At 59.1% G+C, this 57,671-nt stretch carries 43 protein-coding genes and 4 pseudogenes (2 of these 47 cut by a window edge); 20 read left to right on the top strand and 27 right to left on the bottom strand.

What is annotated here, in order from left to right; all coding sequences use genetic code 11:
- On the bottom strand, positions 1-1,508 hold the 5' portion of the coding sequence (locus F6S08_RS17215; RefSeq protein WP_315872016.1) for a hypothetical protein. It extends 2,953 nt beyond the left edge of the window; 1,508 of the gene's 4,461 nt are visible here — the first part of the coding sequence; the start codon lies at positions 1,506-1,508; its stop codon lies beyond the left edge, outside the window.
- Positions 1,509-1,650: 142 nt separating this feature from the next.
- On the opposite strand from F6S08_RS17215, the gene F6S08_RS17210 reads away from it, so the two are divergent.
- Entirely contained in the window at positions 1,651-3,225 is a 1,575-nt protein-coding gene (locus tag F6S08_RS17210) for a hypothetical protein (RefSeq protein WP_315872015.1), read from the top strand.
- A gap of 15 nt (positions 3,226-3,240) precedes the next feature.
- Here the strand turns inward: F6S08_RS17210 and F6S08_RS17205 are convergent.
- From F6S08_RS17205 to F6S08_RS17195, 3 genes and pseudogenes are all read right to left on the bottom strand, one after another.
- Positions 3,241-3,429 (bottom strand): annotated as a pseudogene (locus F6S08_RS17205) (alpha/beta fold hydrolase); the annotation flags it as partial.
- Positions 3,430-3,520: 91 nt separating this feature from the next.
- Positions 3,521-5,773, bottom strand: a complete 2,253-nt coding sequence (locus F6S08_RS17200; RefSeq protein ID WP_315872014.1) for an ATP-dependent DNA helicase — start codon at positions 5,771-5,773, stop codon at positions 3,521-3,523.
- Positions 5,770-7,419: a VRR-NUC domain-containing protein gene (locus F6S08_RS17195; RefSeq protein WP_315872013.1), complete on the bottom strand. Its 1,650-nt coding sequence runs from the start codon at positions 7,417-7,419 to the stop codon at positions 5,770-5,772. Before F6S08_RS17195 ends, F6S08_RS17200 begins: the two co-directional genes overlap by 4 nt.
- Positions 7,420-7,604: 185 nt before the next feature.
- Between F6S08_RS17195 and F6S08_RS17190 the strand changes: the two genes are divergently transcribed.
- Entirely contained in the window at positions 7,605-7,829 is a 225-nt protein-coding gene (locus F6S08_RS17190; protein ID WP_027605784.1) for a YgdI/YgdR family lipoprotein, read from the top strand.
- A gap of 56 nt (positions 7,830-7,885) precedes the next feature.
- Here F6S08_RS17190 and F6S08_RS17185 read toward each other — a convergent pair whose 3' ends face one another.
- From F6S08_RS17185 to F6S08_RS17150, 8 genes are all read right to left on the bottom strand, one after another.
- Entirely contained in the window at positions 7,886-9,310 is a 1,425-nt protein-coding gene (locus F6S08_RS17185; protein ID WP_315872012.1) for a lipase, read from the bottom strand.
- A gap of 40 nt (positions 9,311-9,350) precedes the next feature.
- Positions 9,351-10,688, bottom strand: coding sequence for a TolC family outer membrane protein (locus tag F6S08_RS17180; RefSeq protein ID WP_315872011.1), 1,338 nt, complete (start codon positions 10,686-10,688; stop codon positions 9,351-9,353).
- A 2-nt stretch (positions 10,689-10,690) separates the two neighbouring features.
- Entirely contained in the window at positions 10,691-11,983 is a 1,293-nt protein-coding gene (locus tag F6S08_RS17175; protein ID WP_315872010.1) for an HlyD family type I secretion periplasmic adaptor subunit, read from the bottom strand.
- Positions 11,984-12,080: 97 nt separating this feature from the next.
- The gene (locus tag F6S08_RS17170; protein WP_315872009.1) at positions 12,081-13,808 is read right to left on the bottom strand and encodes a type I secretion system permease/ATPase; all 1,728 of its coding nucleotides are present in this window, start codon (positions 13,806-13,808) and stop codon (positions 12,081-12,083) included.
- A 103-nt stretch (positions 13,809-13,911) separates the two neighbouring features.
- Complete coding sequence (locus F6S08_RS17165; protein ID WP_027605779.1) at positions 13,912-14,280, bottom strand: AprI/Inh family metalloprotease inhibitor; 369 nt, start codon at positions 14,278-14,280, stop codon at positions 13,912-13,914.
- A 49-nt stretch (positions 14,281-14,329) separates the two neighbouring features.
- The gene (locus F6S08_RS17160; RefSeq protein WP_065927588.1) at positions 14,330-15,763 is read right to left on the bottom strand and encodes a serralysin family metalloprotease; all 1,434 of its coding nucleotides are present in this window, start codon (positions 15,761-15,763) and stop codon (positions 14,330-14,332) included.
- A gap of 367 nt (positions 15,764-16,130) precedes the next feature.
- Positions 16,131-17,234 (bottom strand): P1 family peptidase, encoded by a 1,104-nt coding sequence (locus F6S08_RS17155; protein WP_065927589.1) that lies wholly within the window; start codon positions 17,232-17,234, stop codon positions 16,131-16,133.
- A gap of 9 nt (positions 17,235-17,243) precedes the next feature.
- Positions 17,244-18,608: an APC family permease gene (locus F6S08_RS17150; RefSeq protein WP_065927590.1), complete on the bottom strand. Its 1,365-nt coding sequence runs from the start codon at positions 18,606-18,608 to the stop codon at positions 17,244-17,246.
- A gap of 200 nt (positions 18,609-18,808) precedes the next feature.
- Here F6S08_RS17150 and F6S08_RS17145 point away from each other — a divergent pair, with 200 nt between their 5' ends.
- Complete coding sequence (locus tag F6S08_RS17145; RefSeq protein WP_065927591.1) at positions 18,809-19,594, top strand: helix-turn-helix transcriptional regulator; 786 nt, start codon at positions 18,809-18,811, stop codon at positions 19,592-19,594.
- Positions 19,595-19,888: 294 nt separating this feature from the next.
- Here F6S08_RS17145 and F6S08_RS17140 read toward each other — a convergent pair whose 3' ends face one another.
- From F6S08_RS17140 to F6S08_RS17125, 4 genes are read right to left on the bottom strand one after another with little or no spacing between them, the layout of a single operon-like run.
- Positions 19,889-20,968, bottom strand: coding sequence for a polyamine ABC transporter substrate-binding protein (locus F6S08_RS17140; protein ID WP_065927592.1), 1,080 nt, complete (start codon positions 20,966-20,968; stop codon positions 19,889-19,891).
- 60 nt (positions 20,969-21,028) lie between these two features.
- Positions 21,029-21,370 (bottom strand): cupin domain-containing protein, encoded by a 342-nt coding sequence (locus F6S08_RS17135; RefSeq protein ID WP_065927593.1) that lies wholly within the window; start codon positions 21,368-21,370, stop codon positions 21,029-21,031.
- Positions 21,371-21,397: 27 nt separating this feature from the next.
- Positions 21,398-22,804: an NAD(P)/FAD-dependent oxidoreductase gene (locus F6S08_RS17130; RefSeq protein WP_137211912.1), complete on the bottom strand. Its 1,407-nt coding sequence runs from the start codon at positions 22,802-22,804 to the stop codon at positions 21,398-21,400.
- Between the two features lie 48 nt (positions 22,805-22,852).
- A complete protein-coding gene (locus F6S08_RS17125; protein WP_065927595.1) occupies positions 22,853-23,662 on the bottom strand; it encodes a helix-turn-helix transcriptional regulator in 810 nt (269 codons plus the stop codon).
- A gap of 257 nt (positions 23,663-23,919) precedes the next feature.
- Between F6S08_RS17125 and F6S08_RS17120 the strand changes: the two genes are divergently transcribed.
- The gene (locus F6S08_RS17120) at positions 23,920-24,192 is read left to right on the top strand and encodes a DUF1652 domain-containing protein (RefSeq protein WP_027605770.1); all 273 of its coding nucleotides are present in this window, start codon (positions 23,920-23,922) and stop codon (positions 24,190-24,192) included.
- 81 nt (positions 24,193-24,273) lie between these two features.
- On the opposite strand, the gene F6S08_RS17115 is transcribed toward F6S08_RS17120, so the two are convergent.
- Complete coding sequence (locus F6S08_RS17115) at positions 24,274-26,721, bottom strand: UvrD-helicase domain-containing protein (protein ID WP_315872008.1); 2,448 nt, start codon at positions 26,719-26,721, stop codon at positions 24,274-24,276.
- A 219-nt stretch (positions 26,722-26,940) separates the two neighbouring features.
- Between F6S08_RS17115 and F6S08_RS17110 the strand changes: the two genes are divergently transcribed.
- Entirely contained in the window at positions 26,941-27,636 is a 696-nt protein-coding gene (locus F6S08_RS17110) for a pirin family protein (RefSeq protein ID WP_315872007.1), read from the top strand.
- 126 nt (positions 27,637-27,762) lie between these two features.
- On the opposite strand, the gene pgm is transcribed toward F6S08_RS17110, so the two are convergent.
- The 4 genes and pseudogenes from pgm to F6S08_RS17090 form a co-directional block, all read right to left on the bottom strand.
- Positions 27,763-29,406 carry a phosphoglucomutase (alpha-D-glucose-1,6-bisphosphate-dependent) gene (gene pgm, locus F6S08_RS17105; RefSeq protein ID WP_065927598.1) on the bottom strand — a complete coding sequence of 548 codons (1,644 nt, stop codon included), beginning with the start codon at positions 29,404-29,406 and terminating at the stop codon, positions 27,763-27,765.
- A gap of 97 nt (positions 29,407-29,503) precedes the next feature.
- Positions 29,504-30,911, bottom strand: a pseudogene (locus F6S08_RS17100) (PLP-dependent aminotransferase family protein).
- Positions 30,908-32,326 carry a hypothetical protein gene (locus F6S08_RS17095; protein WP_137211910.1) on the bottom strand — a complete coding sequence of 473 codons (1,419 nt, stop codon included), beginning with the start codon at positions 32,324-32,326 and terminating at the stop codon, positions 30,908-30,910. The pseudogene F6S08_RS17100 and the gene F6S08_RS17095 overlap by 4 nt, the downstream one beginning before the upstream one ends.
- Before the next feature lie 705 nt (positions 32,327-33,031).
- Positions 33,032-34,054 carry a zinc-dependent alcohol dehydrogenase family protein gene (locus F6S08_RS17090; protein ID WP_027605764.1) on the bottom strand — a complete coding sequence of 341 codons (1,023 nt, stop codon included), beginning with the start codon at positions 34,052-34,054 and terminating at the stop codon, positions 33,032-33,034.
- A 268-nt stretch (positions 34,055-34,322) separates the two neighbouring features.
- Between F6S08_RS17090 and F6S08_RS17085 the strand changes: the two genes are divergently transcribed.
- The 6 genes and pseudogenes from F6S08_RS17085 (at position 34,323) to F6S08_RS17060 (ending at position 41,326) form a co-directional block, all read left to right on the top strand.
- Positions 34,323-35,237, top strand: a complete 915-nt coding sequence (locus tag F6S08_RS17085) for a LysR substrate-binding domain-containing protein (protein ID WP_137211909.1) — start codon at positions 34,323-34,325, stop codon at positions 35,235-35,237.
- A 153-nt stretch (positions 35,238-35,390) separates the two neighbouring features.
- A complete protein-coding gene (locus tag F6S08_RS17080) occupies positions 35,391-36,665 on the top strand; it encodes a tyrosine-type recombinase/integrase (RefSeq protein ID WP_315872006.1) in 1,275 nt (424 codons plus the stop codon).
- Positions 36,641-37,015: pseudogene (locus F6S08_RS17075) on the top strand (topoisomerase DNA-binding C4 zinc finger domain-containing protein); the annotation flags it as partial. The gene F6S08_RS17080 and the pseudogene F6S08_RS17075, both read left to right, overlap by 25 nt.
- Positions 37,016-38,211: 1,196 nt before the next feature.
- Entirely contained in the window at positions 38,212-39,831 is a 1,620-nt protein-coding gene (locus F6S08_RS17070) for a methyl-accepting chemotaxis protein (protein WP_315872005.1), read from the top strand.
- Positions 39,832-39,955: 124 nt separating this feature from the next.
- Positions 39,956-40,133: pseudogene (locus tag F6S08_RS17065) on the top strand (IS5/IS1182 family transposase); the annotation flags it as partial.
- 149 nt (positions 40,134-40,282) lie between these two features.
- Complete coding sequence (locus F6S08_RS17060) at positions 40,283-41,326, top strand: methyl-accepting chemotaxis protein (protein ID WP_315872004.1); 1,044 nt, start codon at positions 40,283-40,285, stop codon at positions 41,324-41,326.
- 669 nt (positions 41,327-41,995) lie between these two features.
- Here F6S08_RS17060 and F6S08_RS17055 read toward each other — a convergent pair.
- Positions 41,996-43,618, bottom strand: a complete 1,623-nt coding sequence (locus F6S08_RS17055; RefSeq protein ID WP_315872003.1) for a PQQ-dependent sugar dehydrogenase — start codon at positions 43,616-43,618, stop codon at positions 41,996-41,998.
- A gap of 35 nt (positions 43,619-43,653) precedes the next feature.
- The gene (locus F6S08_RS17050) at positions 43,654-44,565 is read right to left on the bottom strand and encodes a LysR family transcriptional regulator (RefSeq protein ID WP_315872002.1); all 912 of its coding nucleotides are present in this window, start codon (positions 44,563-44,565) and stop codon (positions 43,654-43,656) included.
- A 268-nt stretch (positions 44,566-44,833) separates the two neighbouring features.
- Here F6S08_RS17050 and F6S08_RS17045 point away from each other — a divergent pair, with 268 nt between their 5' ends.
- The 3 genes from F6S08_RS17045 to F6S08_RS17035 all read left to right on the top strand — a co-directional run bounded on the left by F6S08_RS17045 (position 44,834) and on the right by F6S08_RS17035 (position 46,201).
- A complete protein-coding gene (locus F6S08_RS17045; RefSeq protein WP_315872001.1) occupies positions 44,834-45,094 on the top strand; it encodes a hypothetical protein in 261 nt (86 codons plus the stop codon).
- Positions 45,095-45,355: a hypothetical protein gene (locus F6S08_RS17040; protein WP_315872000.1), complete on the top strand. Its 261-nt coding sequence runs from the start codon at positions 45,095-45,097 to the stop codon at positions 45,353-45,355. It begins immediately after the preceding gene.
- A gap of 204 nt (positions 45,356-45,559) precedes the next feature.
- Positions 45,560-46,201: an SDR family oxidoreductase gene (locus F6S08_RS17035; protein ID WP_315871999.1), complete on the top strand. Its 642-nt coding sequence runs from the start codon at positions 45,560-45,562 to the stop codon at positions 46,199-46,201.
- Positions 46,202-46,546: 345 nt separating this feature from the next.
- On the opposite strand, the gene F6S08_RS31500 is transcribed toward F6S08_RS17035, so the two are convergent.
- Positions 46,547-46,807: a LysR family transcriptional regulator gene (locus tag F6S08_RS31500; protein WP_409999771.1), complete on the bottom strand. Its 261-nt coding sequence runs from the start codon at positions 46,805-46,807 to the stop codon at positions 46,547-46,549.
- Positions 46,808-47,579: 772 nt separating this feature from the next.
- On the opposite strand from F6S08_RS31500, the gene F6S08_RS17030 reads away from it, so the two are divergent.
- The 6 genes from F6S08_RS17030 to F6S08_RS17005 all read left to right on the top strand — a co-directional run bounded on the left by F6S08_RS17030 (position 47,580) and on the right by F6S08_RS17005 (position 52,670).
- Positions 47,580-47,993, top strand: a complete 414-nt coding sequence (locus tag F6S08_RS17030; protein WP_315871998.1) for a putative quinol monooxygenase — start codon at positions 47,580-47,582, stop codon at positions 47,991-47,993.
- Positions 47,994-48,032: 39 nt separating this feature from the next.
- Positions 48,033-48,443: a DUF1330 domain-containing protein gene (locus F6S08_RS17025; RefSeq protein WP_315871997.1), complete on the top strand. Its 411-nt coding sequence runs from the start codon at positions 48,033-48,035 to the stop codon at positions 48,441-48,443.
- Between the two features lie 517 nt (positions 48,444-48,960).
- Entirely contained in the window at positions 48,961-49,935 is a 975-nt protein-coding gene (locus F6S08_RS17020) for an alpha/beta hydrolase (protein WP_315871996.1), read from the top strand.
- A gap of 145 nt (positions 49,936-50,080) precedes the next feature.
- The gene (locus F6S08_RS17015; RefSeq protein WP_409999766.1) at positions 50,081-50,740 is read left to right on the top strand and encodes a cyclophilin-like fold protein; all 660 of its coding nucleotides are present in this window, start codon (positions 50,081-50,083) and stop codon (positions 50,738-50,740) included.
- A gap of 152 nt (positions 50,741-50,892) precedes the next feature.
- On the top strand, positions 50,893-51,636 hold the full coding sequence (locus F6S08_RS17010; RefSeq protein WP_315871995.1) for an SDR family oxidoreductase: 744 nt from the start codon (positions 50,893-50,895) through the stop codon (positions 51,634-51,636).
- Positions 51,637-51,719: 83 nt separating this feature from the next.
- Complete coding sequence (locus tag F6S08_RS17005; RefSeq protein ID WP_315871994.1) at positions 51,720-52,670, top strand: aldo/keto reductase; 951 nt, start codon at positions 51,720-51,722, stop codon at positions 52,668-52,670.
- 951 nt (positions 52,671-53,621) lie between these two features.
- On the opposite strand, the gene F6S08_RS17000 is transcribed toward F6S08_RS17005, so the two are convergent.
- The 3 genes from F6S08_RS17000 to F6S08_RS16990 all read right to left on the bottom strand — a co-directional run.
- Positions 53,622-54,962: a cytochrome c gene (locus F6S08_RS17000; RefSeq protein WP_315871993.1), complete on the bottom strand. Its 1,341-nt coding sequence runs from the start codon at positions 54,960-54,962 to the stop codon at positions 53,622-53,624.
- Between the two features lie 13 nt (positions 54,963-54,975).
- On the bottom strand, positions 54,976-57,234 hold the full coding sequence (locus tag F6S08_RS16995; RefSeq protein WP_315871992.1) for a xanthine dehydrogenase family protein molybdopterin-binding subunit: 2,259 nt from the start codon (positions 57,232-57,234) through the stop codon (positions 54,976-54,978).
- Positions 57,235-57,365: 131 nt separating this feature from the next.
- Positions 57,366-57,671: the 3' portion of a (2Fe-2S)-binding protein gene (locus F6S08_RS16990; RefSeq protein WP_315872027.1), read on the bottom strand. The gene runs 141 nt beyond the window's last position; 306 of the gene's 447 nt are visible here — the last part of the coding sequence; its start codon lies beyond the right edge, outside the window — the gene reads right to left on this strand; it ends in the stop codon at positions 57,366-57,368.

The raw sequence follows: 57,671 nt of genomic DNA, 5'->3' as shown, positions 1-57,671 counted from the left end.
CCGCCAGGACGTGTGTGGGCATAGAACACCTCCACAAGCTGGCCAACGAAACGCAGGAGCTCATTGGGGTGCACGGTAAACAGCATGTCTCCGCTGGGCGTAGGTTCAATATCGTCGACTTCACGGCCCACCCGATGTTCGATGGTGTTGTCAGGGCTGCTCACCCGAAAGATCACTTCGAGATAACCGTTACCCGGCCAGCTTGCTTGCAGTGGAAAACGTACCGTCGCCGCGATATCGGGATTAATGTGGCCACCAAAGTCCTCGTCAATCGTCGGCGCCGGCCACCTGAACACTTCCCCGGTGATGTTCAGGTAGAGTTTTTTGGACGGCTGTTCCACCGTCCCCTTCTGAAACAGCAGATGCACACTGGCCGTACCCTCTGCAATGGCGACCACTGACGCGTTGGGGATGTCGAACCTATAGAGGCCTTGCGCACTCAATACCTGTGTGGGTGTATGGGGGATCGAATTGCCTTCGCTGTCCGTACCGGCCCAGATCAGCGTCACATGCGAATACGCACTGATTTCTGCGCTGGTAATCCAGGCCTCAATTTCCACATCCCAACTGCCCAACTCACCCAGATCAATCTCGGTTCCGGTTTCGCTCTCTGGGAAGGCCAGCCAAGGTGCCTCCGGGCGTATTTGATTAAGGTGCACATCAATCAGCGACACCGCCGACCAACGCGCCCACTCATCCGGCAGGTTGCCCCCGGCATCCCTGACTTGGAAGGCCACTCGGGTGAGTGGGTTATTGCCGGCGGCACTGATCGTGGCGTAGTCAACGGTCAGCGTAATGTCGCGCCCCTCCTCGCCGGGTTGCACCCGATGCAGCACCTGCTGTGAGCCCCAGGCCAGAATGATCAGGTCATAAGGGCGCATGTGCAGCCAGTGACGAATAACAATCTTGATACCTATCAACGCGTCCGCTTCGCTGACGCCATTCAACAGAATCAGCGCCGGGATCACACAGACCAAACCCTGATGGCCGGGCAGTTGGTCATTCGGGTCACGTCCCCCAGGGCGGCTCAGGCTTACCCGTAACTTAAGCTCTTCAGTAAAACTTTCATTGCCGCTGGCGCGTCTTAGCTTGCCGAACACCGGGTTGGCCCAATATTCGACAATACGGCTTGCAGGCACCGTCAGCGGAATAAAGTCCAGGTTTTCATCGCCCTCGCGAATCGGGGTAGAGGCAACCGGAACATTGCGGTTGCCCCAGTAGAGTAAGGCAATGCTTCCCGCAGTCACAGCGACTTTTGGATTGACCAGGTACACGACCAACGGATTCTCTGAATGCCGAAGGCCTACACCGCCATCGGCACCGTCAATATCACCCTCGACCGGCGGCTCAAGCAGCGGTACGACGATGGGAGGAAGAAGTGAGCTCGGCGTCTTTTTCTTGGTCATGGCGAGAGTCCTGCGACGGGTTTCGTCTGGCTTACCCGTATCAAACGCCTGAGAGCCGTGCTTGCCTACTGTCAGAACTAACAGGTGACGACGAATGGCCATCAGGCGAATCCATGTCACAAGGGCCGTCGGTCGGTACCTGTTAATTCTGACAGTATCCGAGGCGCGCGTTCAGGTGTTTGATGGCGTAAACGGCACGCTTGCCCTGGGGCCACGTGCGACGTCCTCTGTCAGGAGAGAGCTCATGTCAGCCAAAAAGAACCAGCCAGCAGTGCCGGTCAAACAGCCTACGGCCACTAAGGCTGCCGCCAAGCAGACGAGCGCCGTAACGCCCAAGGCACCCGCAAAACCCAAGGCCGTGACCTCAGCAAAAGGTAGTTTGAAGGCTGATAAAAAACGCACCCCCAAAAACCTCGACCGCCTCTACATTCCAGGCATGAGCGAAAACGTACCAGGCTTTGATGCAGGCATCCCGAAGTGGCTGTTTGAGTCAGGGGTGACGATACAGGTGGATAAAAACTGGGTCGCAGCGCCTGGCGATATCATTTCGGTGGGTAAGCTGGATAGTGCGGGAACGGTGGTGGTTTTCGCGACCAAAAAACTTACAGCCGACGACATCGAGCTCAACAACTACTTCTTTTCAGCCTCGTCACAAGACCTTCCCGATGGAAAGTTTGCCCTGGTGTATGTTGTTCACTATGCCGGTGGTGCGCAGTACGACCAGTCATATCCATTGGAGGTTCTGGTAAAAACCGACATCCCTGCCGGTGATGATCAGGATCAAATAGAACCGGGGCATTCCGCGCTGAAATTCAGCCTGTCCGAAACGGTGATTGTCCCCGGCAACGCCAGCAGGGGCGTTACCGTAACCCTCCAGCTATACCCCAACCTGAATCCCACCGACCGAATCATCCTCCACTGGGGATCAGTCATCATCACTCAACAGGTCGGGGGAGCCGTGAAACCGACGGTTATCACGGTGACCTACCAGGACATCGTCGAAGCGGGCGACAGTGACCGCCTGTTGGTGTGGCTGGAAGTCATCGACCTGGTGGGGAATATTTCGACACCAGGGTCGGCAAGCATGCCGGTGTCGGTCAATCTGGACGTCACCAAGTACGACGGCCCCGTGATTGTAAATGCGGGACCGCTTGGTTATGTCGACTTGGAAGTACTCAACGAACAACCGCTTGAGGTGCAGATGTACACCCCGCCAACGGTTGGGCTGAAAGACGACTTGTACGATGTGATGTTCCGCTCATACCCGCCGAAGGGCGGTGTGAAGGTGGTTCACCAATTTGTGCCTATTAGGATTGCCGGGAGACCGGTATCGGCGTTCTTCGACTTCCTCGACGTACGGGCTGCCGCTGAAGGCCGCCTGGAGATCAGCTTCGTGCTGAGAAAGGCTGCCCCGCCCTTTGAGATCTATTCCAAGAAAACAACGGCCGAGGTCAAAGGCTCCATTTTCCGCCTGGAAGCACCTACGGTTGAAGGCTACCCAGACGATCATATCCACGACAATCCAGAGCACGTGATCGTCAACATTCCTTACTACGCGTGGCGCCAACCGACCGACCGCATTTCGTTGATCCTGCGCTACGTAAAATCGTTGAACGACATCATTCTGCACATCGAAGAAAAAGAGGTCGGCCCATCCTGGCCGGAACGCTCACCGGTGCAGCGCTTGCTCGATCGTGTGCAATTGCAGCAGTTCAAAGGCTACCGTCCTGAACTGTATTACGTGATCTCCACCGGTTTCACCCAGGCACGTGCAGTGGACTTGAACGAATCCTGGCGTCGGGCACTGACCATCAGTTGAGCACGGCGCAGGCCCTCAACCGGTGCGGTCTAAAAAGTCGAGTAGCAACGTATTGACCTGCCGCGTTTGCTCGCTCTGGATCCAATGGCCACAGTTGTCCAGGACATGCTGTTCAAGGTCAGGCACCCACTCGGGCATTCGCTTGAGTGGGTGAGCTTCAAACACACCTACAGGATCGCGACTGCCAATCAGGAATAGCGCGGGGTTCGGCTCATTGGCTAGGCCTGTCTGAGGTTTTTTTCCAGCCTGCGGGATCCGTTGCCTAAGGACCAGCATCATTGATGGCAGGAATCACTCAATCAACTGCCCACCACCTCGGCAACAACTGCCGCACCCTGCCCTCCCCAAACCGATCATCCATCAACATCACCACGCCCCGGTCGTGCTGGCTGCGGATCACCCTCCCCGCCGCCTGCACAACCTTTTGGATGCCGGGGTACAGGTAGGTGTAGTCGTACCCTGCGCCAAAAATCGCCGCCATGCGCAGTTTTATCTGCTCGTTGACCGGGTTGAGTTGCGGCAAGCCCAGGGTGGCGATAAATGCGCCGATCAGGCGTGCACCTGGCAAGTCGATGCCCTCGCCAAACGCGCCGCCCAGCACGGCAAAGCCGATGCCTTGGCTATGTTCGGTGAATTGGTCGAGAAACCCTTGGCGTTCGGCCTCGGCCATGCCCCGCGACTGGTGCCACAACGGGATCTGCGGGTGTGTTTCGGCGAGCAGTTGCGCCACCTGTTGCAGGTAATCAAAGCTTGAGAAAAACGCCAGGTAGTTACCCGGTTGCAGGGCGAACTGGCGGGCGATCAGCTCGACAATCGGCGCCAGCGAGGCTTGGCGATGCACGAAACGGGTGGAGATTGCGTCGACAATGCGTACCTGCAGTTGCTCGGCCTTGAACGGCGATTCCACATCGACCCAAGCCGTGTCCGTCGGCAGCCCAAGCAGGTCGGCGTAGTAGTGGCGTGGGCTCAATGTGGCGGAGAACAACACGCTGCTGCGGGCTGCCGTCAAGCGCGGCCGGATGAATTCGGCGGGTACCACGTTACGCAGGCACAGGGTCGAGCTGCTGCGTTTGCCGCCGAGCTGGCGCTTGCTGATGTCGAAGATGAAGTGCTCGTTGAACAGCTCGGCGACCTTGGTAAATTGCAGCGCTTCGAAGTAGAAGGCTTGCAGGTCACCGCTGAGGGCTTCGGGGTGGTCGTTGAAGTAATCACCCAGGGCGCTGGTGCACAGGTTCAGGGCCTGGAGCAGTTTGTCCGGCCTGGAGGCATAGGCTTGGTACGGCGCGACCTGGTCTTTGTGCAGGGCGTTCCATTCGCGGTTGAGGCGCTGCAGGGGTTTCTTCAGCGGCTCGGGCGCGGTGTCGCGCAGGATCTTCAGGCTGTACTGGTCGAGGCTCGCGCTGTACATCGAGCGCGCACGTTCCACCAGGTTGTGGGCTTCGTCCACCAGCACGGCAGCGCGCCATTGGTTGAGTTGGGCCAGGCCGAAGAGCATGGCGCCGAAGTCGAAATAGTAGTTGTAGTCGGCAACCACCAGGTCGGCCCAGCGTGCCATTTCCTGGCTCAGGTAATAGGGGCACACCCTGTGATCGAGGGCGACATTGCGCAGGTTGTGTTGGTCGAGCAGGCGGACCTTGGACGCGGCAAGGCGGGCGGCGGGCAAACGGTCGTAGAAGCCCTTGGCCAAGGGGCAGGCGTCGCCGTGACAGGCCTTGTCCAAGTGCTCGCAGGCCTTGTCCCGCGCCACCAGCTCGAGAACACGCAGGGGCAGGTCGCTGCTGGCATGCAGCACCTTGGCTGCATCGAGGGCGAGTTGGCGACCGGGGGTCTTGGCGGTGAGGAAAAACACCTTGTCCAGTTGCTGGGGCGCCAGGGCCTTGAGCAGCGGGAAGATCGTGCCGATGGTCTTGCCGATGCCCGTGGGGGCCTGGGCCATCAGGCAACGGCCGGTGCTGACGGCCTTGTACACCGACTCGGCCAGAGTGCGTTGGCCGGGGCGAAAATCGGCATGGGGGAAACCCAAGGTCTGCGCCGCAACGTCGCGCGCTTCACGGTGCTGCATTTCCTGGCGGGCCCAGCCGAGAAACAGTGCACATTGCTGATTGAAGAACGCTTGCAGCTCGTCCGCCTGGAAACGTTGATTGAGCAGGGTTTCGCCTTCGCCGACGATATCGAAATACACCAGCGCCACGTCGATATCCGTGAGGCCAAGCTTCTGGCACATCAACCAGCCGTACACCTTGGCCTGGGCCCAATGCAGTTGCCGGTGGTTGGCGGGCTGGGCAGCCAGGTCGCCTCGATAGGTCTTCACTTCTTCCAGGCGGTTGGCGTCCGGGTCATAGCCGTCTGCCCTGCCCCGCACCGTCAGTTGCTGGTAGTCGCCCTCGAGGGCCACTTCGTTCTGGTAGTGCGCGCTGCGTCGCGAAGCAACGGTGCGATGGCCCGCTATACCTTCCTGGGCGCTGGGCGACGGGGTAAAGCGCAGGTCCAGGTCGCCGACCTTGGCGGTGAACTCGCACAGCGCCCGCACGGCTACGCTGTAGCTCAAGCGGGTTGCTCCGCCCAGCGTACGTAGCAGACGGTGACGGGCATCTGGTATTCGCCGCAGAACTCCAGCCAACGCAGCTGATTGTCCTGCAGGCGATCGCCAGGGCCCTTGACCTCGATCATGCGATAGGTCTTCTGCGCCGGCCAGAACTGGATCAGGTCCGGCATGCCGGCGCGGTTGGCGCGGATATCCAGCAGCAACCGTTCGAACCAGTAGCGCAGGTGTTCGGCGGGCAGGCAGGCCAAGGCTTGTTCCAGCAGGTCTTCACTGAGCAGGTTCCAGAACACAAAGGGCGACTGGATCCCCCACTTATCGAGGTAGCGTTGGCGGATGGTGGTTGTGTAGCGCCCGTCCTGCAGTTGCGCAAAACACGCGTCAAACAGGGGGACGCGGCGCGCGTGGAAGTCTTCGCTGTGCAGGTCCGCCGGCCCACGCTGGAACGGGTGGAAAAACGCACCCGGCAGTGGTGCGAAGATCGCATCCCAGCACAGCAGGCCGAACAGCGAATTGATCAGGCCGTTCTCGACGTAGTGCACCGGTGCATCAGGTGCGCTCAGGTGGGCCTGGACACAGGATTCCACCGACATCAACGGCTCCGGCAGCGCAAGTTCCAGGTCCAGGCGCGTGACTTCACGGGATTTGAGCGTGGGCAGCCGGGGTTCGCCGAGCTTGCGGCGCAGGCGGGGCATGACGCGCAACAGGTGTTGCTGTTCGGCGGCACTTTCCGGTGCCTGTTGCGCGATGCTTGCCAGGGCCATGGCCTGGGCGTAATCCTCCTGGCGCTCCAGCACGCGAATCAGCCGCGCGCGGGCGCCGGGGTAGGCGCAGGTGCGGTAGACCTGCTGCGCCAGGTCCAACTCGGCACTGCGCTCGCAATACTGGCCGAGCTGGAACAACAGCTTGGCCCGGCGCTTTTCCAGCCAGGGGTTGTCGGTGTTCAGCGTGGCCACTTCAGCCAGCACCTGCGCCAGCGCCTCACCGCGTTCAAACGCCTGCTGGCATTGGTGCAGGAACAGAAAACCGTGCACGTCGGCGCGGCTGCGCAACCCCCGCGATTCGGCGCAGAACTCGACTTTTTCATAGGTGTAGATGCCCAGGTCCGCGAGGACAAACTCGGACCAGTCCTGGTGCAGGTTGCCGAAGAACATCAGCCGCAGGCGGTCGCATAACTCCATCACGGTGAGGCTGTACAGCGTGTCGGCCAGGTCCGGGCACCAGTCGGCGAAACGGCGCGTGTCGGTGAACTGCGCCGCCAACCCTTCCAGCCAATCGGCCTTCTTGCCCTTGGGCTGGTCGATCCAGGGTGCGAAGGTGCTGAGAATCTCGCCTTTTTGCAGCAAGGCGAATAATGCTTCAAATGCCAGAAGGTGGTTGTCGTCCACCCATCCCAATTCCCGCAGGGGCGCGGCAGCGGCATGGGGGCAACCGATCTCCACGTAGTGCAGCTTGCCCGCACGAAAATGCACGCCCTTGCGCATCACCATGCGCACCAAAAGCGCCTGGGAGGCTTGCGGCAACCTGTCGAATTGCTGAATGAAATGCTCTTCGTCAGGGTCGAGCAGATCGGCATAGCGTTGCCCCAGCCAATGCAGGACCTGGCGGAAGTTATGCAGGTAATAGAGCGGGTTTTCGAGGGGATTGGCCATGGTACGCATTGGTCGAATACTGGTTATGCATACAGAGTGCCGTCGTAAATGCGGTGTTGCAATCGGTAATAGATAAATGGCACACGCAACTTTTTGCATAAAAATGATCAGATGGGGAGTCGATGGCGTAACATTTGTCGCCCGCGTCCCTGGCGTGGGATTTTTCAGGGTTAAAGGTAAGGGTTATGAACATGAAGAATTTGGGGCTGCCACTGGTTGCACTCACTTTTCTGGTATTGGCCGGTTGCGCGACGCAAACCGTAGTGACACTGCAAAATGGCACGCAGTATTTGACCAAGGACTCTCCAAAAACCAAGACGGCCGACGGGTTTTATGAATTCACCGATATCGCCGGCAAGCGCATCCGGGTCAAAGCCGACGATGTGGCCACGGTGCGCAAGGAAGACTGATTTCCAGCGGCCCGCACTGATCAAATGTGGGAGAGGGCTTGCCCCCTCCCACCGTTTTAACCGATCACAATCCCCTCCCCCGACAAGCCAACCACCCCCACCAACGTCACCGAATCCGCGCCAAAACTGATCACCGTGTCCCCGCCCACGACCTTGGCGTGATCACGGTAATCCGCACTCCCCTCAACGTCCCTGAACACCAGCTTGTCCGTCGCTTGATAGCCGATAATCCGGTCCTGGCCAAACTGCCCGCTGAACAAAAAGGTGTTATGCCCGCTGCTGTCGCGGATCGTGTCATTGCCCTTGCCGCCCTCGATAAAGTCCGCGCCCTTGCCGCCCTGGATCAGGTCGTTGCCGTCGCTGCCAATGATGTAGGTATCGCCCTTGTGCGGTTCGGCATTGCGGTTGAGGTCCTGCACCCAGGTGGTGGCGCGTGCCGGGTCGGACAGGTTGGCGACGATAATCGTCGAGTCGCGGCTCATCTGCCCATAGAACCCGGACTCGAGGATGCGCGTCATCCCATCGCCATAACCCGTAGGCAAATGGGAGATCCAGGTCGGCAGGTTGGTGATGGAAAACGGCAGCACATTCCACAGCGTCGAAGCGTAGTGGTCGTTAAAGCTGACGATATTGTCGGTGGTCGATTCATGGGGTTTGTCATGCACGCCCAACGATGACCAATTGAAGGATGAGCCGTCCAGCGCACGGAATACCGGGTCGTTTTCGTAGCCGATATTAAGCACCTTGTCGCCAGCGCTCTGGGTCGGCGAGGCGTAGGCCAGGTAGTTGGCGTCCTGGTAGAACCCCGCCCATTTGCTGCTGCTCAAGTCGGCCATGCTGTTGACCGCCAGGCCGCCCAGGCTATGGCCGCTGACCACTACGTCGTGGCCGCTGAGGCCGTGGGCACTGGCGTAGTCGGCGACGTTCTTGAGCAGGCCGCCAAAGGCTTCACCGGCATAGTTCTTCGCGTAATCCTTGGGGCCCAACGCTGCGAGCAGATCGCTGACCAGATCGCCAATGGAGTCGCTGACCAGCGTTTCCCGAGGGCCCGACGTACCGCGAAAACCGATACCGATTTCCAGCAGCTTGCCGGCTTCATCGTACTTGCCCAGCACCTCGACCTGGGCTGTGGTGTAGCCGGCTTTTTCGCCGAAGAACGTGCCTCGGGCGTCGACCTTGCCGGTATAGCCCAGGGTGCTTGCGCTGATGGGCGTCCAACCGGCTTGTTGCACGGCCTCCAAGGCGGCTTTCTCCGAATCCGGGTTCCAGGGAATGCCGGGAATCACGCCCTGGGAATCCGTACTGCCCAGCAGTGCACCGACCAGCGTGGCCGGCAAACCGAGCCCCAGGCCGTTGTGCTGGTAGCCCACGGCAAAGCCGTTATCCAGGTTGTGATAGGCGTACAGCGTGATCGCCATGGCATCGGCGAACAACGCTTTGGAGCCCTCGGCTCCGAGGTTTTTATAGTCGAACACACCCATGGTATTGCCTCTCTGTTGTTGGAATTGTCGAGAAAGCCAATTAATGCGGTGCCGGCCCGAACGCCTCATCCACCTTGGCCAGGTCGGTGTCGCGCAGGTTGCCGGCGTAGTAGTGCAGTTTGGTCCAGGCCATCAGGTAGTCGTAACGCGCCTGGGCCAGGTCGCGCCGCGTGCTGTAGAGCTGTTGTTCGGCGTTCAGCGCATCGAGGTTGACCCGCTCGCCACCGAGGATGCTCTGCTGGGTCGACAGCACCAGTGCTTCTGCGGAGGTCAGGGCCTTTTGGTAAGCGCGCAGTTTGCTCACGCCAGACAGGCACGCGCTGAACTGCCGACGCAGTTCGATCAGGGTCTCGCGGGTCTTGCCTTCCAGCTCGTACTCGGCCTGTTCCATGGCGCGGCTGGCCTGGCGGGTGGACGCGGAGATGCCGCCACCGGCATACAACGGCAGGCTCACTTCGACGCCGATGGTGTTGGTGTCGTAGCGCTGGTTGTAGGTGTTGCCGCTGTCGGACTCCTGCTGGCGCGAACTGGCGTACGCAGTGACCTTGGGCAGGTGTCCGGCGCGGTTACGCTCCACTTCATAACGCGCGACTTCCAGGGCCTGGCGCTGGGACGCCAGCGTGGGGTTGTTGCTGATCGCCAGTTCATGCCAGGTGTCGTAGTTGGCCGGGGTCAGGGTGAACGCGGCGAAACCTTTGTTCAACGGGGCGAGGTCGTCGATGTTGACGCTTTGCACACCGATCAGCGCACCCAGTTCTCTAAGCGAGGCGTCCTGCTCGTCCAGCGCCTGGATCTCTTCGGCGGTGGCCAGCTCATAGCGCGACTCGGCTTCGAGGATATCGGTGCGGGTGCCCTCGCCCTGCTGGAACAGGTGCCGGTTCTGCTGGAACTGCTGCTCGAAGGCCTTCTTCTTGGCCCGTGCGATGTCGATCTGGTCCTGGGCAAACAGCGCCTGGGTGTAATAGCTCAGCACCCGCACCAGCAGCGCCTGGCTCTTGTCGCGAAAGCTTTCATCGGCGAACAGCGCCTGGGCCACGCCCTTGCGGTAGTTGGCGTAGGCCTCATAGTCGAACAGCGGCTGTTGCAGGCTGAAGGTCGAGCCGTAGCTGTTGTAGTTGCGGTCGTCGTGGTAATTGCCGCCGCGGCCGTCGGGCAAGGTGGCCTGGGAGTTGTTGCGGCCCTTGTTGTAGTTATACGACAGCTTGGGCAGCAAGCCTGCGCGGCCGATGGTGCGGTTTTCCAGGCCGGCGTCGCGCTCCTTGATCGCACCGAGAAACACCGGATCGTTACGCAAGGCCTGTTCGTATACATCGAACGGGCCCATGGCGGCCTGGGCGTTAATGCAGGTAAACAGCAAGGCGATGAACACAGCTTTCATGCTCATTCCTCGGTCAACGCGGAGCCGGCGCGGTCGAGCAGCGGCTTGAACAGGTAATTGAGCAACGAACGCTCGCCGGTGCGCACAAACATCTCGGCGGGCATGCCCGGCTTGATGACCAGGCCGTGGAGTGTCTCCAGTGCTGCCTCGCTGACGGTGGTGCGCAATACGTAATACGGCGCGCCGGTTTTTTCGTCGAGCATCTGGTCGGCGGAAATCAGGCTGACCTCCCCCGGCACACGCGGGGTGCGGCTCTGGTTGAAGGCGGTGAACAGGATATCCACCGGCAGGTGCGTGCCGACCTTGTCCACCAGGTGCACCGGCAAATGCCCTTCCACTTCCAGGCGCGTGCCCTGGGGCACGATTTCCAACAGGGTTTCACCGGAACGCACCACGGCGCCTTCGGTGTGCACGCTGAGGTTGACCGCAATGCCGTCAGCCGGCGCGTTGATCTCGCTGTGTTGCAGATCGAAGCCGGCCGAGGTGAGTTGCTGCTCGAGGGTCAGGCTGCGCAATTGCGCGTCGGCCAATTGGCTGCGCACGTCCTTCTGGTATTCCTCGCTGTGCTGCTGCAATTTCAGGCGCGATTCAAGGATGCCCTGCTCCACCCGGCCGCTCTCTCCGGTGTTCTGCGCCAGGTCCTGTTGCACCTGGGACAGCTGGCGTTGGTACTCCATCAGCCGGTTGCGCGGGATATAGCCGTTGTCGGCCAGGGGTTGCAGGTTGCTCAGTTGGTCGCGCAGGGACTGGGCCTGGGCGGTCAGGTCGCTGCGGGCGCGGCGCATGCCGTTGAGTTGCGCGGTGGCGCCCTCGATATTCGCGCGGATGCCCGCCTGTTCACGGGCAAAGGCTTCGCGACGGCTGCTGAACAATTGGCGCTGGCCTTCCAGGACCAACGCCAGTGCGGGATCGGGGTTGCTGCTCAGCTCGGCGGGAAAGGTGATAGCGGATTGATTGTCGCGCTCGCTCTGCCACCGCGCGACGCTGGCCCAGGCCATGCGGTACTGGGCCTGCAGGGACTGCACGTCGGCCTGATTCTGGGTCTGGTCGAGACGGAACAGCGGCTGGCCTTGCTTCACCAGCTCACCCTCCTTGACCAGGATCCGACTGACCACGCCGGGGCTGAAGGTTTGCACCGCCTTGCGTTTACCCGACACCACCACCGTGCCCTGCACCGGGATGCCCTGGTCCAGGGGCGCCAGGCTGGCCCAGAGGAAAAAGCCACCGGCACCGACCACGGTCAGCAGCCAGCCCATGCGTACGAAAAATCGGGCGTCGTGTTGTTCATGAATCATGCTGACATCCTTACTGCTTGACGCAAAACCTGTAGGAGCGAGCTTGCTCGCGAAAAACTCAGCGTCACCGCGTGTATCCAATCAGGGCGCATCATCGTTAACGCCCTTCGCGAGCAAGCTCGCTCCTACCTTGGGGCGCTTGGTCACGGTGGCCGGACAACGCCCGCAGCACGTCCTGGCTCGGCCCGAATGCCTGCAAACGCCCTTCGTTGAGCACCAGCAATTTATCGGCCTGGGCCAAGGCCGAAGAACGATGGGTCACCAGCACCACACTGCTGCCCTGGGCCTTCATCTGCACAATGGCGCTGGCCAGCGCGGCTTCGCCGACGGTGTCGAGGTTGGAGTTGGGCTCGTCCAGGACGATCAAGCGCGGCCCGCCGTACAGCGCACGCGCCAGGGCTACGCGTTGTTTCTGGCCGCCGGACAGACCACCCCCGTTATCGCCGAGGACCGTGTCATAACCGTGGGGCAGGCGCAGGATCAATTCATGCACGCCGGCTTGCTGCGCAGCCCGCACCACCCGCTCGGGGTCGGCCTCGCGAAAACGTGCGATGTTGTCGGCGATGCTGCCACTGAACAGTTCAATGTCCTGGGGCAGATAGCCGATGTACGGGCCGAGGTCGTCGCGGTCCCAACGATGGATATCCGCGCCGTCCAGGCGCACGGTGCCGGCCAGGGTCGGCCACACGCCCACCAACACACGGGCCAGGGTGGATTTGCCGGAGCCCGAGGCGCCAAGCACGCCGAGCACTTCGCCGGCGCCGAGGCTGAAGCTGACCTGATGCAGGGTGGGCATGCGCCGCCCGGGCGGCCCCGCGCTGACCTGTTCGAAGCTGACCTGGCCCTGGGGTGCGGGCAATTTCATCTGCTCCACTTCCGGCGGAAACTCGCGCAGCAGTTCATCCAGCCGCTGGTAGGCCAGCTTGGCCGAACTCCATTGCTTCCAGACCGCAATCAACTGGTCGATGGGGCTGAGTACACGGCCCATCAGGATCGAGCCCGCGATCATCATCCCGGCGGTCATGTCGCCCTTGATCACCAGCAGCGCGCCCAGGCCCAGCACCAGGGATTGCAGGCACAGGCGCAGGGATTTGCTCAACGAGGTGATCACCGACCCGGTATCACTGGCGCTGTTCTGCAAACCCAGGAACTGCGAATGCACAGCAAACCAGCGGTGGCGCAACGCGCCGAGCATGCCCATGGCCTGGATGGTTTCGGCGTTGTGTAAATGGCTGGTGGCCAGCTGCGTCGACTGCTGGGAGAAGCCACTGGCCTCGCCCAAGGGTTTCTTGGTCAGGTATTCGTTGAGGCACGCAAGGCCGATCAACAGCACTGCGCCGGCGGTGGCCAACACCCCGAGCCAGACGTTGAAGAGGAAAATCACAAACAGGTAGATGGGAAACCACGGCGCATCGAAGAACGCGAACAGCGCCGGCCCGGTGATGAATTGGCGGATATGGGTCAAGTCACCCAGGGATTGCCCGGCATGCCCCTGGCCGCGTTGCAGGTTGCGTTCGAACGCAGCCTTGTACACGCGCAAGTTGAAACGCCGCTCCAACTGGCTGCCGATGCGGATCACGATAAAACTGCGGATGACCTCGAGCAGGCCAATAAACGCAAAGAAGCCCACCACCATCAGGGTCAACATCACCAGGGTGGTTTCATTCTGCGAGGAGAGCACACGGTCATACACTTGCAGCATGTAGATCGACGGCACCAGCATCAACAGGTTAATCAGCGCGGTAAAACAACCGACGCTGATCAAGATGCTCTTGTATTCACCCAGCGCCTTGAATAAAGGCGCAACCGCATGGGGCCTGGCCATAGGTTCTGATCTTCCTTGAATCAAATTACGCGCATAAGTTTGCCGTCCTCCGCGATAGAGGCCGCTCAACTAATGAAATCGAGTTATAGGCTTATAACAACAACTAAGGCACTCGTTTTAATTCAACCACGGTGCCGGACTTCGTCCGCGCCTGATACTCGCCGTCTTTCTGACGATTCAAATGGGTGATCCCGCTGCCTTCGGCATTGAACAGCCAGATACCGTCGGGTGTGGGCGACCAGGTCAGGGGCTTGTCCCCCAGCCACTGCGCCACGCAGGCCACATCGCCGCCCAAAGCATTGGCCTGCTCGAGCAGGTCCAGTGCACACACCTGATCCTGCTGGTGCAACTGCCAATGCCCGGCCAGCTGGGCGCTGGTGGGTAAAACAAGACTGCTCGCCATTGCGTGGGCTCCTGCCGACACGAACATCACCTGCAACACGCAGGCGATCACATTGTAAAAACGCTGCATCTGTACGCTCCAGCCTGGAGACGCGGCGCTTGCGCGCCGCGCCCGTGCATCATGCCACGATGTCGCTGACCGCTGCCTGGCCGACGGTGGTGACGAGGAAATCCGCCACGCCGTGCCCGGAGAAGTCGACGGCCAGGGTGCCCAGGTTGGTGCCTGCCGCGTAGGTCAATACCGCATCGCCGGCATGCCCGGTAAAGGCATTGACGAAGGTCAGGCCGGCCCCTTTGGTGATGCCGCTGAGGTCGATCTTGTCGGAGCCCGAGGTGAAGTCAAAGATCTTGTCCGCTGCCCCTGGCTTGGAATCGGAACTGGCGCCGAACACAAACGTGTCGTTGCCCGCGCCGCCCCACAGTTGATCCGCGCCGCCGCCACCGTAGATGAGGTCGTTGCCGGCCCCACCCTTGATCACGTTGGCCGCGTTGTTGCCGATGATCAGGTCGTTGCCCGCACCGCCGAACGCGTTCTCGACGGTCACGCCCTTGGCGATGGAGACGTTGCCGACCAGGCCGCCAACGTCGGAGAACGAGGCCTCATTGAGGTTGATCTTCTGGTTCTGGGTGAAGCCGGAGAAGTCCAGGGTGTCATTGCCGCCACCGTCCCAGACCGAGAACACCAGCTTGTCGGCGTTGGACGTGGCGCTGAGGAAATCACGCCCGGTGTTGGAGTTGAACCCGTAGGTGGTGTCGCCGGCGCGGGTGTTGTAGTTGGCACCGTAGAGCTTCTGGATCGCGGCGATGTCGTCGATCAGCGGGCCAGAGGCATAGGCTTCTACCCCGCCTTTACTGAAGTTCTGGTTGGTGTTGCTCTCGCTCCAGTAACTCATGAGGCTGTAGCCGCGCGTGTCCTGTCCATAGGTCGCGTCGTTGTAGGTCGGGGCGCCTTCGCCGGCGTTGTAGTCGCCAGGGTGAGCCAGGCCCAGGGTGTGCCCGATTTCGTGGGTCAGGGTCTGCCGGCCGTAGTTGTTCAGGTCCGGGGTCTTGTTCGGCGTGTAGCTGTTGTTGGTCAGGTACCACGAGGTGCCGTCGTAGCCTGCACCGGTGCCGGGCAGGTAGGCGAAGGCTGCCGCGCCGTCCTGGCCGCTGCTGTAGTTGCCGAATGTCATGTGGCCGTCACCGCCGGTGGCTTTCTCGGTGAAGGTGACGTTGGCCACGTCCGACCAGGATTGCATGGCCAGGGCGGCCTGTGCTTTCTGCTGGGCGTTGAACTGGCTGAAGCCCGAGATACCATGTTTGTTCATGGTGCTCGAGGACGCCGAGGTCAGGAAGGTGTAGGTCAGGTCGATCTTGCCGTTGCCGTCAAAGTCCCGGTACGCGGCGCCGTCGCGCAGCAGCTGGGTGGCCGCCTGGTCAACGGTGTAGGAGGGTTTGCCATTGATCGTGAGATTGCCGCCACGGTCATACAGATGGCTGAAGCTATCGATTTGCGAGTAAGCGGTGCTGGCTTGCGCCGCCGACACGATAGCCTTGTCTTTTGCTTTTGACATAAACGTACTTCCTTGTTTGCAAATGCATCAGTCTTGGGTCGATAGGAATCCCGTGGGCGAGATCGTCCTATCACTCGCCTCTTTTGAAGGCGTCACGAAACTGACACAACTTGAAATCTTTCGTCTACATCTTTTCCAGCATGAAAATCGGGCAACAAACATGCATTCCAAGTTAGGCGCCGTATCTGTTGGGCAACGTTGCTGTTGTCCGACAAAAGACAGCGGAGGGTTATTTAAATATTAAATAGCGCTAAAGCCACTCAAGTTGAACGGCGCACTTGATAATTGGATCCATTGTATTGTCACGGTGTCATTGGCGACATTAAACAGCCACTGTTTATATTTATATATCGGCGCTGGCCCTCCCTTATCGGGACGCGCGCCAGCCCGTGTCGTGCAATGCCCGTATCAACGTTTCGCCTTTCAAGCCCGGAACCTGTACGCCGTCGTCGGTCACCATGTCTTCGCCCGCCAGGATTGCGTTGATGATCGCCTCCTCCACCGCCTCCGCCGCAGCGCTGAACAGCGGGGATATATGATCGTTATTCACCATCTGCAAGGTGCTGCTCAACGGCAGGCCCTTGCGCGCGTAGTCCGCTGGCGGCAGTTCCTGGTTGCCAGTGGCGAAGGCCAGGAACAGGTCGCCGCTGGAATCCTCGGTGCCACCGCCGGTGCGCGCGATGCCTATAGACGCGCGTTGTGCCAGGCGCTGGCATTGGTGCGGCAGCAGGGGCGCATCCGTGGCGATGATCACCACGATCGAGCCCATGCCCGGCGTGCCTCGTTCGGCAAAGGGTGACGGCAGGTCCATCAAGCGGCGGCCCACCGGATAGCCGTCGACCCGCAGTTCCTGGCGCTTGCCATGGTTGGCCTGGACCAGCACGCCGACAGTCCAACCGCCCTGCTCTGCCGGCAAACGGCGCGAGGCGCTGCCGATACCGCCCTTGAATTCATGGCAGATCATCCCCGTCCCACCGCCCACCGCGCCTTCTTGCACGGGGCCGCGTTCGGCGCTGTCCAGCGCCTGGCGCACATGCTCGGGGGTGACGTGCTGGCCCCAGATATCGTTGAGCAGGCCGTCGTAGGTTTCCATCACCACCGGCATGCACCAGTACACCGCCGGGTCCGCCAGGCGCTTGTGCTCCAGGGCAATCAAGGTGTCGCGCACGATGCCGATGCTGTGGGTGTTGGTGATGGCCAGCGGCGTGGTCAACAGGCCCGCCTCGCTGATCCATTCCAGGCCAGTGGCGTCGCCATTGCCGTTCAGCACGTGATACCCGGCAAAGCATGGCTGCAACCGCGCTTCCCCGGCGCGGGGCTGGACCACGCTGACGCCAGTGCGCACCTGTTTACCGTCGACGCGGGTCTTGAGCGTACAGTGACCGACCCGAACCCCGGGAACGTCGGTGATGGCATTCAACTCGCCGGGTGTGCCCAGCCCCAGCGTGATGCCCAATTGACGTGCACGCATAACCACTCCTTACAATTTTTGAAAGGCCGGACTCGACCGGCCACTGATGCAATACAGAATCACCGACAGGGCCAGCAAGCCGATGATGATCATGATGTCGCGTACTGACGCCGCGTAGATCAAGGTCACCAGCAAGTAACCCGCGCCCAGTGCAGCCAGCAACGCCGGCAGCGGCCACAGCGGCATGCGATAGGGATGCTCGCGGTCGCGCAGCAGCACGCGGCTCATCAGCGCGCTCAACGCCACCACCAGGTACACCAATATGATCAGCAATACGCTGAACGAGGTGAGGTCGGTCAGGTTGGAGCTGAAGCTCAGCAACGCCGACGGGATCGCCAGGAACAGCGTGGCCAGCCAGGGTGAATCCCAGCGCGGATGAATGCGGGTAAACAGCTTGTTGATGGTAGGCGTCCACAATGCATCGCGCCCGCTGCTGAACACCACGCGGCCAATCTGGATAACGATGGCGACGATGGCGTTGAACACCGACAGGAAGATGCCCGCACTGACCAGGCGCGACAGGGTTTCATTGCCATGGCTGGTGAGCAGGTAGCCGATGGGGTCCGGGCTGCTGATCATCGCACTCAGTGAGGGCGCGCCGATCAACAGCGCAGTGATCGGCACCAGCTCGATCACCACCACCAGTCCCAGGGACCACAGCACCGCCTTGTGCACGCCCTTGCCACCGCATTTCATGTCTTCGGCCAGCAACACGGCTGGGCCGTAACCGTTGTAGGAAAACAGGCCAATGCCTACCGCGCCGATCACCAGGGCCCAGGGCGCCAGGTGCAACACACCGTTTTCGACGATCTGGGGTTGAAACAGCACGCTGGCCGGCTGCACCGGGTTACCGAAGCCGATGCACACGATCACCAGCAACGCCGCGACTTCCAGCAGCAGGCAGGCCCCGGTGATCCAGGCGTTGAGCTTGATATTGAGGATGCCCAGGGCGTAGCTGCACACCACGATCACCAGGGCCACGGTTTGCGCGTCGAATCTGGTACCCAAAGCATTGTTGAGGTAGGTTGCGGCACCGGTGGCCAATACCGGCGGGATAAACAGCAGCATCACCAATACGGTCAGGAACGTCGCGTAGCCGGCCATGCCGCCGAACACGCGCTTGGCATACACATACTCGCCACCGGCGCTGTTATGGGCGCGGCCCAGTTCGGCGTAGCAAAACGCGAACATCAGCGCGAGCAGCCCTGCCATCACGAACGCCAGGAACACGCCGCTGCCAGCCTGCTGGATGGCAAAGGGCGCGATCACGAAAACGGAACTGGCGGGGGTCACAGCCGAAACGGTAATGGCCACCACATCGAAGACGCTCAGGGTGGGTTTCAGCACGCCGTCGGGCGTGGGGGAAGTGCTCATATCGTTATCCTCTGTCGTTGTTCTTGGTGTGAGGCAGAAACGAAAGGTCTGAAAGTGGCGGGATATGTTTCCCGCTGAATGATGCCAAAGGTAACCGTGGGGTTTATGCCAGCCAATTCCCCTATTGGCGTACTCCCCTTGACGGCACCCGGCAAAAGCCGAACCCTTGGGGCGATCTTTTGTTGGCGGGAGCTTGCTACATGAGCCTGTTTCGTGAAGTCGGCATGCACGCCGGCCTGGGCCGCACTGTTGCGCACATCGGCACCGAGCGTTTCTGGAAACAGCTGGTGCTGTTGTTGCACCAATGCGTACCCTTCGATAACGCGCTGGCGATCTTCTATCCCGTGGATGGTGCGCCCCAGGCACTGGAAGAGTACGACGCCCAGCCGAGCAGCAAGCCGGCGTCGATGCTGGTGTACCTCAATGGCCTGTATTTGCTCGATCCGTTTTTCCAGGCGTGTCGCGAGGGGTATGCCAGCGGCGTGTACCGGCTTGAGGAAGTGGCGCCGGACCATTTTCGCCAGAGCGAGTATTTCCTCAGCTACTTCCACGACAACGTGCTGGAAGACGAGGTGCAATTGATCCTGCAGTTGCCGGGCGCGGGGACGTTGTCGCTGTCACTGGGCATGCAGCGGCGATTCAGCGTTGAGGAGACCGGGTTGCTGACGACGCTGGCCGCCTGGGTGCTGCCGTTGATGCAGCAGCACTGGCAACAAAGCACCCGGCGCGCGCCGGCCATGGACAGCCAGATCCGGGATGCACTGAGCCAATTCGGTTGCGGTGTGCTCTCGGACCGCGAACTGGAAATCGCCCGCCTGGTACTGCGCGGATTCTCGTCCAAGGCCATGGCCGAGCGCCTGCATATCTCGCCGGACACGGTGAAGGTGCACCGCCGGCATCTGTACGCGAAGCTGGACATCTCGTCACAGCCGGAACTGTTTTCGTTGTTTATCCAGTCGTTGGGGCATGACCTGGAAAACCCGTGAAGCCCAGGGTGTACTCAAACCAAGTGTGGGAGGTCCCACAATCTCTTCGACCTAGCGCTGTCACGCAGAAAACTGGGACCCCTGTGGTGAGCGGGCTTGTCCCGCGTCGGGCTGCGCAGCAGCCCCAAAACCAGGCGCAGAGGAATACCTGATACACCGCATTCGTCTTCATCAGGGGCGCTTCGCACCCCAGCGCGGGACAAGCCCGCTCACCACAAGAATGCGGTCGCCTGAAATTGTTTATGCAAGACTCAGATTAATGGGGGGCTCGCCCTCCCCCCACATCAGACTTCTTCAGCGGCCCATTCGAATGGTGTTCCACACCCGCGTGCGAATCCGGTCGATGTTCAGCGGCATCGCCTCCAGCGCGAATAACTTGCCCATCATTTCGTCGCTGGGGTAGATCTTGGTGTCCGCCTTGATCTCAGGGTCTACCAGGCTATCCGCTGCACGGTTGCCGTTGGCGTAGTGCACGGAGTTGGTGATGTCCGCCATCACCTGGGGCTCCAGCAGGTAGTTCATGAACGCGTAGCCGGCCTTTTCATCGGGGGCATCGGCGGGCATGGCCACCATGTCGAACCAGATTGCGGCGCCTTCCTTGGGAATCTGATAGCCGATCTTCACCCCATTCTTAGCCTCCTTGGCGCGGCTTTCGGCTTGCAGTACGTCGCCGGAGAAACCGACCGCCACGCAGATGTCGCCATTGGCCAGGTCGCCGGTGTATTTCGAGGAGTGGAAGTACGCCACATAGGGGCGCACTTTCATCAGCAGCGCCTCGGCCTTTTTGTAGTCTTCGGGTTTTTTACTGTGGGACGGCAGCCCCAGATAGTTGAGGGCGATGGGCAGCAATTCCGGGCCGTTGTCGAGGATCGCTACCCCGCACTTGCTGAGCTTTTCCATGTACTCGGGCTTGAAGATCAGGTCCCAGGAATCCACCGGTGCGTTTTCCCCCAGTACCGCCTTGACCTTGTCGATGTTATAGCCGATGCCGGTACTGCCCCACAAGTACGGGAAGCCATGGGCATTACCCGGGTCGTTGTTTTCCAGGGCCTTGAGCAGTACGGGGTTGAGGTTTTTCCAGTTGGGCAACTGACTCTTGTCGAGCTTCTTCAGGGCGCCGCCCTGGATCTGCCGTGCCATGAAGTGGTTGGACGGAAACACCACGTCGTAGCCGGAGTTACCCGTCATCAGCTTGCCGTCGAGGGTTTCGTTACTGTCATACACGTCGTAGCTGAAACCGATGCCGGTTTGTTTCTGGAAATTCTTCGTTGTGTCCGGCGCGATATAGCTGGACCAGTTGTAGATCTTCACCGTCTCAGCGGCTTGGCTGATAGCGGCCACCCACATCAAGGGCAACAGGGCAATGGCTTTCATGGTTCGATTTCCTGGCGATTTTAGGGCTGTTTTTATGGCAGGCGATCAAGGATCAAAGCGTTACAAAATCAGTACGTAGGTTTTGCGCACGGTTGCCTGGATGTCCCAGATACCGGTGCTGTTGGCCGGCAACATCAGTGCGTCACCGGCTTGTATGTGAACGATTTCACCGTTGTCAGGGGTGAAGGTGCAGCGACCCTGGATAAAGTGGCAGAACTCCTGGGATGTGATCTGCCGACGCCAGCGGCCCGGGGTGCATTCCCAGATACCGGTCTCGACGCCGTCGCTGCGTTCAACGCTCAAGGTCGAGGCCACGGCGATCGGCTCGCCCAGGGGCACGGCCACCGGTGATGAGTCCGGCAGTTGGGCATGCAGCGCGTCTTTGAATTGAGTGATGCTCATGGGGTTTTCTCGTTTAGGTGAAACGGCTCAATGCATGAAACCTTCCATGAACCCGGCTATGCCGATCGCCAGCTTGCGGCGCCAAGGTGCTGTGTTGGGGTTGGCCAGCACCTGGTCTTCATGGACAAAACTGCGAATGATCGCGTTGTAGCCAAGCCAGCGGCATGGCTCCGGCTCCCAGGCCTTGAGCGCGTGCAGGCCACGCTCACGGATCACCCAGGGTTGGTGGATCAGCGGTGTGTCGCGACTGAGGATCAGGTCGGCCAGGGTGCGGCCGCCCAGGTTGGTGGCACCGACGCCCTCCCCGCCGTAACCACCGGCCAGGGCGATGCCGGTCTTGTGATCGCAGAGCATGTGCGGGCGGAAACGGCGCGACATGCCGAGGTTGCCACCCCAGGAATGGGTAATCCGCACCTTTTTCAGCTGTGGGAAGAGTTCGCCGAACAGGTAGCGGCGCAGTGCCACTTCGCTGTCAGTCAAATCAAAGTTGTGGCGCAATTTGCCGGCGAACTGGTAACCACCGCGGGCGCCGAACACCAGGCGGTTATCCACCGTACGCTGGCCATAGGTGACCTGGCGGCTGCTTTCGCCAAAGGCCTGGCCATGGCTCAGGCCGATTTCATCCCAGGTGCCGGCGGGCAGCGGTTCGGTGGCAACGATCAGGCTTTGCACCGGCAACTGGTATCGGCCGAGGGGCGGCAAGGTATTCGCATAACCCTCGACAGCCGGCACCACCCAGGCAGCGCGCACACGGGCCTTGGCGGTGCGCACAGTACCGGACTGCCAGTGGGTCACCGGCGTGTTTTCATAGATCGTCACGCCCATGCTCTCCAACACCCGCGCAAGGCCGCGCACCAGCTTGGCCGGGTTGATCGTGGCGACATGGGGGGCATGGATACCGCCATAGGGCTTGGCGATGCGGATCTGTTCAGCCAACTGTCGAGGGCTCAGCCAGCGATAGTCGGCTTCGGTCAGGCCTTGGGCGTAGAGCTTGTCCAGGTAAGCGCGCAGGCTGCCTTCCTGCTCGGGGTAGCGTGCGGCGCAGTACAGCGCGCCGCCCTTGCGGTAGTCGCAGTCGATGCCTTCCCGGGCCAGCACTTGGGCCACTTCGTCGGGAATGCCATGCAGCAGGTCGAAGGAGGCGCGGCGCTGTTCAGGCGCAAGGCCGGCCAGCAGGCGGTCTTCGCCCAGCAGATTGCCCATCAGCCAGCCGCCGTTACGGCCCGAGGCGCCGAAGCCAGCGGTTTGCGCCTCGATAATCGCGATCTTCAACTCAGGCGCCTGGCGTTTCAGGTAGTAGGCGGTCCACAGCCCGGTGTAGCCGGCACCGATAATGGCCACATCGACGTCCAGGTCATGCTCAAGGGCCGGCCGCGCCGACAGCGGGTCGTCCAGTTGGTCCATCCATAAACTGATAGTGCGCCATGCCGGCATGCCAAGTTCCCCAACCACGTTTCGATGGGGGGATCCTAGAACTCCGGGTTATTCGCTGTCTTGCGCGCGTGCACGCAGGGAAATTTGTTTGACGTAGGCCTTGGGCGACTGGCCGGTGTGCTGGCGGAAGGCGCTGTAGAACGCCGACAACGAATTGAAACCGGCGGCGAAGGCCAGGTCGTCGACCTTGATCGGTGGTTGCGCGGTATCCAGTGCGGCCAGCAGGTGCTGGAGCCGAGCCTGGTTGACGTAGCGGTAGAAGCTTTGCCCCAGCACCTGGTTGAGCAGGTAGGAAATCTGATTGCGGCTGTAGCCACACTCCTTGGCGACACGCTGCAGGTCCAGTTCCGGGTCCAGATAAGGCTGCCTGCACTCGAAGTACTGCTGCAAGTCATTGGCCATATGCCCCAATTGCTGGGGTGACAGGCCCAGGCGGCTGACGCTGGGGCGCTGGGCCTGGGAGGGTTGTTCATGCACCAATGACGCGTACTCGTTGACGCGCCAGATCAACCCATCGCGGACGGTGATGGCCTCGCTGGTACGGAATGACACCAGCCCCTGACCGCCGCGCAAGGTGATGCGGTACTGGATGAATGCCGTGTCGCCATCGGCACGGATGCGGTCGGTATGTTCAATGGCTTCGTCGGCTTCGCGGGGCATGCTGGCTTGCAGGTACTCACGCAGTTCGGCGTAACCGACCACACGGTTCTGGAAAAAGTCGTGGTACTGGATGTCCGGGTGGTAGTAGGACATCACGCCGTCAAGGTCGCGATGACGCCAGCACAGGTGGTGGCGCAACACCAGCTCACGCGTGGCGTGGGTGTTATGGCAATCATCGTCTGGCGCGATGTCGGGCATGGAAGGCTCTGAGGCGGGTAAACCTCGGAGATTGCCGAATTTTGCCACTGCCGACAATGGCCAATTGGAACTTCGCATTAGTGGCATTGTGCCCAATCGTGAGTAAGAGATGACCCACATCAAGTGAATGGCTGACAACCGCCGAACGGGGCAGAAAAAGTCACCTTGTACTTGCGAACGAATGCTATTTTTAGCTTCTACGACGCCACGACCAGTGACGGTCCTGGCCCCCTGCCGCGAGCTAAAGGAAGCGCTCAATGAACAAGGTGGGCAACATGAACAAAGTGACATTCCCCAACGCCTGCCAGCTGATGCGCTGGCATTTTCATCCGATGGGCTTCGAGGGCAGCATGGATGCGCCCGGCAGTATGGTCGCCCGCCTGTTCGACCGGGCCAGCGGCGAGACGCTGATTGCCATCGCCGGCATCCCCTGCGCCACCGTGATGAATGCTGCCGATGTGGAGCGGATTATCGAGGCGGTGGAGGATGAGTTGGAGTCGTTTGTGCCGCCGTTGTCGCTGAGGGCCTGATTCCGGTCCAGCCAGCAGAAAGAAGCTCAACTGTGGGAGGGGGCAAGCCTCCTCCCACGTTGGAATCGCATTTGTCCCCTACTAATGGCGCTGATCGTCGAAAAACGCTTTCCTACCGTCGACCCGCTCCGAGGCTTTGGGCACATTCACCGCCTGGCCCTCGGTTTTTTCCACATACCAGTAGCAATGGCTCACGGCCCGGGTAATCCCGACGTAGGCCAGGCGCAGCACTTCGTCCTTTTGCGCAGTGTCGTAGGGTTCGCTGTCCCCGTCCTTGCCCAGGCCCGCCATGCGGTAGACCTGGTTCTTGTAGGGCGAGCTGGTCACATGCTGGCAATCACCGAGCAGGAACACCGCATCCGCCTGCAGGCCCTTGGCGCTGTGGTACGTCAGCTGCTTCAACCTGCGCGTCGCTGCGGGCAAGCTAGAATCAACATTAACAATCGACTGAATATGCTCTTGAATCAGTAAGTTATCGCTACTTTTTCGATACAGCATTAATATCGAATCGCCCCGTTGATAATGCTCCAGCAGTTGCCGCCCCAACGCCGCATCGTCCCGCTCCAATACCGTGACCGGCACCAAGGCTTTTGGCGTGCCGCTGGCCTTGGCCTTTTTCCCCGGGATGGCCGGTGCGGCGCGCACGATATGTTCGGCGGCGTCGATGATGTGCTGATGGCTGCGGTAGTTCTCGCCGAGCATGACGCGGGTAGTGCTCGGCGCCGGGAATTGCTGGTTGAATTCCATGAAGTACTTGGGCGAACTGCCGCGCCAGCCGTAGATCGACTGCCAGTCATCGCCCACGCACAGCAAGGACGAACGTTGCGCACCACGGCCCACATGCATCGCCGGCCCACGACTGCGGATTTCCCGCAGGCTCGCGCGTATCCACGAAACGATCTGGGGCGATACGTCCTGGAATTCGTCGATCATCAGGTGCGACATTGGCCGCAGCAGCGGATCGCTGAGGAGCTTGAGATTTTCCGGGGTGTTCTCGCCGAACAGCGAGAACATGCGGTTATAGGTCATGATCGGCGGTGATTGGTCGAGAAGGTGGTCTTCCAGGGCCTTCCAGAAAATGCTCAGGGCTTCAAAGAAGAACCGATCCGGGTCGTCCTTGGCGAAGCTCATCTGGCCGACGGCGGTCGGCACGTCCAGCCCCAGGTTCTCGATAAAGCCGGCGGCCATCACGAAACTGTCCAGCAGCGGCGCCGACGCCAGCTCACCCTTGACCTTGTAATCAAAGCCGGGACCCGCGCTGGCATCCCCGCCGAGGCTGCTTAAAAGACGCTTTGATGCATCATAACTATCCATCCATATCAATGGCTTACGACAGAAAGCTTGAAACAAGGTGCGCTTTACCGCCCACTCTGCACGGACCGACAGCTTCGAATTCGGCCGGCTGACCTGGGGGTTTTCCCTGGCGTCAAAGCCCAGCACTACCCACGCATCCAGCGCCGGGATATAGCCGTGGCAATGGAACTGCGCGCCATTGATTTCGAAGCGCTGGCGACTGGGCTCAATCCCCTTGATCGGCCAGGCGCCGGCACGAAACCACAGGTCCTCGATCACATCGCAGAGTTCTTCATCACGCTTGGCCGCCAGTTCGGTCACCGCTATGCGCTTTTGTACATCCGGATGATCGCGCTCCAGTTCGCGCAGTTGCAGGCCGTGGCGTGCCAGCGGTGCAATCAGTTCACGAAACCGTGCATGTCGCCCCTGCAACTGGTGGTAGCAGGCATTCATCTGCTGGCGCTGGGCGTCGCTGATGCGCAGGTCGAACGGGTTGCTGTCAGCGTCTTCGAAACCGGCACTGAGGTTTTCAAACGCCTGCAGGCGCTCAAAACCCGGCAGGCTGCGGACCATCGGCAGGATGCGCGAGTGAAAGGTGCGTACCACCGCCTGGGCTTCTTTCATATCAATGGGTTGGCCCCACAGGGTGAGAATGTCCATGAGCTTGTTGATGAAGTCTTTGCGCGACTCGCGGGTGAAGGTCACCACGGTCATCGAGCTCAATTCGAACCCCAGGTAATGGGTGAGCAGCAAAATACGCAGCACCAGCGAGGTGGATTTACCCGCGCCGGCACCGGCGATCACCGAGGTTGACGGCGTATCGCTGAAGATCATCTTCCATTGCGCCGCGCTCGGCTGGGCATGGGCCGGCAGCAACCGGGCCACATCAGCCTTGATGCGTTTCTTCACGTCGGCGGTCAAGGGTAGCCGCCAATCGTCGAACAGGCTGTCATCGACGCCGGGCGCGCGGTGCTCATCGGGACGGAAGTCGCGGATCAACAGGACTTGTCGGCCTTCCTCGATGCCATCGGCCTTGCCCTCGCGATAGCCATACTCCACGCCGGCCTCGTGACCACTGCGAAAACCATCGGCCTGCCCGTGCAACCAGGAAAACCGATGCTGTGCGCGCAAACGCGTCAGGCCATGGCCAAACAGGCGTGCGGCAAGGCGTTTGAGCAGCGGCATTTCCGCCAATGGGCGCAGTTCGGGGGGCAGATCAGGCTTGTGTTGCGGCACGCGGACTCCTGCGATGAGCTGGGTTTTGACAAGGGCACCATGGTCGCCGGAATCGGCGCTCAGTTCCAGCCAATTGCTTTACCGTCATGCAGTTAGGCGATGAAGTGAAAGTCAAAACGCCAGCAATCAATCTAATTCACCGATAGGAATCAGGCATTTTTTACGCTTTTTTTCGATCATGGGCTCACGGATCATAGGCGCCATCAACAGGAGACAATCATGCTTGAACTTCGACCTTTCAACGCCCTGGGCGGCGCCCACTATGGCTGGCTTGACGCCCATCACCACTTTTCATTTGCCGAATACCACGACCCCGAGCGTATGCATTGGGGCAACCTGCGGGTCTGGAACGACGACATCATCGCCCCCGGCACCGGCTTCCCGCAGCACGCCCATCGCGACATGGAGATCATTACCTATGTGCGTGAAGGCGCCATCAGCCACGCCGACAACCTGGGCAACAAGGGTCGCACCGAGGCCGGTGATGTGCAGGTGATGAGCGCAGGCACGGGGATCGCCCACAGCGAGTACAACCTGGAAGCCACGCCGACCAAGATCTTCCAGATCTGGATCATCCCGAACGAGGCCGGCCTGCCACCCTCCTGGGGCGCCAAGCCGTTTCCGAAAGGTGATCGCGAAGGGTTTGTGACCCTGGCCAGTGGCAAGGCCGGTGACAGCGAGAGCCTGCGCATCCGCGCGGATGCACGCCTGGTAGCGGCGAACCTGAAAGCCGGGGAAAGCGCGGAATACCGCTTGGACATTGGGCGTCGGGCTTATCTGGTACCGGCGACCGGCGTGATTGAGGTCAACGGCTTGCGTGCGCACGCTCGAGACGGTGTGGCGGTTGAGGATGAGCAAGTGTTGCGGGTAACGGCGGTTGAAGACAGTGAGATCGTGCTGGTCGATCTGGCCTGATCCAACGCTTTGGCCCAATAAACTATGGGAGAGGCTTGCCCTAATGCCAGTCAGTTAAGCGTACATCGCCTCCTACAAAAAGCCTTAACTGACTGGCATTAAGGCTTGCCCCCTCCCATATTGGGGTTATTCCGAGATAGCGCCGTCTACCAGCACCTGCGCCTCTTCCACCAGCTGCTTGAGGTGGTCCTCGCCAATGAAGCTCTCGGCGTAGATCTTGTAGATGTCCTCGGTACCCGACGGCCGCGCGGCAAACCAGCCGTTTTCGGTCATCACCTTCAACCCGCCGATCGCCTGGTTATTGCCTGGCGCATGGCTGAGGATCTGCTGGATGCTTTCGCCTGCAAGCTCGGTGGAAGTCACCTGTTGCGGCGACAGCTTGCCCAGCAAGGCTTTTTGCGCCGGGGTGGCCTTGGCGTCGACACGAATGGCGAACGGCTCGCCCAAGGCATCGGTGAGACCACGGTAGATCTGGCTCGGGTCCTGGCCTTTGCGCGAGGTCATTTCCGCCGCCAGCAAGGCCGGGATCAGGCCGTCCTTGTCGGTGCTCCACACCGTGCCATCCTTGCGCAGGAACGACGCCCCGGCGCTTTCTTCGCCGCCAAAGCCCAATGAACCCTCGAACAGGCCATCGGCAAACCACTTGAAGCCCACAGGCACTTCATAGAGACGACGACCGATGCGCGCGGCCACGCGATCGATCAGGCCGCTGCTGACCACGGTCTTGCCCACGGCCGCATCGGCGCGCCAGTCTGGACGGTTCTGGAACAGGTAGTCGATGGACACCGCCAGGTAGTTGTTCGGCGCCAACAGGCCGCCGGACGGGGTCACGATGCCATGACGGTCGTGGTCCGGGTCGCAGGCGAAGGCCACGTCGAAGCGTTCCTTGAGACCGATCAGGCCTTGCATGGCGTAGCTGGAGGACGGGTCCATGCGGATCTGGCCGTCCCAGTCGACGCTCATGAAGCGGAACGTGGCGTCGACTTCAGTGTTCACCACCTCCAGGTTCAGTCGATAGTGCTCGGCAATCGCCGACCAGTAGCGCACCCCTGCTCCGCCCAGCGGGTCCACGCCCAGGCGCAGGCCGGCGCTGCGGATGGCGTCCATGTCGATCACGTTGATCAGGTCGGCCACGTAGCTGTTGAGGTAGTCATGGCGATGGGTGGTGTCGGCCTTGAGCGCCTGGGCATGGGTGATGCGCTTGACCCCCGCCAGTTTATTGGCCAGCAGCTCGTTGGCCTTGGCTTCGATCCACTTGGTGACGTGGGTATCGGCCGGGCCGCCGTTGGGCGGGTTGTACTTGTAGCCACCACTTTGCGGCGGGTTGTGGGACGGCGTGATAACGATGCCGTCGGCCAGGCCGCTGGTACGGCCACGGTTGTAGCAGATGATGGCGTGGGAAATTGCCGGGGTTGGCGTGTATTCATCGCCTTCGGCGAGCATCACGTGCACACCATTGGCGGCCAACACTTCCAGCGCGCTTGCACCGGCCGGGGTCGACAGTGCATGGGTATCCAGGCCAACGAACAGCGGGCCGTTGATGCCTTGGGCTTCGCGATACAGGCAGATGGCCTGGCTGATGGCAAGCACATGCCATTCGTTGAAGCTCAGTTCGAACGAGCTGCCACGGTGCCCGGAGGTACCAAAGGCTACGCGCTGGGTAGAGATCGCTGCATCAGGCTGGCCGGTGTAATAGGCCGTGACCAGTCGCGGGATATCCACCAGCAACTGGGCCGGCGCCGGCTTGCCCGCAAAAGGACTGATTGTCATGCATAAACCTCGGATAGAAGGATTCGGAAAAAATGCCAGTTTACTGAGAGTTGGACTGCTGCGCGATGGTATCGATCCTACATCGTTAAGAGAAATTTCACCCAGTCTGCGCCTGGCGCAACGCGTCGCTCAATGCTTCCAGGGCAATATCCAGATTGGGCTGCCCGTGGAAGGTGTGACTCACGCGCAGGTGCTGCTGGTGCAAGCCACTGACACTGAACAGCTCCCCCGGGGGCGATCACCACTTGCCGTGCCAGCAGGCGCTGAAATGCCTGGCGCATGTCTACGGCCCGGGTGGAGGCCAGCCAGAACGCGGCACCGGCGGCCGGCATCCGATAAGTCACCTGGTCGCCCAAGTGCTGTTCCAGGCGCTGGCTCATGTGCGCCGCCTGCTCGCTCAAGCGTTGGCGCAGCGTGTGCAGGTGCTGGTCAATCCGCCCGCTTTGGTACAAACGGGCAATCGCGCGCTGACGGATCGACGATAAACGGAATGAGCGCAGCAGGAACTGACGCTGCAACTCATTGCTCATGCGCCGGCACAGCAGGTAGCCGTAGGGGGCTTCCGAGCCGAGCACTTTCTCGAACGAAGAAAACACGATCAGCCGCTCAGGGTTCACCCGTTCACGCAATGCGGTGTGGGGGGCTTCAAAACCCAGCTCGCCAAAGGTGTCGTTTTCAAGCAACCAACAACCGGACTGCTCCAGCAGGTGTGCCACGTCGAGACGCTCGTCGATTGACATGGCCACCCCGCTGGGCAGGCTGACGGAAGACGAGAGCAACACCAGATGCACAGGCTCATCACGCAACAGCTTCCCCAGCACAGTTCGATCCAGGCGACCCTCCAGCGTCCAGGGCAACTCGATGATGCGCACCCCGGCGTCCTGCAACAGGCGCAGGATCAACCAGTCGCAGGGCGACTCGACAATCACGGTGGTGCCCCGCAGGCCCAGCACTTCGATCAGGATGTCCAACACGCCGCGCAGGTCGGCGCCGATGTACACGTCGTCGGCATGCCAGCAGCGCGTGGGCGACGAGGTATAGCGCGCGGCCAGGGCTGCGCGTAATTCCCATACACCGCAGGGCTGGGACCAGGGCTGCAAATGCGACGGGTACTGGCGCACCAGTTCCCGCTCGAGCCGCAGCAGTGTTTCATCCAGGGAGCCCAGCAATGCCGGCTCGTCACCACTGAGTACCAGCATGCCGGGGCGCCGGGCCGCCGCGTAGAGGCGATCAAGCAGGCCCCCGCCGGCCCACGCCAGCGGGTTTGCCGACATCGGCCAGGCGTAATAGCCGGATTTGGCCACCGAATACACCCTGCCCTCCTTCTCCAGCAGCGCATAGGCGTACTGGATCGTCGAAATGGACACGTTCAGGCGTCCGGCCAACTGCCGTAACGACGGCAGTTTTACCCGGGTGTCGGTACTGACCTCGTTGATCAGGCTGATCATGTAGCGATAGACCGCCTGATACGCGAAATCCGCCTGACGCTCGCCGCGCAGCGTCATCGCCCGAACAATGGCACGGCCTGCGCGGCGCCCTGGGCCGCAGCGGCGCGACACATGCCGTTTTCTCTGGCCAGCGGCCGTTTGCGGTACAGGTGCTGCAACAAGGGCATCGGCAAACCGCTGGTGTCCGTTACCCACTGCTGCAGCATTTCGGCGGAACCGTTGCCCTGGAGGACTTTGTGCAACTCAGGCAACGCCACCAGCATGCCCGGGTGACATTGGCGCAGATAACCTTCCAGTCGCTCTCCGTGATGAACAAAGGGTGAAAACAGCAGGCAGGTCAGTTGGGTCTCATCCAAGCCGAAGAACTCCTGGGCGTAGGTACTCCAGAGCATGCGCCCTTCGCGGGTCCCGGCCTGAACGAGCAAGTCGTCGGGCATGCGCAGACGGCGCATGTACGCGGCGGCCTGCTGGACAAAACCTTCGACGCCTTCCTCATAATCCAGCGCACGCAGGCATTCGGCCTGCAACCCACGTAGATGAGCCATCAGCAACGGATTGGAATAGGCCGGATGGCTGAAGTGAAAGCCCAGTGGATCGGGAGCGTAGGCCATGAACTCGGTCAGCAGGGAGGTCGACGCGATGTCGACATCTTCCAGCAGGTCGGCGATGCCGATGTAGGCCAAGTGACGATGCCCCGCCGTGCTGGGGTTATCACTGGCCACGTAATGCTCACCGAACACATCCTGGAAATAACCGGTGCTCCACTCGTCCATGTGGGCGAACAACGCGTTGAGCGACAGCGGATGGCCCTTGGGAACATGGACGCCTGCGCCCTGGGCGGTTTTCTTGAGCCAGGCGAGAAACTGACTCTGCCTACGCGGGGAGTCACCACTGACCAGCGCATGGACGCCGCCATTGCACGTGGTGACACGCTGGTAAAAATCACCGACGGCCAGGTAAGTGTCGTTGCACAGGGTGGCGCGGCAGTCCCCGGCACTCACATGGCCCACCATCAACATATTGCGCTGGCTGATCTTTCGCCCGATCGCTGAGACCGGACGCTGGTGATTGAAGGGTTGTACCTCCTGGTTTTCCACCATCAACAACTCGACACGCGGGTCATCGTGGAGAAACAGCCGGCCGTAGCCGCGATTCAGGGTATCGAGCTGCCCCTCGGTCATGCCCGCGTGCCGTAGCGTCGCGACCCTCAGTTGAAAGGTACGTGGCGCGCGACCGGCAATGGTCAGTTGAGCCGCTCGGAGCAGCGCCAGGGTATAGCTGCTGACTTCACCGCCACCGTGGGCCACCAGTACCTTGAAATCCCCCACCTGCTCCATCCCGCCTGCCGCGACAATGATTCGCTGGACCAGTAACTGGAGAGCGGTACGTCCCGCGCGATTGAAGTGCCCGATCAGACGTTGCAGAACTTGCTGGTAAACATGATTCATAGCCTGTTCGTGAATAGTGCTCATAGTTCTACTACCCGAGTTGAAATATCAGTTTCAAGCAACTGCTGACAGTGTTTGCTTGACCTATTTTGCGTGTAGGAAAATCGCGCCTCGCATTGTGCGCCGATGATTAGACACTAGCACCACGCAACAAAACGACAGGGATTGCCGGGAAGCATTTTTTACCCGTACAAGCGCATAACCTAATGAAAATACTGGTAAAAATTTCTAAAAGGTTAGCCTTAGGAGTCTTCCGACAAGGTCCTACGCGTTTTTAACCAGCCTTTTAAAGAAGTGTCCGACAATAGGCTCAAACAACTTTTCCATTTGCATGGCCGGTACGCTTTATGAAAGTACCTGTCTTGCTGAGTACACCTGTGGGCCGCGTCGATAGTTCGAGCAACTATCAGCAGCCGAGTCATGGATTCAATCATTGCTCAGTCCTTGAGATGAAAGTGAAGGCGCAATTATCAGTGTTGGAATAATGATTAATAGATACAGAAGCGGGCCGAAAACCAGTTCAGATGAACAACCGATGTCGCGTAAAAGGTGCACATGCAACGACGCCGCACTGGGATTCAGGGCGGCGTCAGGGAGAGAGGGCCGGATTTGTGGGCTGAAAGTACCAGGTCGGCAGCTTCTGGAGCGGGCGGGTTAAGCCCTGTCAAATGGCGCATTTGCCCCATTCACTCAGGCGTCGGAGTACTCATTTACGAATACTCCTACAGCTCAAACAGCCGCAACCTGCAACGCAACCCGCTCGCGGCACGGGCATTCATCCATGTAACGGTGGGCTTCGACAAACTGATTGAACGGAAACACCGTGGTTTTCAGGGGCACGAGCACACGATCGGCGGTCAGTTGGTTGATGTCACGCAACGCACGCTGCAACGCCACCTGATCCTGGATGATGCCCAGCTCCGGCTTGCCGGTGAAGTTGCCGATACAGTGCACGAAGAACTGAATGTTCTTCTGGAACGCCGCGCACGCCGGGAACGGTGTCTGGTTACCGCCCTGCAAGCCATACAGCACCAGGCTGCCACGGGGCGCCAGCACATCACCGAGCAACGACATCTGCGGGCCACCCAAGCCATCGAACACCACGTCGACACCGCGGTTGTCGGTGAACTTGTTGATTTGCATCAGCAGGTCCTGTTCCTCGGTGACAATGACTTTTTCTGCGCCCAGAGAAAGCAGGTACTCGCGCTCAGCGCTGTCCTTGGTGGCGGCAATCACCCGCACACCCAGGGCCTTGCCCAGTTGCACAAACGAAGGGCCGGCACAGTGGCTGGCGTCAGTCACCAGGGCAAACTGCCCGGGCTTGACCCGTGCCAGGTCCACATACGCAAAGTAGGCAATCAGCAGCGGCGTGTAGTGCACGCTGGCCTCGATGGGGCTCAGGACGTCCGGATAGCGGGTCAGGGCCGAACGGGGCAGGACGATCTGCTCGCCATACACCGGGTAATCATTGGGGCTCTCGGCCGGAAAACTGGCCACTTTATCGCCCACTGCCAAGTCATCCACGCCCTCGCCCAAGGCTACGACCACCCCGGCCATCTCATGGCCAAGGCCGGATGGAAGGCGTGCGTGGGAAGACGCCAGGTTCTGGCGCCACAAAATGTCATACCAGCTGATGCCAATCGCCTCGACACGGACCTGCACTTCGCCCGGTGCGGGCTGCGCGGCTGCATGCTCTTCGCACTTGAGCACCTCGGCCGGACCAAACTTGTGAAAACGGATCGTGCGGGACATCGCAAACCTCGTCAAAGTAACCTCTATTGCCATGAACTCTATCTGGGCTTTCCGGCTAAGACCACCGGTCGCCGTTAATAGTCGACATGTCTGTCATTGATTCCGCATCTGAGGAATAGACCTCAAGTATCGTAGGAAAACTCAATTAGCCGGTGCAGAGTACCAGCCTTTCCCCGTAAGATTCATACCGGTCACGCGTCTGAATGGACCTTCAGGGCTCTTATATGGCCGCTCTCGTCAAGTAAAGCTGACTCTTCCAGGACACAAGATGAACCGTAACGACCTGCGTCGTGTCGACCTTAACCTCTTGATCGTATTCGAAACCTTGATGCATGAGCGCAGTGTGACCCGCGCTGCCGAGAAATTGTTCCTTGGCCAGCCGGCCATCAGCGCAGCGTTATCGCGCTTGCGCGGGCTGTTCGATGACCCGTTGTTCGTACGCACCGGGCGCAGCATGGAACCCTCGGCCCGCGCCGTGGAAATCTTCGCCCTGCTCTCCCCGGCCCTGGACTCGATTTCCACCGCCGTCAGCCGCGCCGCCGAGTTCGACCCGGCCACCAGCACCGCGGTGTTCCGCATCGGCCTGTCCGACGATGTCGAATTCGCCCTGCTGCCCCAACTGCTCAAACGTCTGCGCGCCGAAGCCCCCGGCATCGTACTGGTGGTGCGCCGCGTCAACTACATCCTGATGCCCGGCCTGCTCGCCTCCGGCGAAATTTCCATCGGCGTCAGCTACACCGCCGACCTGCCGGCCAACGCCAAGCGCAAAGTACTGCGCCGCAGCCTGCCGAAACTGCTGCGCGCCGACAGCGTGCCGGGCGCCCTGAGCCTCGACGACTTCTGCGCCCGCCCCCACGCCCTGGTGTCGTTCGCCGGCGACTTGAGCGGGTTTATCGATGAAGAGTTGGAAAAGCTCGACCGCAAGCGCCATGTGGTGCTCGCAGTACCGCAGTTCAACGGCCTGGGGACGTTGCTGGCAGGCACCGACATTGTTGCCATCGTGCCGGACTACGCGGCCGAAGCACTGACGGCCGCGGGAGGCTTGCGTGCAGAAGAACCGCCATTGCCGGTGCGCACGTTCGAATTGCACATGGCGTGGCGTGGGTCGCAGGACAATGATCCGGGGGAGCGGTGGTTGAGGTCGCGGATTCAGATGTTTTTCGGGGACCCCGATAGTCTGTAGTGGAATTCCACTAAATTCCAAAAAATAGTTTAAGAACAAATAGTTATTGATCGTTTCAGTCTGCTGCCGTCTGTCGAAATCCAGTGGATTCCACGCCCCCTGGGGGCATAATTGGGGGCAAATTTCGGTTCCTTAAAAAGGATGCCCCCACCGATGCCCCCAGATAATGCGGTTGTTTTCAGACGAAAACTCAGCGACGCCTTTATCCGCTCGCTGACCGCGCCCGGCAAACACGCCGATGGCGAAGTCCCTGGGCTCTACTTGGAAGTAAGGGCGTCGAGCAAGTTCGGCAAACCCCCTTCCAAGGTTTGGCGATTGAAGTATCGGCTGCATGGCAAGGAAAATCGCTTCTCCATCGGCGCTTACCCCGACATTGGTCTCAAGGAGGCGCGCGACATTGCCCGCAGCGCACGCCGCGACGTGGCTAACCACATCGCTCCGCTAAAGGCCAAGACCGCCAAAATCGAAGCGCAATTGCTCAATGAAGAGCGCACATTCGCGTACGTGGCCGAGCAATGGTTGGCATTCAAGTCTGCCGAATTGGTGACCAAATCCATCTCGGGATTTACCGGAGCGCTTAACAACCACATCTTGCCTGCCATTGGCAAAAAACCGATCAGCGAGATCAAGTTAGAGCACATCACCACAATCATTACCGAGTTGCGTCGCCAGCGCACCATGGCCATGGCTCGGCGCGTGCGCACTATCATCCGTGCCGTCCTGGGCTTTGCCGAGGGGCGCGGCTGGGTGGAACGCAATGTAGCGCTCAGCAACATTGAGGAGTTGAAGATCCGCCATGTCGTGACCAGCAACCCAGCGATCGAAAGGCCGGCCGACCTGGGCAGGTTTTTGCTGCGACTGGATGGCTGCAACGACGGCAGCGTTGCCGCCGCAATGCGCTTGCTGGTCATGTTGCCGGTCCGCCCAGGCGAACTGGTGCAAATGCGTTGGGAAGATGTCGACTTGGTGGGTGCCGATTGGCGTTATGTGGTGAGCAAGACCAAGCATCTGGACAAGAGCAAACACATCGTGCCGTTGCCTGAACAAGCCTTGGTTCTGTTACGCGAGCTACATAAAACCCGCGTGGTGGATGAAGAAGGCAAAGGCTGGGTGTTCGTCTCGCCGGTCTATCCGGGACGTCCTATAAACCCGACCTCCATGCTCAAGTCCTTTCAGCGCATCTGGCCGGAGTACGACATCACCGCGCACGGCTTTCGCGCCACCTACCGGACCATCGCACACGAGCACTTGGGTATTGATCCAATTGTGCTCGAATTGTCGTTATCTCACCGGATGCCAGGTGCACTGGGGGCTGTGTATGCCCGCGCACAATTACTAGTGCAACGCCGAGAGGCGGCGCAACAATGGGCAAACTACCTAGACCAGTTGCGGCAAAACGCTGCGCGCGTGACGCAGCCTTTACTCTGATCGGCGCGATGCCGGCGGCAATTGCCGATCCAGGCACCACCTATGTCTGGGAACAAGCACTCGACATGATCGAAGCCGGCCAGCTCACGCTGGACGTGTTCATCGACAAGCAGGCCGCATGGATTCACAGTTGATCGCGCAGTATGGTAGCGTGTCCTTGTCCAACAAGGTTTCTCAAGGGGCCGACATGCCCGCAGTGTGGCGTACCGCCCCGCCAGCGCAGCGGAAAAAGCGGCCCGTTCTGGTCGTGCACTCGTTACCCTGACTGCAAGGGCACGCTGCCAGTCGAATCCGGTACATCTAAGCGCGCAGCCTCAGGTCCGCGCTATGGCGGCCGCAAAGGCTCCTGATCTACCCCCATCCCGCATGGGCCGTGCTCGCCCTCGGCGGCATGGCTCGTATCCAGCACCCTGCGGGACGCCCAGCGCGCAACGCGTTCTTGAACCGTGTGCGCGTCCCGCCCAGCCGAGCCCAGCCGCAGGCCTGAAGGTAACTCCTCCACGGATTGCGCCACGCGCGCGCTCCTGATCTTCGTTTCTTCCGCCCATAGCGAAGGTCTCCCAATGGCTTGCCTACTACGCAAGCCATCGGGATGTCCCTTGCGGTCAGCGGTATTCGGTGCCGGTGCCCGTCGACGCAAAAACGGGTTCCCTTTGTGCGCGGATGTGCGCCAGTCGATGCCGGCCCCAGCCACACATGGGCCGGGTGTGGTTGCTGACAGCGGACGGTTCTGGCGCCGATGGGCCTGCCAAGCAGCCCACGGGTGGTTTCTTCTTTCCTCCCGAGCCAAGAGCTATGGGTCCTTCGGCGCTTTTCTGCTGCCCATGAATGCACACAGGTTCCATACCACAGTAAGTCGGCTACCACGGACGCGACGCGCCACAAGGCGCGCGACGATCCCATGGCGCCTTGCACTAGCTAGGCCAAGTACCTTCTGCTCTTCTAGTGTCCGCATGGGGCAATCCCGATCGCCTCAGCAACGAGCTTCCGCAGCGGCCGTGCTTGCACGCGACCTTCTGGAAAACTCCGGGTACCATTCAAAAAATCAAGAGATTCCGTACGGAGTCTCGGTTGTCACGGTCAATCCAGGCGCGCGCTTAGCGGCCAAGTGAACAACTTGCTTTCAAACGGCGTGCAACACTAGCGCGGAAGTTCGTATTCAGTATCGACACCTTTCAGAACTTGGGTCTTGACGCAGCGGGTGGAATGAACATGCCTGTCGGGATTGGATTTAGGCAATTACATAGTGCCGTAATAATACGGCTGTACAATCGGGATGTATTTCTCAGCAAGAGAAAAGAATAAATCCTTTATTTTATCTAATAAATTAAGCGTAAAAAACATCTTGCAAATACAAATCCCAAGCTAAAAATTCATACTTAAAATATGAAGCATGCCAGCACAAAAGCGCTTTAACCTAATCAGCATACCCTCACTGAGGATAAAGATACGGCAGCCTTACTGACCTTGGCGTCCGTAAAACCTTCCTTAAAGGTTATGGGTTGCGTGCCGATACAGCATTAGTCAAATACAGTAGGCAATTACCATGTTACGCAAGATGCGCACCGCCCAACGAACTTTAGTATGTTTTGGCTTGATGATTCTTATTCTAATTGGCTTGGGCACATTCAGTCTTGCGCAGATGGGAGAAATTCGTCGAACAGGACAGTCCATCGAGTTGGATGCAATGCCTAGTCAGGCACTGGCCAACGACTTGGGTTTGAATCTGGCTCGTCTGCGCGTGACGGCCTTGCAGGTGTATGCCTTTACCACTCCCGCTGATCAGGCGCTGAATGCTACTAACCTAGCTGTGCGCTACCCGGCGATTGATAAAAATCTGGCCGACTACGAGAAAATCGCTGAGTTGCCTGAAGAAAAACAGGCGCTGACAAAGCTTCGGGCAACGTACCAGGCATATCAGGCTGGGATCGCGCAAGTGGATGCAGCCATCAAAGCTGGTAAAGCCGAAGAGGCCACCGCTATCATGCGAACCATGGCATCTGCCGCTACCGTCATGAATGAGCAAACAGCAATCCTTGCCCGAGCCAATCAGGATCAGGCTGAAGACGCCGGGAAAGCTGCCTCTGGTACCTACGACAGTGCACGCTGGATCGTCATTGTCGCTATCTTCATGGCGACGCTGATCAGTCTGGTTCTGGCATGGCGTTTCAGCTCAAGCATCTTGCAGCCATTGCGCGACGCCGTGGTTGGCGCCCAGCGCATCGCTAACAACGACCTGACCGGTATTATCGAGGCAGCCGGCACCGACGAGGCTGCTCAGTTGCTCCAGGCGTTGGGCGTCATGCAGAGTAATCTGCGCGATACGCTGAGGGAGATCGAAACCTCGGCAAACCAACTGGCGACGTCGGCGGAGGAGATGAGTCAGGTCATGGTGGTCAGCACCAGGGGCATGAATCAGCAGAACGATGAGATTGAGCAAGCGGTCACGGCAGTGACTGAGATGAGCTCAGCTGTGGACGAGGTTGCCAGCAATGCGGTGGCCACCTCCGAAGCATCCAAGGCATCAACCCTGACGGCTAACCAGGGGCAGCTGCAGATTGGCGAAACCATCCGTTCGATCCAGGCCATGGTGGCTACAGTGACAAGCGCCTCCGAGCGGGCCGAGAACCTAGCTGAGCAAACTCGTAATATCAGCAAAGTGTTGGACGTTATTCGCGCCGTGGCTGAGCAGACCAACCTTCTGGCGCTCAACGCAGCGATAGAAGCCGCCCGCGCGGGTGAAGCCGGACGTGGGTTTGCGGTGGTAGCCGATGAGGTTCGCGCCTTGGCACACCGAACCGGCACCTCAACCCTGGAAATCGAGGCACTGATCTGCCTGATCCAAAAAGGCACCGAGGAAACCGTTGCCGCGTTGCAAATGAGCACCAGTCAGGCCGCTAGCACCATGACTCAGGCAGGGACGGCGGAGTCTGCACTGCAAAGCATCACCCAGTCTGTCAGCTTGATCAATGACCGAAATCTGGTGATTGCCACTGCTGCTGAGGAACAGGCGCAAGTGGCTCGTGAAGTGGATCGTAATTTGGTGCGCATTCGCGATCTTTCCACTCAAACCGCAGAAGGCGCTGCACAGACAACATTGGCAAGCAACGAATTGTCGACCCTCGCGACCAACTTGAATTCAATGATCAAACGTTTCAGAATCTGACCAGTCACAACTGCGCTTGATTCAATGTTGGTCGACAACAGTTATGATACAGAAGCTTTGTGCCGCTAAGGTCATAGCTATCGGTTGCAGCTATTCATCTCGTAGAAGGTAACCCAAGCCGGCTAGGCTATCTCATAGTCCGAAATATTGACAACGCAACATCATCGAACGCATGTTCGGCTGGCTGAAAGAAAATCGCAGCATCATTACGTGCGCAGATAAGTTCGCAACAGGTTGTGGCGACTGTCTCAATGGCTGGTGCGATACGATGTTTGCGACAATATTTTTCGTACAAAATCTAATAACCCAGCAAAGCCATCAGAATTTGTAGGTGACACGGTCCAACCCCTTGAACTTCAGAGCAGTTACAGCCCACTTTTTTGGACGCTTCCTCCGCTCATTGGTAAGCAATTAACTGCCGCCACCTAAAACTTGTAAAGGCAGAATGAGAATGATCGAACCCGAACGGATCGTCTCCCTTTCACGGGAAGTAGAATCTCTGGCGAATCGTGGTGTCAGTGATATACATGCGATCACCCGCCAAACTCGATTGCTGGCAATCAATGCACTCATTGAAGCCGCACATGCAGGCAAGGCCGGGATGGGATTCTCGGTAGTGGCCGAGGAAGTCAAAAATATCTCCGAGCGTATCTCGAAAATTGCTAGCGGGTTGACCGAGGACTTGCAGGTTTCGATAAATGAACTGACAGCACTCGGCCGTGGCATGTGCTTTGATGTACGGGGGCAGCGATTAGCCGATCTGTCGCTAAACATGATCGAGATCATCGACCGAAACCTTTACGAGCGCACATGCGACGTACGTTGGTGGGCAACTGATGCAGCCCTGGTAGACGCGCTGACGAGTTACTCCACGGACGATTGCGCCCGCGCCTGCGAACGTCTGAGGATCATTCTCGACAGTTACACTGTTTACCTGGATATCTGGGTCGCTGACAAAAGTGGACGAATCTTGGCCTCGGGCCGACCGGAAGCCTTTGGCAGAGTCATCGGAGCCAATGTTGCAAAGGAGCCTTGGTTCATAAAAGCAATGCAGCACGCTTCAGGAAATCAGTATTTCGCTGGAGAAGTAACGGCAGAACCGCTTCTGAACAATTCGCATACCTGCACATTCAGTGCGGCTGTGCGCAGCAATGCAGATAAACAAACCCCGGTGATTGGCGTTATAGGAATTTTTTTCGACTGGACAAATCAAGCTAACTCGGTGCTTAACGGCGTGCGCTTGAGCGAGGATGAACGCTCTCGAAGTCGATTGATGATCATCGACGACAATCACGGGATAATTGCAAGCTCTGATAAACAGAATAAGTTGGGCGAACGCGTTGAGTTGCAGACTAAAGCTGGCCAATTGAGCGGTTACAGCATTCTTAGTAAAAACCTCATCCAGAGTTACTCGATAACGCCCGGGTTTGAAACCTATCTCGGTATGGGGTGGCGAGGCGTCATCGAACAGCACTTGCCCACAATTGACGAGTAACCCCTCCCCTCTCTAAAGCTATAGTATTCATCTACGCGTTGGAAAAGTATTGCTCGCTTACTCACGCTTAGGAGTAGCGTCTGCGGACGTCAAAAAAATTAGCATAACTCGGTGCGCACAACACAGGACTTTTCATGGTCTGCCCCGGAACTGATGGACAGTTAGTTAAGAGCTAAAATAGGTATTTCATCGCTCGGAATCCATCGGATAGAGGCATCCCAGCGTCAAGTGGCGACGGCGGTGAGTGTAAAAAAATGGGTGTAGTCCAATAGATCAATTTTCGCCTCGTGGCGAGTGATATAGCGCGTCAAATAGATCCGTTCGGCCTTCAGAAAGCGGAAGCAGTTTTCCATTACCGCATTTTCCAAACAATTTCCCGCCGCGAACGACTGGGCACGATACGATGCCGCCGAAGCAAGTCTTTAGTAGTCATAGACGCGATATTGGCTGCAACGAACGGGGTGTATCTACTTTTCTTTTTTGTGGCCGAGCATGGCGCATCTGATTATTTTGACCGCTGGGATCCGGGCCTTTGCTGGGGTGCATTAGGTCGGGTTTTTTAGGAATTGGCCAAGCTGCCTTCGTTCGCGCTCTCCATGGAGGCACGTGTCCAGCGATTGAGACGGCCCAATGATTGCCGTCCTCGGTTCGGAGAACACCGCACATCCTTCAGATCTTCCGGGATGACGGCGTCAGTCGCAGCAGCTTGGCATTGATCCCATCGGTAAGAACGTAGATCGAACCGTCGGGAGCCACTTTGACGTCACGCATCCGCTCGTTCAGATCGCCCAGCAGCAGTTGCTGACCCACGATCTGCCGTCCGTCACGTAGCACGCGGCGCACGCTCCGTTCCTTGAGTGCCGGGACCAGCAGGTCGCCGCGCCACTCAGGAAACAGCATGCCGTTATAGACCGCGAGACCAGCGGGTGCAATCGAAGGCGTCCACTCAAGAACCGCGTCTTGATACCCGTCCAGCTGGCGAAATGGCGTCACTTCCGCGAACGGGTAGTCGATACCTCCAGTTACGATAGGCCATCCATAGTTGCCGCCCGGTACGATACGGTTGATCTCATCACCACCACGCGCGCCGTGCTCGGTGATCAGCAGGTCGCCCGTTTCTGGATCGACAGCGATGCCTTGAGCATTGCGATGTCCCAGGCTGTAGATTTCTGGAGCTGCGCCGGGCTGCTGGGCGAAAGGATTGTCCGCCGGTGGCCGGCCCTCGCGGTCAATCCTGACCACGGTTCCCAGATGGTTAGCTGGGTTTTGCGCCTCCTCGCGCCGCTCGCTGCCGTCTCCCAGCGAAAGCACCAGGGTGCCGTCGCCCAGAAAGGCGATGCGTCCCCCGTTGTTGCCTGCACGTGCCTTGAGCGTGGAACTAAACAGTACGCGTACATCCTCGATCCTGTCGTCCGCCAATTTGGCCCGCACGAGGCGCGTGCCATTTGCGCCCGCTTTGCCGTAGCCCATCGTCAGGTAGATCCAGCCGTTCTGCTCGAACTGGGGGTCCAGTGCAACCTCCATCAACCCGATAACACCGCCTTGCTGAAAGAGAGGGGGCAGTCCATCGAGCGTAATCTCTGAGGACGAGCCATCGGAGGCGATGGCCAGCAATCGACCGCCCATCTCGGTGACGAGTGTGCGACCATCCGGAAGGAACGCTACCGACCACGGGCGATTCAGCCCCGTCGAGACGGTCTGGACTTTATAGCTCGCAGGATTGACCGCCTGCGGCTTGCTACCAACTCCTGGTGCCATGGCAAAAAAAAGGACTGCAGGAACGACCAAGAGTGCTAACACAACCGCCGTATGACGCCGCTGAACTCTTCGGCCTGTTGAATGAGCCGACATCCGGTAGGGCATGGTCAGGCCAGAATACAACGCGCCCCCCACGATACCTGTCAATGACATCAGCGCATGGCCGACAGCAGTCCGTGTTCCCGGTAACGCGGGCATGGGAATCACCGAACGCATCAGCCAAAACGCGAAACTCAGCGCACAAACACTAGTGGCGATGAAGACGAACCTGCGCCAGGCCGGCGAGACGAAGCGAAGCGACAGGTGCCCGAGCGCAACTGCGAGCAAGAGCGCCAGGGCCGTGATACCAACTATGACCGGCCCGAACCGTGCTAGGTCCACCAACGTTGTCCAGGCCCGAACGGTCACCGTGACCGGAGCGCCAAATTCAACGAGCTGGCCGAGATTGATCTGGGTCTGAACGATGCTGGCAATTGAGCCAGTCGCCACGGCGGCACCAAGAAACGCTGCGATGTACCGAGTTATGGACTTCATCCGACTCCTTCTCTTTCATTGACGGGCGGACGCTATCACCGCTTCTTTTCATCGGTCTCCCGCGAACGCAGCGCATCAAGCACCAACGAAAACGCGGATGATGGCTGCCGCCGGCTGGGGTAATAAAGGTAGTAGCCCTCGAAAGGTGCACACCAGTCATCCAGCACCCGGACGAGCCGTCCCTCTTCGATATGCGGGGCGAATTCTTCCTCTGGGAGAAAGGCGATCCCCAAGCCTTCCAGCGCCGCCTGAACGATATGCGGCGTACTATTTAGAGTGACCTGCCCCTGGACCCGAACATTCAACTGCTTTCCCTTACGACCGAACTCCCAGACGTACAGCCCGCCATGCGTGGGGAAGCGCAGGTTAATACAGCAGTGCCTGCTCAAGTCTTCAGGGTTTTTCGGTTTCGGATACTTGGCGAAGTAGTCCGGCGCGGCGACCGCGGCCATTCTCAGCTTCAGACCGATCGGCACCGCGATCATGTCCTTGTCGATGGTCCCCCCCAGACGCACGCCCGCGTCGAAACGATCGGCCACGATGTCTCTGAATCCATAGTTGACGTCGAACTCCACCTTGACGTCCGGATACAGGTGCAGCAGTGGCGCGAGTTTTGGCAAAAGCGTGGTCCTCAACACGTGATCACCACAGGTGATGCGCACCGTGCCGGCCGGCTTGTCGCGTAGTTCCAACAACTCATCCAGTTCGGCTTCGATTTCGTCGAAACGATGCCCGATGGCCTGCAACAGCCGCTCCCCGGCTGCCGTCGGCGACACGCTGCGCGTGGTGCGGGTCAGTAGGCGGATTTCCAGCTTAAGCTCCAAACCGCTGATGGCCTGGCTCAGCGCGGATTGAGTGACGCCCAGCAGCGCGGCAGCACGCGTAAAGCTGCCTTCGCGCGCGACCGTGACAAATGAGAGTAAATCGTTGAAGTTTCGTCTGGCCATGCCCTCAGCTTCCCACATTCCTTTGATTAGTAGAGCTAATAGCCCTCTTAAGCATTCATTAGCTATTCAGCCCACGCCACTCGCGAGAAAATTAGCCACATACCTATGAAAGGTCTGCGCGCGGGGCACCAAAAACCCACAAGCGGCTGTACGAGTTGAGACTCTCTACTTTTATGTCTTTCAACCAAGACTGCCAAGGACTCTTTCATGACAATCCAATTCGACTGCGCTGCAAAGGGCATTCCGATGACGGACAAGGCAAATCCCAATGAACAAACCATACGTCATCATCCATACGCTTACGTCGTTGGATGGACGGATCCATAACATCGATCTGCCGCAGTTCGACTCCGCAGCGCTTCAGTACGAGCAACTGGCCCTGCATGCAGACCAGCAGGTTTTCAACATCCAGCGCTATCTCAGCGGCCGCGTTACGACAGACGACAACACGTTCTATCATGAGCCCGATGTGAACGAATCGGCCGACCCGGTTCTCGAAGGCGATTTCGTCTCGCACGCAAAAGCTTAGATGTACTACGTCTCGATTGATCGGAGCGGCTGGCTAGGCTGGCAAGAGAATTTCGTCGATTACGGCACGCGCCGCGCGCATGTGGTCTCGGTGCTCACCGAGGGGGCCGGCAATGCGTACAAGTATCTGCTCAGGCGCCTGGGCATTTCCTATGTCATCGCAGGGCAGGATAGCCTGGACAATACTCTCGTTCTGCACAAGCTGGCCACGCTGTTCGGGATGGAACGTGTGATGATCGGTGGTGGCGGTGTGCTGAACTGAGCCTATCTGCGAGGCGGCCTAGTGGACGAGGTTAACATCCTGATGGCGCCTGTCACCGACGCATCTCCACAGGCTCCTGGCCTGTTCACGGCCAAAGAACCACTGACGTCGGTCCAGGCCACGCTCGTTCAAGCTGCTCGACGTGATACGGATGAAGGACAGCACGATGTGGCTCCGATACCAAATCAACAAAGGTGAACCTCTATGAAGAATGTCGTGATACTGGGTGCCAATGGGCATACATCCCGAGAAATCATCCCCCGCCTGCTGGAGCAGGAGGACGTGAAGCTGACGCTTTTCCTGCGCCGCGCTGATCGCCTGAAGAATATCAATAGCGATCGTGTCCGGGTGATCGAGGGTGATGCCTCTAAGCCCGATGCATTGAGAGAAGCCTTCCGGGGCCAGGACATCGTGATCAGCACGATGGGCGGCATGGATCTGGGCGAAAAGACCGAACTCGTGGTGGTAGTGATGGAGGAACTCAGCGTCCCCCGCCTCATCGCCATCAGCGCAGGCGGCATCTACGACGAACTACCCGAGCCGTTCAACTCATGGGACAAGGGCATAACGGGCTACACGCGGCCCGCTAATCTGAAGGCGGCCGAGGTGATCGAGGCTTCCTCCCTGAAATACACCATCCTGCGACCAGTCTGGCTGACTGACAAATCCGTCGAGGACTTTGAACTGACGCGCAAGGGGGAGACCTTCAAAGGCACGGAAACGTCGCGGGCGAGCATCGGTCGCTTAGTGGCGAACGTTGTGGCCGAGCCGACGCTGTACGCCAACGAGAACCTGGGAGTCAGTCAGCCCCATACCGAGGGAGACAGGCCAGCGGCCTATCGCTGAAAGGACAGTGCAAGGCTCACCGTCACGGCCTAGGCTGATGATCTTCTCAGCCCGTTAATGGCCGTGCTCGGTGGCTACGTACACATCCCCCACCGTGGCGTCTGCGCCCAGGACAATGCTACGGCGGCTACGATCTACACCTCCGGGGCTTCGGCATACTGAACGGCCGCCGCGGGTCGTTTTTCAATTCGAACCGCTTGCGCTACGGGGTGCGATTATCCAGTAGTGTGCACAGTACATTATCCCGTGGTTGTGAAACCCAGAACGCTCATGCCAACGACACGCCGCGCTGCTCGGCGGGCACTCTGGTTGGCATAAGCAACTCACCAACAAGTAAGGCAAATACTATGCAACTGACATCGAAATGGGCCAAGACCTTCGCCAAGAGCGACAAGGTGGACCATAAAAAATCACTTTCAATAAGGCATTTTCGTAGAAATCCAAGCCCGCTTGCGTCACCGTTACGCGCCGCGCGCTGCGATGGAGTAAGGGTACACCCAGGTCATTCTCAAGTATCGATACCTTGCGGCTGATAGTGCTGACCGGGACCCTCATATGTTTGACTGTGGAGGTAAAGCCACCACGTTCAACCACGCGTAAAAACATCCGGACTGCGTCGAAAACCATCATAGACCGCTACCACTATTCCAAATATGAGGAAACCTAATCCAGTTTTGCCTAATTATCCTATGGCGTGCGCCTGTTAACACTTTCGCTTATGAATAGAACCGCTGAAATCTCTCACTCCGCGCCTGCTATCGTCTTGGCCACTAAAGAAGACGGTGAATCGCACACCTCAGATCCAGCACCGATATGGCTGCTGGCGCTAATCACCACAGGCGGCTCTTGCCGATGCACATTTTCGTGCCCGCCTTACCGTGGTAAGCGCCGTGTGGGGTGTCAGTCCTACAATGGCGCAATTGACTTTAAGCATCTATGTACTCGGCCTGGCGGCAGCCATTGGCGAACCGAAGGTCTAACAGCGCTTGAGTCCTTGACGATGCGTCTTCGGACGGTTTGCTTTCAATCATCGGCGGCACTGCATTTGTCTGCGTTTCTTTGAAACGAATTCGTCCCGCCCGCAACCCTGTCGCAAACGGGTAACCACCATCCATGTTACAGATGACCCCGTAAACCACACGCCCGAACCAGTCGAATGACCGCCCGATGCAAGGCGATTCAGGATTGAATATCAGCCGAGAGGCGCCAGTTCACCGCGTCTTCGGGGACGGTACACCGTAAGGCACATAGCAGCGAAGCGGCACTCGCCGGATCGATCCCGAGCTGGAGAAATACCCGCAAGACCGATAACACCCTCGATGATTGAAACGTTAACCTAGGCGCAGCTATCAGCTCCATTGACCCAAGGAGATATCAGATGACGAAGAACAGAAACCGACTCCTGCCGGCAGTACTTTTCGCTGGCATGGCAGGTAGCCTCGGAGCAGATACTGTGCTGGCACAAGAGGCTTCCACGACCGTTGTACGCATTGCCGAATTGGTGATCGATCCGACACAGCTTGAAGCCTACAAGGTGGCCGTCAGGAAAGAGATGGAGGAATCCATCCGTGTTGAACCCGGCGTGCTCGCCATCTACTCAGTCGCGGAAAAGGGAAAGCCGAACAGTCTTCGTTTTTTCGAGATCTACGCCAGCGAAGAAGCCTATCGAGCACACATCGAATCCCCGCACTTCAAGAAATACGTAGCGATCACACAGCCAATGATCGTGTCGCGCAAGCTGATCGAAACACAGCCCATCCAACTCAGCGCCAAAGCGCTACAACCTGACTGACGACCAACGTCACCTCGATCTTGCGAAGGAGCATGACCCATGAAGTTGAATAACTGTGCATTTTATATGGCCGTCGCGACTGTAATCTTGGCCCTTGGCGCGCCCATTACCCAAGCTCAGACGCCGACTTCCTTGGCCCAGCAGGCTAAAGGAAGCGCCCCTGCCTACTATATTGCTGAATTCGAACTGACCGACCCGGAGGGAATCAAGCCATACCGGGAGCAGGTGGATGCCACGTTCGAGCGCTACAGCGGACGATACATAGTGCGTGCCTCCGGAGTGAGTCCGCTCGAAGGCAATCCACCAGATCATCGGTTGATCATCATCGAGTTCGATAGCCTTGAGCAGGCTCGTGCCTGGTACAACTCACCTGAGTACGCCAAGATCCGGCCCTTCCGGCAGCGATCAGGCCATACGAACGCCTATATCGTCGAAGGCGAGCCGAAATAGAAATGGGGAACGCCAGCAGCGTGCAGATCTGGAGACTTGGAAGATCTGCCGTGATCATTTTGATAGCGATCAGTTCTTGCGCGTAAAACAAGGAAAAACTTCATTCTGGACGTGTTTTGATGGGCATCAAGAGCACAAAAATCTAATCCAGGGCCCACCGCTCAATTGAATTGACGTGTTTATCACGTCAACACCACGCAGACCGCCCGAAGCTCGGATGGACTCACCGTTCACCCAATGCTAATCCAACTCTTGGCCGGTAGGTTCTCATTCCGAATTGCTTGAATTACAGAATTCGATTATCCAATAGCATGCATAGATGCTTGCAATTTCAAGCGATGTTTTGGGGTGGTGACAGGAATACATTAGTTGGCAAAGCTGATCCCGACGGGCGACGTCATTTGCGAAACATGTTCCCCATGGTTCGAAAAAGCCTATGACGCACAGGACAAGCCTCCGCTGTTCGAAGGGTATTCAGGCTGGCAGGAACAATCTCAACTATATGTAAGGCAACCACATGCAACTAACACCGGAATGGGACAAGACTTTCGCCAAGAGCGACAAGGTGGACCATAAAAAAATCACTTTCAAGAACCGCTATGGCATCACCCTGGTGGGTGACCTCTACCAGCCAAAAAACGCCGAGGGACAGCTGGCGGCCATTGTCGTCTGCGGCCCGTTCGGTGCTGTAAAGGAACAGTCTTCAGGGCTCTATGCCCAGACCATGGCCGAGCGTGGCTTCGTCACTCTCGCCTTCGATCCATCCTACACCGGGGAAAGCAGCGGCGAGCCGCGCAACGTCGCCTCGCCAGACATCAACACCGAGGATGTGAGCGCGGCAGTTGATGCTCTTGGCCTGCAACCCTCCGTTGATCGCGAGCGGATTGGCGTCATCGGCATCTGCGGTTGGGGTGGCATGGCGCTGAATGCCGTGGCCTTGGATAAGCGCGTCAAGGCGGTTGTCGCCAGCACCATGTACGACATGACCCGCGTCATGTCCAAGGGCTACAACGATAGCGTAACCCTCGAACAGCGCACGCAAGGGCTCGAACAACTGAGCGCACAACGTTGGGTCGACGCGGAAAATGGTGCCCCTGCTTACCAGCCCCCTTACAACGAACTGAAGGGTGGTGAAGCGCAGTTCATGGTCGATTATCACGATTACTACAGCACGCCCCGCGGACACCATCCACGCGCGGTCAACTCGGGCAACTCGTGGACGATCACTACACCCCTGTCGTTCATGAACATGCCGATCCTGACCTACATCGCGGAAATTTCTCCACGCCCGGTCCTGTTCGTCCATGGTGAAAACGCTCACTCGCGCTACTTCAGCGAAACCGCTTACGCGGCCGCGGCGCAGCCGAAGGAGCTGATGATCATTCCAGAGGCGAGCCACACCGATCTGTATGACCGCGTGGACGTTATTCCTTTCGACAAACTGAGGACCTTCTTCACGCAACACCTCGCCCCAGCGGCACGCGCTGCTTAATGCCTTGAGGTAGTCGCATCCAGGCTGACAATGCGCCTGGATGCGACTGAACCGGATGGCGCGCCCGACATCGACACTTTTGACTTTCTCTGTGGGGGCCGCAACCGAAACTGGCGATAGACCGTTCACTGAAGGCGTCCTCGCCATGTCGCTGCGCAGATCGCGCTCGAAACCTGCGGATTCACGCGCATTTGCTGCAAGGCGAACGATCTATTTTCCGCATTGCAAGGAGACCAATATGGATAGCGAAAACGTTGCCGTCGGCACGGGCGGCCCTCTCACCTATCTTGGCACTGCACGCCGCAGTCATTCCTGGCGTCAGCGGGCCATGCAACAGCTTGGAATCCCGCTGCTTCTATTTGCTCTGTGCGGCGGCCATTACGCCCACGCGGCCAGCTCCGCGCAGCCCGTAGCCACCGAGCCCGATGCCACTCAAACCTCCAGGAGATCCGAAGAACTACGCATGTGGATGACCGTCGGCGAACACCGCTTCGCCATCAATTTGGCTGACAACGAGGCCACTCGCGCATTCGCCGCAACGCTGCCGCTGACGCTGGACATGGAGGAACTCAACGGTAACGAGAAGAAGAAAGAACTGCCTGACGCGCTGCCCACCAGTGAGGGCCGGCCCGGCACGATCCGCAACGGAGACCTTATGCTTTGGGGATCGCGCACCGTGGTCATCTTTTATCGGACCTTCGATTCAACTTACTCCTACACCCGTCTGGGCCGCGTGGACGATCCGACTGGCTTGGCCCAGGCGCTGGGCCGTGGTGATGTAAGCGTAGTGTTCTCTCGAAACTAGCGTGCGCTGACAGCATGCTCTATGAAGATACCTGCCCCTGAGAAGCCAGACATAGCCCTTCTGCCATTTATGAACAGGCTCTCAAATTGGGCATTAAACATCGTTTCGTCATCTGCTGCGTTTCCCTCGCAGCCTGAACCTGGAGAGAGATCATGATCAAAGACAAAGTTGTCATCATCACCGGCGCGTCGTCCGGAATCGGCGAGGCAACCGCTAAGCTGCTCGCTAGCAAAGGCGCCAAAATCGTGCTCGGCGCACGCCGCGAAGACAAGCTCAAGCAGATTGCGGACGAGATTCGCCAGAACGGCGGCCAGGTGGCCTATCACACGCTGGATGTGACGAAGCAAGACGATAACGACCGCATTGTCCAATTGGCCAAGGAAAAATTCGGCCGTGTGGACGTCATTTTCCTGAATGCAGGACTGATGCCGAACTCGCCGCTGTCCGCTCTGAAGACCGAAGACTGGCACCAAATGATCGATGTCAACGTGAAAGGTGTTTTGAATGGCGTGGCGGCCGTGTTGCCCGAATTCCTGGCACAGAAGTCCGGACACGTCATCACCACCTCTTCGGTGGCCGGGCTTAAGGCCTATCCGGGCGGCGCCGTCTATGGCGGGACGAAGTGGTTCGTGCGGGACTTCATGGAAGTCTTGCGTATGGAGTCCGCCATGGAGGGCAATAATATTCGCACCGCGACGATCTACCCGGCCGCAGTCAACAGTGAACTCTTGGCGACAATCAGCGATAAGCAGGCGCGAGACCAAATGCAGGACATTTATGACAAGTACGGCATCTCTCCGGACCGGATCGCCAACGTTGTCGCCTTCGCAATCGACCAGCCTGATGACACAACCATCAACGAGTTCACGGTTGGGCCCGCGAACCAGCCTTGGTGAGTGCAAGTGCATTCACCCACGCAACGCGTCCGACGCCAAATCCGGGCCTATCCGGCCCCCCACTGACCTGATAAGGAGCTCTCATGAAGACCGTACCACTAGGATCAACCGGCACACAGGTTCCCAACGTCGTCGCGGGCATGATGCGCATCGCCGGCAGCACTGATAACCAGATCCGCGCGCTCTATACCACGGCGCGCGAATCGGGCATCAATTTTTTCGATCACGCTGACCTCTACGGATTCAATCATCCCGGCGGTGGCCCGCATCTGTGCGAACGTCGGTTCGGCGAGGCGCTACAACTCAGCAGCGCTGAGCGCGAGCAGATCTTCCTCCAGTCCAAGACCAGTATCGTGGACGACCCGTGGCACTACGATCAGTCCTACGAACACATCGTGGAATCGGCCGAGAGGACGCTGAAAGCGCTGGGTACCGACTATCTGGATGTGCTACTGCTGCACCGGCCCGACGCACTCGTGGAGCCGGAAGAAGTCGCCCGCGCATTCGACCATCTGGAGTCCACCGGAAAAGTCCGCGCGTTCGGCGTTTCCAACCATACCCCCCGTCAAATCGATCTGCTCAAGACCGCCGTGACTCAGCCGATCCTGGCGAACCAGGTCCAGCTTTCGGTAACGCATTCTACGATCGTCGCTCAGGGCCTGTCGTCGAATATGACCGGCTTCGACGACTCAATCACTCGTGACGGCGGCGGCATTGTCGACTATGCGAGGATCAACAAGATCACACTGCAGGCGTGGTCTCCATTCCAGAAAGCTTTTCAGGATGGGGTGTTCTTCGACTCTCCCGACTACCCCCATCTGAATGCCGAACTCAGACGATTGGCAGAGAAGTACGACGTCACCCCGACCGCGGTCGCTACAGCCTGGATAACTCGTCACCCCGCCAAAATCCAAGTAGTGCTGGGTACCACGAGACCCGAGCGAATCATCGAGGCAGCCGCGGGCTCGAATATCCCGCTCACCCGCCCTGAATGGTACGGGCTTATCCGAGCGGCTGGTCACAACGTTCCATGAACTGCCAGGGCGTCGAAAGCGGCGCCCGTCTCCTGATGCGAGCCTCTCACCTCTCCTGACACTCGAGTTCCGCTTGGATCATGCTCGACGAAGCGTCATGATCGAAATTTCTCTCGGCACACCGATACGAAGGGCAGCCATTGGCCCAGCCCCGAGGTCACATCCAGAGGCGCTGCGCCCTCACGATAGATTCCAGGCATATAGTCGTAAGCGACGATTACCGGGCGCCCGAAAAGTCGTATCTGTCCGCAGTGTGTATGGCTGGACAGGGTCAATACCGCGCCACGCGAGCAGCAATGGAGGAGAACTCAGGATAATGAGACAGCGCAATGAGCGTATCGCCAGGTGATGCCTCGGCGAATGCAAGGTCTGCAAACCTGCGCATGGCAGCATGCTGCTCTTCCCGTGTAGGCATGTGACCTCCATCCGAGGAGAGCGGACGATCTACGCCGGCGATCCGCAACGGCACGCCTCGCGGCTGCACGACAACGCTGCGGTTGATAAGCACCCGAATACGGGGATTGCGCGTACGCAAACCGGCGACAACGGCAGCATCGTGCAGCATCGTTCAATGAGACAACGACGAAGATCAGGGGCGCGGGCATGCCGGTGGTCCAGCGCCGCCCAAGCAGACGACGCACAATCAGTAACAGCCCGACGGCAGAATCAGGAACACCGCCGTCAGCAACTTACTAACCCACGCACCGCCCCTCCGGCGTCCAACTTTGCTCCACGAGCCTTTGATTCGGGTAGATCCACCAAATGAGGCGTACAACGACGTCGGACACCAGCACGCCAAGATGCAAGCTCACCTACGCGCTGCGCGACCTGTGATTTCAAGAGACAAGCCTATGATGATCGTCAACACAATCGAACGAACGAACACAAACTCATAACCCACTCACTCCTTGTGTATGCCGAGGGCTTTGGGCATGCCCTCGGCATATTCGCTCAACGCATCTGCAGGATGATCGGGTTGCTGCTGGCCGGATTGGTGCGCTCACGCAGCTCCTTCACCTCATCAGCCTTCACCGCCCCTCCCTGATTACCCCAAGACGTGCGAACGAATGTCAGTACATCGGCGACTTCCTGATCAGAGAGTTGGTTACGGTACGGGGGCATGCGATACGAATCCGGAATGCCATTGGCGACGACACGCTCGGAGCCGTTCAAGGTGGCATTGATGCTCGTAGCGCTTTCCTTGATCATCGACGAAGATGCGCCTGCCAAAGGAGGTATCCACGGCGCCTGCCCACTACCGTCACTGCCGTGGCAACTGCTGCACTTGGCCATATAGTTGCTTGCCCCAGGTGTTGACAACTGAGGTTGTTCAGCAGTCTGTTTGTCAGCGGGCTTCCATGGTGGCCCATCACGCTTTGGGTCGCCCGGCAACGACACCAGATAATGCGCAATAGCTTTCAGGTCCGGGTCAGACATGTACTGCGTCGAGTTGTTGAACACCTCAGCCATGGTGCCCACAACCACGCTGTGAGCGTTACGTCCGGTTTTCAGGTACTCAACAATCTCCTGCTCATTCCAGCGACCCAATCCAGTGTTCGGATCCTGGCGCAGGCTCGGCGCGTACCAGCCGTCGAGCAGCGCTCCACTGAGGAAAGTGGAACTGCCTTCATCCAGCGATTTTTCGTTCATCGTCAAACTGCGCGGGGTATGGCAACTGCCACAATGCCCAGCGCCCTGGACAATATAGGCGCCGCGGTTCCAAAGCGCATCCTCTGACGGCTTGGCCTGATAGGCACCGTCATCGACAAATACCGCATTCCACAAAGCCAGCGGCCAGCGCATGTTGAGCGGCCATGGGATATGGCTTTGCTGGTTCTGCTGTTGCGCCGGCTTGACGCCGGCCATGAAGAACGCATAAAGCGCCCGCACGTCATCGTCGCTTAGCTTGGCATAAGATGGGTACGGCATAGCCGGGTACAATCGATGACCATCGGCCGCGACGCCGCTGCGTATCGCGCGATCAAAATCGGCAAGGCTGTAGTTGCCAATACCGGTTTGCTTGTCCGGCGTAATATTGGTGGCATAGATCGATCCCATCGGGGTCGCCATTTCCAGGCCGCCGGCAAACGGCGCGCTTTTGGGCGTGCTGTGGCACGCCACGCAATCGCTCAGCCTGGCGACATATTCACCGCGTTGGACAAGCTGTGCATCTGTCGATGCTGCAGCGGCTTCATGAGCAAAAGGTGAAGCTGGCGTGCGATTGACGAACCAGCCCAAGCCAGCCGCTACGACGATGCCTGCTGGCAGCAGGTACTTTAAAGTTTTATTCACGAGCCATTCCTAATCAGGTGTCGAAACGGTACTGCGATAGAGGCATGCTGCGAATTCGTTGGCCGGTCAGTCGCGAGACGGCGTTGGCAACCGCCGGCGCTACTGCGGGCAGAGGTGGCTCACCGATTCCGCCCATTGGCGCACCACTTTCCACCACCCGCACATGTACCCTGGCCATCATCTCGGGTGTGAGAATGCGGTAGAGGTCGTAATTGCGCGCCGCTGGCGTGCCGCCTTTGTAGACGGCTTGTTCGATCAGGGTCTGAGACAAGCCAAGCGCCACGGCGGAGTTGACCTGAGCCTCGACGATGGCAGGATTAACGATGCTACCCGGATCAATTGCCTGCCAGATGTCGTGAACTTTCACGGCGCCATTACTTATGGAAACCTCTGCGATAACCGCCGTTTCGGTGCCAAACGGAGATGCCATCGCGACGCCCCTGGCTCGCTTGGTACCATCCTCAGCTGTGAATGGCCCACGCTTCCAGCCACCAGAGAGCTCGGCCACAGCTTGCAACAAGTTGCTCAGCCGCTTGTCATCCCGTAACAATTTGGCCCTCAGCTCAAAGGGGTCTTGGTCGCCCGCATCCGCCAGCTCATCCAAAAACGCTTCATAAAGAAAATCGTTGATGGAATTCCCTACCGAGCGCCAGTAGCCCAACATGATCGGGGTCTGCGAGTACAGTTGAGCGATCCGACGATGGGGAATGGCGTATTTTTTGCCGGTCAGCCCCTCGATGGCAGTAGGGTCGATTTTTTCCCCTTGCTTGTTTGCAATGCCCTCGGTGGGCCCTTCCGTGGCGCTGATCGCCTCCAAAGCCACGGGCATGCCTTTTTCATCCAATCCGCCGCGAAAACGCACGACCGCTGAAGGCCGAAGCACATCCCGCAAAAATTCTTCCTCACGACTCCAGATCACCTTGATCGGACGGCCCGTGGTTTTGGCCAATTGGATCGCTTGAGGGTAAGGCGATGAATGCGGGTACAAAAAGTGCCGACCGAAAAAACCACCCAACAATGGCGAATGGAGAGTGATTGCGGCAGGGTCAAGACCGGTGATTTTGGCGATATCCGCCAAAAACAGATCCGGAGCCTGATTAGGCAGCCACAGATCGAGTTTGCCTTGAGCGTCGAAGCGCGCCAAGGCTGACGGCGGCTCCAATTGAGCGTGGTTGAGGTACTGGGTATGGTAAGTCGCGGTGATAACTTTTTTAGCACCGGCGAGGCCTTGCTGCAGATCCCCCGCACGTTCGGCCTCGTCTCCGGCCCCGGTGGTTTTGCTCAGTTGCTCCGAGTAGGCATGCGTGTCGAAATCAGCCGGCATGTAGCGCACGCTGGAATCGCCGGAGGGCTCCAGCCATTCCACTTGCAAGGCTTCGACGGCGCGCTTGGCAACCCACCAGCGTTGCGCGACGACAGCGACCGCACCCTCAAGACGGTGCACCGAATCCACTCCTTTGAGATTGCGAATCTGCTCCTCATTGCGCACAACGCCCACCTGCAGGCCCAGCCTTGGCGCATGCTGCACCGCGGCATGAAGCATACCCTCGATGCGGGTGTCGATAGTGTATTGCGCCCTTCCCGTGGATTTGTCGTAGACGTCTATTCGCTGGACCGGCTTACCGATCCAGCGGAATGTGGCAGGGTCACGTAGCGGAACGGTTTGCGGATCGGGAATGGGCAAATCGAGCGTTAGCGGCGCTAGTTCACCGTAACTGATTGAACGATTGGAAGCGGCATGAATGACCCGCCCTGGCTCAGTAGTCAGCTGCGCCAGAGGCACCTTCCAATGTGATGACGCGGCCTGCAATAGCATCAGGCGAGCCGATGCTCCCAGTCGGCGCATGGTCATGTAGCTCGCGCGCATCGACCGGCTACCTCCTGTGAAGCGCGCACCTCCTTCCATGACTTTGAAGTCAACCCCGGGCGGGGCGTTCTCCACCAGAAAATTGGCTGGATCTACATCAAGCTCCTCACCCACGACCTGTGCCATGCCCGTGAAAATGCCCTGCCCACCCTCAATAAAGGGGCTCTGCAGGCGCACGGTATTATCCGGACGAATTTCCAGGAAAGCCGGTACGCGCGCGCCGGGCGGCAATGCTTGGGCACGTTCGGCGGCCCGTAACGAGCCAAGAGGAATGCCAAAGCTAATAACCAGTGCACCTGCCGTGACGCCAGCCGACGCCTGCAAAAAACGGCGGCGAGACACGTTTACAGGTTGCGCATTGGTGAGTACGCCGTGGTCAGCGATTGAATCGTCCACTTTTGACATGGTGTTCCCTTCTCCCTTCTACTTGCATTCAATGCTCGGCCTGACAGCAGCCCCGGTGCCCCGATAATGGGGTCAGGATTGGTCGCTTGCTTGTCGCCAGGCAGGTCGCAGCTCAAACCGGATGACGCGGCTCAAGCACCGGCGAGCTCATCGACGGCGGACTTGATCGCGTTATAGGTGCCGCAACGGCAGAGATTCGTCATCGCCGCGGCAATATCGCTTTGAGAAGGTTTGGGGATGCGTTGCAATAATGCAGTCGCGGCCATCACCTGGCCAGACTGGCAATAGCCGCATTGGGCGACTTGATGCTTGACCCATGCAGTTACTACGCGCTTGCCTAACTCATCGTCTTCAATGGCTTCGATTGTGCGGATCTTTTTGCCTTTTACACCTTCAACCGGTGTAACGCATGAGCGAACCAGCACGCCGTCCACCAT

Origin of the sequence: Pseudomonas sp. JV449 (genome assembly GCF_032424295.1) — a bacterium.
Lineage (GTDB): Bacteria > Pseudomonadota > Gammaproteobacteria > Pseudomonadales > Pseudomonadaceae > Aquipseudomonas > Aquipseudomonas marginalis.
The sequence above is the reverse complement of the archived record's forward strand: the minus strand, read 5'-3'. Positions and strand labels throughout refer to the sequence as shown.

Excerpts from the sequence above, each read along its gene's own strand:
- F6S08_RS17210 (WP_315872015.1), top strand. The coding sequence starts at position 1,651 with ATGTCAGCCAAAAAGAACCAGCCAGCAGTGCCGGTCAAACAGCCTACG.
- F6S08_RS17195 (WP_315872013.1), bottom strand. The coding sequence starts at position 7,419 with ATGGCCAATCCCCTCGAAAACCCGCTCTATTACCTGCATAACTTCCGC.
- F6S08_RS17190 (WP_027605784.1), top strand. The coding sequence starts at position 7,605 with ATGAACATGAAGAATTTGGGGCTGCCACTGGTTGCACTCACTTTTCTG.
- F6S08_RS17185 (WP_315872012.1), bottom strand. The coding sequence starts at position 9,310 with ATGGGTGTGTTCGACTATAAAAACCTCGGAGCCGAGGGCTCCAAAGCG.
- F6S08_RS17180 (WP_315872011.1), bottom strand. The coding sequence starts at position 10,688 with ATGAAAGCTGTGTTCATCGCCTTGCTGTTTACCTGCATTAACGCCCAG.
- F6S08_RS17175 (WP_315872010.1), bottom strand. The coding sequence starts at position 11,983 with ATGATTCATGAACAACACGACGCCCGATTTTTCGTACGCATGGGCTGG.
- F6S08_RS17170 (WP_315872009.1), bottom strand. The coding sequence starts at position 13,808 with ATGGCCAGGCCCCATGCGGTTGCGCCTTTATTCAAGGCGCTGGGTGAA.
- F6S08_RS17165 (WP_027605779.1), bottom strand. The coding sequence starts at position 14,280 with ATGCAGCGTTTTTACAATGTGATCGCCTGCGTGTTGCAGGTGATGTTC.
- F6S08_RS17160 (WP_065927588.1), bottom strand. The coding sequence starts at position 15,763 with ATGTCAAAAGCAAAAGACAAGGCTATCGTGTCGGCGGCGCAAGCCAGC.
- F6S08_RS17155 (WP_065927589.1), bottom strand. The coding sequence starts at position 17,234 with ATGCGTGCACGTCAATTGGGCATCACGCTGGGGCTGGGCACACCCGGC.
- F6S08_RS17150 (WP_065927590.1), bottom strand. The coding sequence starts at position 18,608 with ATGAGCACTTCCCCCACGCCCGACGGCGTGCTGAAACCCACCCTGAGC.
- F6S08_RS17145 (WP_065927591.1), top strand. The coding sequence starts at position 18,809 with ATGAGCCTGTTTCGTGAAGTCGGCATGCACGCCGGCCTGGGCCGCACT.
- F6S08_RS17140 (WP_065927592.1), bottom strand. The coding sequence starts at position 20,968 with ATGAAAGCCATTGCCCTGTTGCCCTTGATGTGGGTGGCCGCTATCAGC.
- F6S08_RS17135 (WP_065927593.1), bottom strand. The coding sequence starts at position 21,370 with ATGAGCATCACTCAATTCAAAGACGCGCTGCATGCCCAACTGCCGGAC.
- F6S08_RS17130 (WP_137211912.1), bottom strand. The coding sequence starts at position 22,804 with ATGCCGGCATGGCGCACTATCAGTTTATGGATGGACCAACTGGACGAC.
- F6S08_RS17125 (WP_065927595.1), bottom strand. The coding sequence starts at position 23,662 with ATGCCCGACATCGCGCCAGACGATGATTGCCATAACACCCACGCCACG.
- F6S08_RS17120 (WP_027605770.1), top strand. The coding sequence starts at position 23,920 with ATGAACAAGGTGGGCAACATGAACAAAGTGACATTCCCCAACGCCTGC.
- F6S08_RS17110 (WP_315872007.1), top strand. The coding sequence starts at position 26,941 with ATGCTTGAACTTCGACCTTTCAACGCCCTGGGCGGCGCCCACTATGGC.
- pgm (WP_065927598.1), bottom strand. The coding sequence starts at position 29,406 with ATGACAATCAGTCCTTTTGCGGGCAAGCCGGCGCCGGCCCAGTTGCTG.
- F6S08_RS17095 (WP_137211910.1), bottom strand. The coding sequence starts at position 32,326 with ATGAGCACTATTCACGAACAGGCTATGAATCATGTTTACCAGCAAGTT.
- F6S08_RS17090 (WP_027605764.1), bottom strand. The coding sequence starts at position 34,054 with ATGTCCCGCACGATCCGTTTTCACAAGTTTGGTCCGGCCGAGGTGCTC.
- F6S08_RS17085 (WP_137211909.1), top strand. The coding sequence starts at position 34,323 with ATGAACCGTAACGACCTGCGTCGTGTCGACCTTAACCTCTTGATCGTA.
- F6S08_RS17080 (WP_315872006.1), top strand. The coding sequence starts at position 35,391 with ATGCCCCCAGATAATGCGGTTGTTTTCAGACGAAAACTCAGCGACGCC.
- F6S08_RS17070 (WP_315872005.1), top strand. The coding sequence starts at position 38,212 with ATGTTACGCAAGATGCGCACCGCCCAACGAACTTTAGTATGTTTTGGC.
- F6S08_RS17060 (WP_315872004.1), top strand. The coding sequence starts at position 40,283 with ATGATCGAACCCGAACGGATCGTCTCCCTTTCACGGGAAGTAGAATCT.
- F6S08_RS17055 (WP_315872003.1), bottom strand. The coding sequence starts at position 43,618 with ATGAAGTCCATAACTCGGTACATCGCAGCGTTTCTTGGTGCCGCCGTG.
- F6S08_RS17050 (WP_315872002.1), bottom strand. The coding sequence starts at position 44,565 with ATGGCCAGACGAAACTTCAACGATTTACTCTCATTTGTCACGGTCGCG.
- F6S08_RS17045 (WP_315872001.1), top strand. The coding sequence starts at position 44,834 with ATGAACAAACCATACGTCATCATCCATACGCTTACGTCGTTGGATGGA.
- F6S08_RS17040 (WP_315872000.1), top strand. The coding sequence starts at position 45,095 with ATGTACTACGTCTCGATTGATCGGAGCGGCTGGCTAGGCTGGCAAGAG.
- F6S08_RS17035 (WP_315871999.1), top strand. The coding sequence starts at position 45,560 with ATGAAGAATGTCGTGATACTGGGTGCCAATGGGCATACATCCCGAGAA.
- F6S08_RS31500 (WP_409999771.1), bottom strand. The coding sequence starts at position 46,807 with ATGTTTTTACGCGTGGTTGAACGTGGTGGCTTTACCTCCACAGTCAAA.
- F6S08_RS17030 (WP_315871998.1), top strand. The coding sequence starts at position 47,580 with ATGACGAAGAACAGAAACCGACTCCTGCCGGCAGTACTTTTCGCTGGC.
- F6S08_RS17025 (WP_315871997.1), top strand. The coding sequence starts at position 48,033 with ATGAAGTTGAATAACTGTGCATTTTATATGGCCGTCGCGACTGTAATC.
- F6S08_RS17020 (WP_315871996.1), top strand. The coding sequence starts at position 48,961 with ATGCAACTAACACCGGAATGGGACAAGACTTTCGCCAAGAGCGACAAG.
- F6S08_RS17015 (WP_409999766.1), top strand. The coding sequence starts at position 50,081 with ATGTCGCTGCGCAGATCGCGCTCGAAACCTGCGGATTCACGCGCATTT.
- F6S08_RS17010 (WP_315871995.1), top strand. The coding sequence starts at position 50,893 with ATGATCAAAGACAAAGTTGTCATCATCACCGGCGCGTCGTCCGGAATC.
- F6S08_RS17005 (WP_315871994.1), top strand. The coding sequence starts at position 51,720 with ATGAAGACCGTACCACTAGGATCAACCGGCACACAGGTTCCCAACGTC.
- F6S08_RS16995 (WP_315871992.1), bottom strand. The coding sequence starts at position 57,234 with ATGTCAAAAGTGGACGATTCAATCGCTGACCACGGCGTACTCACCAAT.